This is a genomic window from Enterobacter cloacae complex sp. IR5428, assembly GCF_049238585.1.
In the GTDB taxonomy this organism is placed as follows: Bacteria; Pseudomonadota; Gammaproteobacteria; order Enterobacterales; family Enterobacteriaceae; genus Enterobacter; species Enterobacter intestinihominis.
The window spans coordinates 1-57,671 of record NZ_JBMKHV010000015.1; the positions used below are offsets into that span (position 1 = coordinate 1).

The following is a 57,671-nucleotide window of genomic DNA, read 5'->3' on the forward strand; positions in this document are numbered from 1 at the left end:
AATGGCGAAGAAACGGTCTAAATAGGCTGATTCAAGGCATTTACGGGAGAAAAAATCGGCTCAAACATGAAGAAATGAAATGACTGAGTCAGCCGAGAAGAATTTCCCCGCTTATTCGCACCTTCCCTAGCATGTTGTTAGAAAACGGATGGCTGGTGGACGCGCGACATGTACCGTCGCCGCACCACGATTGCCGCCCGGAGGATGAAAAGCCCACACTGCTGGTGGTTCACAACATAAGTCTCCCGCCAGGTGAGTTTGGCGGTCCGTGGATCGACGCGTTATTCACGGGAACGATAGATCCCGATGCTCATCCTTACTTTGCTGAGATTGCGCATTTGCGCGTATCGGCGCACTGCCTGATCCGCCGTGATGGCGAAGTGGTTCAGTATGTTCCTTTTGATAAGCGAGCCTGGCATGCCGGCGTGTCGATGTATCAGGGGCGCGAGCGGTGCAATGATTTCTCCATTGGAATTGAACTGGAAGGAACGGACACCACGCCTTACACCGATGCGCAATATCAGAAACTGGTTGCTGTGACGCAAACTTTAGTGGGGCTTTATCCCGCCATTGCAGACAATATTACGGGGCACAGCGACATCGCCCCCGAAAGAAAAACCGACCCCGGCCCGGCGTTTGACTGGTCCCGGTTTCACGCCATGCTTACCACGTCGTCAGATAAGGAGATAACATGACGTTGTTTACCATGCTGCTGGTTATGATCGCCGAACGCCTGTTTAAGCTCGGCGAGCACTGGCATCTGGATCATCGGCTGGAAGTGTTATTCCGCCGGATCAGGCATTTTTCCATGCTACGCACGCTGCTTATGACGGCAGGTGTGATGGTGATTACGTTCCTGTTGCTACGCTCACTTTACGGCCTCTTTTTCAACGTGCCGCTGCTGGTGGTATGGATACTGCTGGGCGTGTTGTGTATTGGCGCGGGCAAGGTGCGTTTGCACTATCACGCGTATCTGAAAGCTGCTTCCCGGGATGATGTCCACGCGCGCGGCGCGATGGCGAGCGAGCTGACGATGATCCACGGCGTACCGCCGGACTGCGATGAACGCGAATTTCTGCGCGAGCTACAAAACGCGCTGCTGTGGATTAACTTCCGTTACTACCTGGCGCCGCTGTTCTGGTTTGTGGTGGGCGGTCCATGGGGACCAGTACTGCTGATGGGCTATGCTTTTCTGCGCGCCTGGCAGACCTGGCTTGCCCGCTACCTTACGCCGCATGAACGTCTCCAGTCCGGCATTGATGCCATTCTGCACGTGCTCGACTGGCTTCCGGTGCGACTGGTCGGCGTGGTCTATGCCCTCATCGGTCACGGTGAAAAGGCGTTGCCAGCGTGGTTTGCCTCCCTTGCAGACCGCCATACCGCGCAGTATCAGGTCTTAACCCGACTGGCTCAATTCTCGCTGGCTCGCGAGCCGCACACGAACAAAGTCGAAACGCCTAAAGCTGCCGTCTCGATGGCGAAAAAAACGTCGTTTGTGGTGGTGGTGATTGTGGCGTTGCTGACGATTTACGGCACGCTGGTCTGACCCAGCGCGCCGAAGCCGTTACAGCGTATCCGCAGGCGGGATGCCGAAATCAGGCATCCCGTTGTCGTCCCAGCGGACGAGCTTCAGGCGAGTGTGGCGATTCGGATCGTAAAGCGGATCGCCTTCAATTTCAGTGTAGTTTCGCGCGTGGTAGACCAGCACATCGTCGCCTTCCGGCGTCTGCGTAAAGCTGTTATGGCCTGGTCCATACTGACGGTTTTCGTAGCTGGTGACGAACACCGGGCGCGGGGATTTATGCCAGTTAGTCGGGTTTTGCGGATCGGCATCTACGTCTATCCACAGTAATCCCATGCAGTAATTCTCGTCGGTGGCGCTGGCGGAATAGCTGATAAATAGCTTATCGCCATGGAACAGCACCGCCGGGCCTTCGTTGACCCAGAATCCGCGGCACTCCCAGTCATATTCCGGTTTACTGAGCATCACCGGCTCGCCTTTCAGCGTCCACGGATTTTCCATTTCACACAGGTAAAGATTGGAGTTACCGGAAATGTCCGGGGCTTTTTGCGCCCACAGATACCAGCGTTTGCCCTGATGCACAAAGGTAGTGGCATCCAGCGCGAAGGTGTCAAACGGGGTTTTGATTTGCCCTTTTTCCACCCATGTACCGGTGAGCGGATCGCGATCTGCGCATTCAATGGCGAACATGCGATGCTGGAACATCCCGAGTTCGTCGAGCGCCTGGGTATGTGTGGCGGCAAAGTAGATGTACCACTTGCCGTCGATATGATGCAGTTCCGGTGCCCAGATCAGCTGGCTCATCGGGCCGGTGTCGGGCTTGCGCCAGACAACTACCTCTTCGGCATTGCCTAAATCTTCCAGCGAGTCCGCGCGGCGGATCGCCAGCCGGTCATACTCCGGCACGGAGGCGATAAAGTAATATTGTCCTTCGTGGCGCAGGATATACGGGTCGGCGCGTTGTTCAATAAACGGGTTTGGCCAGGTTTGCATTCGGCTTTCCTTATTTAGTCTCAGCGGCTTTAAATTCCTGATAGTCGCTCAGTTCACGATAGTTGGTGCGACGCTTCTCCAGATCGGACTGGATTTGCTTCATGGTCTCACGGTCCACTTTCAGCAGACGTACAACGCCCGCGGTAATTAAATATCCAATGCCAGGAATGACGGTAAAGAGCAGCACAATGCCGTTGATGGCATCCGCGCTCTGCGCTTTTGCGCCCGCGTCATAACCGTACCAGGAGAGCAGGAAGCCAACCATCGCCCCGGCAATCGCCAGACCCAGCTTCAGGAAGAAGATGTTGCCGGAGAAGCTTATCCCGGTGATACGTTTCCCGGTTTTCCATTCACCGTAGTCGTCCACGTCGGCCATCAGTGACCAGTGCAGAGGGGATGGGATCTGGTGCAGGATATTCAGCAGGACGTAAAGCACAACAATGGTTGTCGTCGCTTTCGGGTCGAAGAAGTAGAAGGCGCAGGAGAAAATCGCCAGCGCGATGTTGGTCCAGAAGAAGACCTTCAGCTTGCACCAGCGGTCGGTCAGCACTTTCGCCAGCATACTGCCGAACATCATGCCGACAACGCCCAGGCTGATAAACAGCGTGGCGAAATGGGTGCTTTGCCCCATTACCCAGGTGACGTAATACATGGTGGCCGCCATGCGGATAAAGCCCGGGCAGACGTTGCAGAGCGTCAGAAGCAGAATGCGCACCCACTGGTCATTCTTCCACACATCCTTCAGGTCGTTTTTCAGTTCGTCGTGGGTTTGTACAGCCGGGCGAACGCGCTCGCGCACCGTGGCGAAGCAGAACAGGAACATGCAGGTACCAATCAGCGCCAGCACGGTCATCGCCATCTGGTAGCCTTTGGCTTTGTTATCCCCACCGAACCAGTCGGCCATTGGCAGGAGCGTAAGCGACAGCAGCAGCGTGGCGATACCGACCATAACAAAACGATAGGACTGGCAGGCAACGCGCTCTTTCGGGTCGTTGGTGATTACGCCGCCGAGCGAGCAGTACGGAATGTTGATGGCGGTATAGGTCAGCGACAGCAGGAAGTAGGTGACAAATGCATAGATAACTTTGCTGTTATAGCTCCACTCTGGGGTGGTGAACATCAGGATGCTGAACAGCGCATAGGGGAAGGCAATCCACAGTAGCCATGGACGAAATCGGCCATATTTGCTGCGGGTACGGTCGGCAATCGCGCCCATGATTGGGTCCGTTACGGCGTCAATCACGCGAACGGACAGCAGCAGTACCCCAACCAGCGCAGGCGCCAGACCAAAAATATCCGTATAAAAATAGTTAACAAATAACATGATGGCGCCAAAGATAATGTTGCATCCGGCGTCACCCATGCCATAGCCGATCTTTTCTTTTACTGACAGTTTGTTGTTATCCATCGACAGATCTCCGGGTTTCGGTATGGAGAGAATTATTCGCTGGCAAACGGATATATGCGTTGCAATATAAGGGCGGTGATATGGAGGATTTTGCTGTTGGCGTGAATTTGTGAGGAAGGTAACAAGACGCTGTACCCGCAACCGCGGGTACAGCGAGAAAACACTTAGTGCGCTTTCACCGTTTTGGCGTTTTTCTGTTTCACCATATAGCCCACGCCGAGGATCGCAATCCACACCGGAATGAGGTAGACGGAAATCGCCATGCCTGGCGTGATGAGCATGATGACCAGCACGGCCGCCATGAACAGCAGGCAAACCCAGTTCCCCAGCGGATAGAGCAGGGCAGGGAAGCGCGTGGTTACGCCCTGCTGCTGCTTGGCGCGGCGGAACTTGATGTGCGCGAGGCTAATCATCGCCCAGTTGATCACCAGCGCGGAAACCACCAACGCCATCAGCAGGCCGAAGGCCGATTCCGGTGCCAGGTAGTTAATCAGAACGCAAAGCGCCGTCACGACCGCCGACACGATAATGGTGTTAACCGGTACGCCACGTTTATCAACGGTAAGCAGCGCTTTCGGTGCGTTGCCCTGTTGCGCCAGGCCGAACAGCATACGGCTGTTGCAGTAAACGCAGCTGTTATAAACAGAGAGCGCGGCGGTCAGCACTACGACGTTGAGCGCGTTCGCCACGAAGGTGTCGCCCAGCTCGTGGAAGATCAGCACAAACGGGCTGGTATCCGCCGTGACGCGTGTCCATGGCAGCAGGGAGAGCAGGACCGCCAGGGAGCCCACGTAGAAAATCAGAATACGGTAGATAACCTGATTTGTGGCTTTCGGGATGCTCTGCTCCGGGTTGTCGGCTTCCGCGGCGGTGATGCCCACCAGCTCCAGACCGCCGAAGGAGAACATAATGATCGCCATCATCATTACCAGGCCGGTCATGCCGTGCGGCAGGAACCCGCCCTGTTCCCAGAGGTTGCGCACGGTTGCCTGCGGGCCACCGTTGCCGCTGAAGAGCAGCCAGCCGCCAAAAATGATCATCGCTACAACGGCAATTACTTTGATAATGGCGAACCAGAACTCCATTTCCCCAAACACTTTCACGTTGGTCAGGTTGATGGCGTTGATCAGCACGAAGAAGACTGCCGCAGACGCCCAGGTGGGGATCTCCGGGTACCAGAATTGAATGTATTTACCGACGGCGGTGAGTTCCGCCATAGCAACCAGCACGTAAAGAACCCAGTAGTTCCATCCAGAGGCGAAGCCCGCAAAGCTGCCCCAGTATTTATAGGCAAAGTGGCTAAAAGAGCCTGCAACCGGCTCCTCAACGACCATTTCCCCTAACTGGCGCATAATCAAAAACGCAATGAAACCTGCAATCGCGTAACCCAGAATGATGCCCGGACCGGCCGACTGGATAACGGACGCACTGCCCAGAAACAGGCCAGTACCAATAGCACCGCCCAGGGCGATGAGCTGAATATGGCGGTTTTTAAGGCCGCGCTTTAGCTGATCGCCATGCTGTTGAGCTTCCATTTGAAACCTCGTGTGTGGTTGTTATGTTCACGCTGTGCGTGTGTAATTATGAAAGTCCATATTCTGTATTTATTTCTTTACGGTTAACGATACCGAAAAAAGCGGAGATGGCTTCCGTTAGCGCCAGAATAGTGGTAAGTGCCAGCGAATGCACCTGCTTTATGAAGGGATGATGACGACTTGAATAAAAAGAAACCAATTGTAAATCGGTACGTTAACCCCTCATACCCCAACCTATAGAATAGAAATGCGTCATAAGTGGACGAATTTTCATATTTTGCCTTGTTGAATCGCTTCAGATTGCAAAATCCCTCGTTTAAATATGGTTAAAACTGCCCCTTTGGGAGTAACCATTTCATTTGTGCAAAGTTACATTCCTGAAACGTTAGTTCTGTAAGGTTGTTAAAATGTGCCGGGTTTCCTGATTTCAATCAAAACCAATATGGACAGAAGGTGAATACTTTGTTACTTTAGCGATACGAACATGAAATTGGTAAGACCAATTGACTCCGGGCAAAAAGGCGTAAGACAGGGAATATGGCCTACAGCAAAATTCGCCAACCAAAACTTTCCGATGTGATTGAGCAGCAGCTGGAGTTTTTGATTCTCGAAGGGACACTGCGCCCGGGCGAGAAACTCCCGCCAGAACGCGAGCTGGCAAAACAGTTCGACGTTTCACGCCCCTCTCTGCGTGAGGCGATTCAACGTCTCGAAGCAAAGGGCCTGTTGCTCCGTCGTCAGGGTGGCGGAACCTTTGTGCAAAACAGCCTGTGGCAGAGCTTCAGCGACCCGCTGGTAGAACTTCTCTCTGACCACCCAGAATCCCAGTTTGATCTGCTTGAGACCCGTCACGCGCTGGAAGGTATCGCGGCCTATTACGCCGCCCTTCGCAGCACTGATGAAGACCGCGTACGTATTCGCGAGCTGCATCAGGCCATTGAACGGGCACAGCAGTCCGGCGACTTAGACGCCGAATCCAGCGCCGTTGTCCAGTATCAAATTGCCGTCACCGAAGCAGCGCACAACGTGGTGCTCCTCCATCTGCTACGCTGCATGGAGCCCATGCTGGCCCAGAACGTTCGTCAGAATTTTGAATTGTTGTATGCCCGTCGGGAGATGCTCCCGCTGGTAAGCAACCATCGCACCCGAGTATTCGAGGCGATAATGGCCGGGGAACCGGAGCAGGCGCGTGAAGCGTCGCACCGCCATCTGGCTTTCATTGAGGAAATCTTGCTGGACCGCAGCCGTGAACAATCGCGTCGCGAGCGTTCATTGCGCCGCATACAGCAACGAAAGGATTAAGCGCCAGGTACTTTTAGAGCGCGGCAACTAAACGCAGAACCTGTCTTATTGTGTTCTTAACCGAGAGCACAATGGGACAGGTTCCAGACAAATCAACGTATTAGATAGATAAGGAATACCCCCATGTCAGAACGTCTCCAAAATGACGTGGATCCGATCGAAACTCGCGACTGGCTACAGGCGATCGAATCGGTCATCCGTGAAGAAGGTGTTGAGCGTGCTCAGTATCTGATTGATCAGCTGCTTTCAGAAGCGCGCAAAGGCGGCGTGAAAGTGGCTTCAGGTGCAGGGGCTAGCAACTACGTAAACACGATTGCCGTCGAAGACGAACCGGAATACCCGGGCAATCTGGATCTGGAACGCCGTATCCGTTCTGCTATCCGCTGGAACGCTATCATGACCGTTCTGCGCGCATCCAAGAAAGATCTGGAACTGGGTGGCCACATGGCGTCCTTCCAGTCCTCTGCGACCGTTTACGAAGTGTGCTTCAACCACTTCTTCCGTGCAGCCAACGAGAAAGACGGCGGCGATCTGGTGTACTTCCAGGGCCACATCTCTCCGGGCATCTATGCACGTGCCTTCCTGGAAGGTCGTCTGACTGAAGAGCAGATGAACAACTTCCGTCAGGAAGTTCACGGTAAGGGTCTGTCTTCTTATCCGCACCCTAAACTGATGCCTGAGTTCTGGCAGTTCCCGACCGTATCTATGGGTCTGGGCCCAATTGGTGCAATCTATCAGGCTAAATTCCTGAAGTACCTGGAACACCGTGGTCTGAAAGACACCTCTGAGCAGACCGTTTACGCCTTCCTGGGCGACGGTGAAATGGATGAGCCAGAATCTAAAGGCGCGATCACCATCGCGACCCGTGAGAAGCTGGACAACCTGTGCTTCATCATCAACTGTAACCTGCAACGTCTGGATGGTCCGGTAACCGGTAACGGCAAGATCATTAACGAACTGGAAGGCATCTTCGCGGGTGCAGGCTGGAACGTGATCAAAGTCATGTGGGGCGGTCGTTGGGATGAGCTGCTGCGTAAAGACACCAGCGGTAAACTGATCCAGCTGATGAACGAAACCGTTGACGGCGACTACCAGACCTTCAAATCCAAAGACGGTGCCTACGTTCGTGAGCACTTCTTCGGCAAATATCCTGAAACCGCAGCCCTGGTTGCAGACTGGACTGACGAGCAGATCTGGGCGCTGAACCGCGGTGGTCACGATCCGAAGAAAGTTTACGCTGCACTGAAAAAAGCGCAGGAAACCAAAGGTAAAGCGACTGTGATCCTGGCCCACACCATCAAAGGTTACGGCATGGGTGATACCGCAGAAGGTAAAAACATCGCTCACCAGGTTAAGAAAATGAACATGGACGGCGTGCGTTATATCCGCGACCGTTTCAACGTTCCAGTGACCGATGAGCAGGTAGAAAACCTGTCTTACATCACCTTCCCGGAAGGGTCTGAAGAGCACAAATACCTGCACGAACGTCGTCAGGCACTGAAAGGCTACCTGCCTGCTCGTCAGCCTAACTTCACCGAGAAGCTGGAACTGCCAGCCCTGGAAGACTTCTCTCAACTGCTGGAAGAGCAGAACAAAGAGATCTCTACCACTATCGCTTTCGTTCGTGCTCTGAACGTGATGCTGAAGAACAAGTCAATCAAAGATCGTCTGGTTCCAATCATCGCCGACGAAGCGCGTACTTTCGGTATGGAAGGTCTGTTCCGTCAGATCGGTATCTACAGCCCGAACGGCCAGCAGTACACCCCGCAGGACCGTGAGCAGGTTGCATACTACAAAGAAGACGAGAAAGGTCAGATCCTGCAGGAAGGTATCAACGAGCTGGGCGCAGGCGCATCCTGGCTGGCTGCTGCGACCTCTTACAGCACCAACAACCTGCCGATGATCCCGTTCTACATCTACTACTCCATGTTCGGGTTCCAGCGTATCGGTGATCTGTGCTGGCAGGCAGGCGACCAGCAGGCTCGCGGCTTCCTGATCGGTGGTACTTCTGGTCGTACGACCCTGAACGGTGAAGGTCTGCAGCACGAAGATGGCCACAGCCACATTCAGTCTCTGACTATCCCTAACTGTATCTCTTACGACCCGTCTTACGCGTACGAAGTGGCAGTCATCATGCATGACGGTCTGCAGCGCATGTACGGTGAAGCGCAAGAGAACGTTTACTACTACATCACCACCCTGAACGAAAACTACCACATGCCGGCAATGCCAGCAGGTGCCGAGGAAGGTATCCGTAAAGGTATCTACAAACTCGAAACCATCGAAGGTAGCAAAGGTAAAGTTCAGCTGCTGGGCTCCGGTTCTATCCTGCGTCACGTTCGTGAAGCAGCGCAGATCCTGGCGAAAGACTACGGTGTGGGTTCCGATGTGTACTCTGTGACCTCCTTCACTGAACTGGCGCGTGATGGCCAGGATTGTGAGCGCTGGAACATGCTGCACCCAATGGAAACCCCACGCGTTCCGTACATCGCTCAGGTGATGAACGACGCGCCAGCGGTGGCGTCTACTGACTATATGAAACTGTTCGCTGAGCAGGTTCGTACTTACGTTCCAGCTGATGATTATCGCGTACTGGGTACTGACGGCTTCGGTCGTTCTGACAGCCGCGAAAACCTGCGTCACCACTTCGAAGTTGATGCTTCCTACGTGGTAGTAGCAGCACTGGGCGAACTGGCTAAACGTGGCGAAATCGATAAGAAAGTGGTTGCAGACGCAATCACCAAATTCAACATCGATGCAGATAAAGTTAACCCGCGTCTGGCGTAAGAGGTAAAAGAAGAATGGCTATCGAAATCAATGTACCGGACATCGGGGCTGATGAAGTTGAAATCACCGAGATCCTGGTCAAAGTAGGCGACAAAGTTGAAGCTGAACAGTCGCTGATCACCGTAGAAGGCGACAAAGCCTCTATGGAAGTCCCGTCTCCTCAGGCTGGCATCGTTAAAGAGATCAAAGTCTCTGTTGGCGATAAAACCGAGACTGGCAAACTGATCATGATTTTCGATTCCGCCGACGGTGCAGCAGCTGCTGCACCTGCGCAGGAAGAGAAGAAAGAAGCCGCTCCTGCTGCTGCTCCAGCAGCGGCCGCGGCAGCGAAAGAAGTAAATGTGCCTGACATCGGCGGTGACGAAGTTGAAGTTACCGAAATCCTGGTGAAAGTGGGCGACACCGTTGCGGCTGAGCAGTCACTGATCACCGTAGAAGGCGACAAAGCCTCTATGGAAGTGCCAGCACCGTTCGCCGGTACCGTTAAAGAGATCAAGATCAACACCGGCGACAAAGTGTCTACCGGCTCGCTGATCATGGTCTTCGAAGTGGCGGGTGCAGCACCTGCCGCTGCGCCTGCTCAGGCTGCTGCTCCGGCTCCGGCCGCTGCACCAGCGGCTGCTGGCGGCGCGAAAGACGTTAACGTACCGGATATCGGCGGTGACGAAGTTGAAGTGACCGAAGTGATGGTGAAAGTGGGCGACAAAGTTGCCGCTGAACAGTCACTGATCACCGTTGAAGGCGACAAAGCTTCCATGGAAGTGCCTGCGCCGTTCGCCGGTACCGTTAAAGAGATCAAAATCAGCACCGGCGACAAAGTGTCTACCGGCTCTCTGATCATGGTCTTCGAAGTGGAAGGCGCAGCGCCTGCCGCCGCTCCGGCTGCCGCGGCTGCTCCGGCACCTGCTGCTGCACCGGCTCAGGCTGCTAAACCTGCTGCTGCCCCTGCTGCTAAAGCAGAAAAATCTGAGTTCGCTGAAAACGACGCTTACGTCCACGCGACTCCGCTGATTCGTCGCCTGGCGCGCGAATTCGGTGTGAACCTGGCGAAAGTGAAGGGCACCGGCCGTAAAGGTCGTATCCTGCGCGAAGACGTTCAGGCTTACGTGAAAGACGCGGTGAAACGCGCCGAAGCTGCACCTGCGGCAGCCGCTGGCGGCGGTATCCCGGGCATGCTGCCATGGCCGAAAGTGGACTTCAGTAAGTTCGGTGAAATCGAAGAAGTGGAGCTGGGCCGTATCCAGAAAATCTCTGGTGCTAACCTGAGCCGTAACTGGGTGATGATCCCGCACGTTACGCACTTCGATAAGACCGATATCACCGATCTGGAAGCGTTCCGTAAACAGCAGAACGCCGAAGCTGAGAAGCGTAAGCTGGACGTGAAGTTCACCCCAGTGGTCTTTATCATGAAGGCCGTTGCCGCTGCCCTTGAGCAGATGCCACGCTTCAATAGCTCCCTGTCTGAAGACGGCCAGAAGCTGACGCTGAAGAAATACATCAACATCGGTGTTGCGGTTGATACGCCAAATGGTCTGGTGGTTCCGGTCTTCAAAGACGTGAACAAGAAGAGCATTACTGAGCTGTCCCGTGAACTGACCACCATCTCCAAAAAAGCGCGTGATGGTAAGCTGACTGCCGGCGAAATGCAGGGCGGCTGCTTCACTATCTCCAGCATCGGCGGCCTGGGTACCACCCACTTCGCGCCGATTGTAAACGCGCCGGAAGTGGCTATCCTCGGTGTGTCCAAGTCCGCGATGGAGCCGGTGTGGAATGGCAAAGAGTTCGTGCCGCGTCTGATGATGCCAATCTCTCTGTCCTTCGACCACCGCGTAATCGACGGGGCTGATGGTGCGCGTTTCATCACCATCATTAACAACACCCTGAGCGACATTCGCCGCCTGGTGATGTAATCGAAAAGCCGGCCAGTCGGCCGGCTTTTTTCTGATAATCTCATGGGGTTTTTGAGGTTATTGGTGAAAGCGATAATTCGTGAGCCGTTTGTTGTTTCAAAATTGTTAACAATTTTGTAAAATACGGGCGGATAGAACGACCCGGTGGACGACGGGTATACATTAAGAGGTCATGATGAGCACAGAAATCAAAACTCAGGTCGTAGTACTTGGGGCAGGCCCGGCAGGTTACTCCGCAGCATTTCGCGCCGCGGATTTAGGTCTGGAAACCGTCATCGTAGAACGTTACAGCACCCTCGGCGGTGTTTGTCTGAACGTCGGCTGTATCCCTTCTAAAGCGCTGCTGCACGTAGCGAAAGTTATCGAAGAAGCCAAAGCGCTGGCTGAACACGGTATCGTCTTCGGCGAGCCGAAAACCGATATCGACAAAATTCGTACCTGGAAAGAGAAAGTTATCACTCAGCTGACCGGCGGTCTGGCGGGTATGGCCAAAGGCCGTAAAGTGAAAGTAGTAAACGGTCTGGGTAAATTCACCGGTGCGAACACCCTGGAAGTGGAAGGCGAAAACGGCAAAACCGTGATCAACTTCGACAACGCGATCATCGCGGCAGGCTCTCGCCCAATCGAACTGCCATTCATTCCACATGAAGATCCACGCGTGTGGGATTCCACCGATGCGCTGGAGCTGAAAACCGTTCCTAAGCGTCTGCTGGTTATGGGCGGCGGTATCATCGGTCTGGAAATGGGTACTGTGTACCATGCGCTGGGTTCAGAGATCGACGTGGTTGAAATGTTCGACCAGGTAATCCCGGCAGCCGACAAAGATATCGTTAAAGTCTTCACCAAACGCATCAGCAAGAAATTCAACCTGATGCTGGAAACCAAAGTGACTGCCGTTGAAGCGAAAGAAGACGGTATTTACGTTTCCATGGAAGGCAAAAAAGCCCCATCCGAACCACAGCGTTACGACGCCGTGCTGGTGGCTATCGGCCGTGTGCCGAACGGTAAAAATCTCGACGCGGGCAAAGCTGGCGTGGAAGTGGACGACCGTGGCTTCATCCGCGTTGACAAACAGCTGCGTACCAACGTGCCGCACATCTTTGCTATCGGCGATATCGTCGGTCAGCCAATGCTGGCGCACAAAGGTGTTCACGAAGGTCATGTTGCCGCTGAAGTTATCGCCGGCATGAAGCATTACTTCGATCCGAAAGTGATCCCATCTATCGCGTATACCGAGCCAGAAGTTGCATGGGTTGGTCTGACTGAGAAAGAAGCGAAAGAGAAAGGCATCAGCTATGAAACTGCCACCTTCCCGTGGGCTGCTTCTGGCCGTGCTATCGCGTCCGACTGCGCAGACGGTATGACCAAACTGATCTTCGACAAAGAGACTCACCGCGTCATCGGTGGTGCGATTGTCGGTACCAACGGCGGCGAGCTGCTGGGTGAAATCGGTCTGGCTATCGAAATGGGCTGCGACGCAGAAGACATCGCGCTGACCATCCACGCACACCCGACTCTGCATGAGTCCGTGGGCCTGGCGGCAGAAGTGTTTGAAGGTAGCATTACTGACCTGCCAAACGCGAAAGCGAAGAAGAAATAAGTTTCTTCTTGATTGCGAAACGCCTCCGAAGGAGGCGTTTTTTTTGGCAGTAATTCCAAATTGCTAACTATTAATGTTAATAAGACAATCAATCAATTATTTATATGCCATTCAGCAAGTGTATTTATAGTTTAAATTATTCCAATTCTTTTTTAAAAGCGATTATATATTTCCAGTATTTTTATTTTTTTCTGATGGTGGTTTAGTTAATTTGACTTAAATTATAAAGAGTGTATTACTGTTCGGGTAAATACTTTACTCCAGAAAGGGTATTATTATGAATAGTAATGAATTAACATCTGATATTCGTGATTTAAAAGTAATGGGGGCCAGAACGCAATCAGGAAGTAGCTGGGCAAGTGCGACGCATAAACTCGTTGCCCTGGATAAAGAAACGCTGCAACCGGTGAGCGTTGACTGGTGGTATGAAGATGAGACCTCATCTCGCTTTACCGGCCCCGTTTTTACTGACACTCGTCCGGATATACGCTTGCTGGCAAATTCCGATGTTTATCGACTGGGGGACGTCATTAATATCAGTAATTTTGGTGGTTCTGGGTCCGCATTAGCGGCCATTAAAAATGACGGTACTGTTGAAGCGTGGGGAATGCCCAAAAATGGTGGTACATCACCAACAAGCGATCGAAATCATAACGTCAGAGCCGTTTTCGGTGGCTGGGATACGTCTGCAGCGGTTAATGCCAATGGTCAGGTATTTACCTGGTCCGTCGATGATGATAACCCTTTACCGGGAAACGTGGCGGCGTTGAATGATATTGTAGATATTAAAGTGGCCCAATATTTTACCGATCAGGGTAATTATACCTATCTGGCATTGCGGGCTAATAACCAAGTGGTGCAGTGGACAGATGGTACTTCACATAATGATTTTCCAGCAGACATTGCCGAGCGTAAAGACTTCATTGCCATCCAGACTACAGAATATGCCTTTGCGGGAATTACCCAAAATGGCCATGTTATTACTTGGGGGGATGCAGCCTATGGTGGTGAGCTGCCGGTTCATCTGAAAGAAGTGAATGATGTGATCACCCTTTATAGCAACTTTGGTGCATTTGTCGCACTCAGAGCTTCAGGCAGTATTTTTTCATGGGGAAGTACCCAGTATGGTGCTGTCATTCCGGATAACATCGCCAGTCTGACGGATATTGTTTCCGTACATTGTACCAGTTCGACTTTTATTGCCTTGAGACAGAACGGCAGCGTCGTGTTTTGGGGACAGGATTATTCTCTGGTCGAGCTTCCGGAGGAGATTGCCAGTCTGACGAATATTATAGATGCCCAGGGGGCAGCTAATGGCAGTTATGCTTTTTTAACTTCTGAAGGCAAAGTGTACTGCTGGGGATCTGCTGCAGATTTTGCAAAAAAGATGCCTGAGGATTTGTCCGATGTGGTTTCTCTGTCCGCTGGGTGGGGGGCTTTTGCCGCGCTTCGCCGTGATGGTTCCGTAGTGGCTTGGGGACATCCTGGGGAGGGTGGTGACACCACGCCCGTTGCAAACGAGCTTTATGATATTCGTGCTATCTATGCCTGCGGCTATCGTTTTTGCGCCCTGCGCAACGATGATCGTCTCTTTGAATGGGGCGAAGAGGCCAGAACAGATATCACAAAGATGCCAGCAGATTTGCAGGGGAATGTTACCTATAGCTTTGTTAAATAATTCACCTGCACTTGCCTGAAAGCATAGACGAAATAAGCCTCTTCAGCTCTGTAAACGCCTCTTTGGAGGTGTTTTCCTCACTTTTTCGCCACTGCAGGCGAAGTGCAATCATGCTATCAAGGCGCAACGGGTTGCCAGGATATATCGGGTCTGTACATGGTCAATGCCTGGGCTTTCCTGGCTGACTCACCGCCGAGATTGCTCTGGTACACCTTGTCATCCTGATTGATCATAAAACTCATCACTCCTGACTGGCCGTAACTGACCGGCCAGGCGATCATTGCAAATCCTTTCTCATCCGGCAGGACGCGGAATCGGTAACCATGGTAACCCGCCCCCGACTGTGGAGGACTGAACGCCGGACCCAGTGGGCTGGGCGTTTCACCGGGAGCGACGGGCCAGTACAGTCCATCCTTTTTACCTTCAGAACTGACTATCTTCTGCGCGTACTTTTGGTTCATCGCAAAATAGCTCTGCTGGGCATCAACATAGGCGTGAAGCGCTTCGATGGCTGCGAGTTCGTTGCGCCCGATTTCGCGGGTCAGGATCTCTTCTGCGGCTTCCTGCATATCAAACTGCCAGCCAGATGCCGTTTTGACCACCGGGATCGGTAGCTGCCAGCCGTTATCGCCCACCACCAGGTGCGCCACGTTGCCACTGATGACGGTTTTATGATGAACGTTCCAGTCGCGCAGGAAGCGATCGACCGCATCAGGATCAACGCCTTCGGGCGGCAGGAAATCGCGCCAGTTTTCACCGAGCAAATTGTTCATCGCACTTTCGTTTTGCTCACTGATGGCGCTTGCCAGCGCACAGGTCGCCTGTTCTGGCGAACTGAACGATTGCTGTGCCATGACGGCCGCCGAGACCATGAACAACACCATTCCACTGAGTAATTGACGTTTCATGTCGGCTCCCTTAACGATGACGGAATTCATGGCGTTCAGCGCGTTCGCCAGTGAGCTGGCGCGGCTGATGTTGACGAGTAGCGAGCTGCCGGCTTTGCGCCCCGCGCTGCTGCTGGGCTTGCCAGTTCGCGGAGCGGCTGTCGTTGCCGCTCAGGGCATTGGCCCGATGCAGCCTGGCTGGCTGCTGTACCGTCTGTGAAACCCGCTTCTCCTGTCTGTGCATGTCAGTCTGATGATGTTCACGCTGCGGCGTGCTCGTCCGTTTTACGGCCTGTGGCCTGGTGTCATATCCACGATAGTTATTTCGCTGCGAGATCTGCTTCAACTGTTGCGTTGAGGCCAGACGTTGTGCGTCCCGCGTGGCTGTATGTACTGAGTGTGGGAGGATTTTACCCTTGATTTTTCCATCTGGCTGAGAGCGGCCTGGCGCTGGCTGTCGCGATTGACTGGATTTTGCTGCGTCGCGCTTAGCCCGGTGGCTGTATGTGTAGAGTGGAAGCGGTTAGCCAGCTGGTTATTCGGGTAAGGCACGCCTTCACGATAGGCAGGATTGTGCTGCCAGGTGTGGTTATTACCGTTCAGGTGCTGCCCGCTGATTCTGTTGAAATTATCCACGTTGATATTGATGTTGTTATCACCGTTGCGGTTATAACCGCCGTGATTGTCCCAGTCATCATCGTGATGATGGTGATCCCAGTCGTCGTCATCCCAGTCAATATTGCTGAAAATGGCGTAGGTTGTAGCGACCCCGAGGCTAAAACCTAATCCTTTAACCAGACTGTCCGTGAATTGCTCGCCGGGTGAGGGCGGAAGATAGACCGGCGGGTAAGCGGTGTTAGGCCAGCTACCATAAACCGTATTCGGATTATACGTGGGAACATACACCACCTGCGGATCGGCGGATTCAATCTTGATCACCGTTGGGCTGGTAGGCGTTGCGGTTGTCGTGGTTTTTGTCGATGCAGGTTTCGTGACGGTGGTGACCGTCTGCTGCGGTGTGGATTGCAGCGCACCCGTTTGTTGGGCCAGCAGGCGCAGCCGCTGTACGGAATCCATCACATCTTTCGGCTGTGCAAGGAAAGCGTCTCCCAGATTTTGTACCCATGGCGGATTTTCGCCCATCAACGACATCAGCTGAGGAAACGCAACCAGGGATTTTACGCTGGGATCCCACGGCTGGGTGGCTACCGCCTGAAGGGCGGCATCACCCTGCATTTTAGGATTGTCTTTCGACCACTGCGCGGCCTGAATAACATTTGACGGGTAAGTCGACGCCATCAAGATTTGCGACAGCAAGGCATCCGGGTAAAGCGCGACAGGGGCAACCCATTGGTCGATTTGCGCCGCAGTGTAGACCGGGGCAGCGACGGGCGCAGGCTGGGTTATCGGTGCGCCAGGTTGTTGTGTAACCGGAGCAGGCGTAGCAGGTTCCGTTGCGCGGCTTTTAACGTACATGACACCCGAGGCGGCAAACAGTCCCGCACTGCAAAGCAGAACAAGAAGATGTGGCTTAAAAGGCAACTTCATAGATTGACTCCAACGAGACGAGTGCAGTGCCGTGAGGCGTTGCTGTTGCCGCGAGTATCATTCACTCGTGTTTTACAGTTTTGACTATTGTTGGGAAACCAACCGGAGCGTCCGGATAAAGAGTGTGAGTATTTATTACACAATTATATCGGATAGCTGAAAAGGCGACGGGAAAGAGGACAAGATTCGCCTCGTCTCCCCGCTACACCATGCTTAACGATTCAGCAAATAATTTAATGTTGCTTTTTTGTAAACAGATTAACACTGTGCAGAAATCCTGCTATGCTGCCCGACGCGGTATCGGGCATTTACCCTACAAACTGCTGTCTCACAGGAGCGTGAAGAGAACGCCCGCCGCATATGACAATGAGAGCGAGGAGAACCGTCGTGCTAGAAGAATACCGTAAGCACGTAGCAGAACGTGCCGCCGAGGGAATTGTACCCAAACCTTTAGATGCAACCCAAATGGCCGCGCTCGTCGAGCTGCTGAAGAACCCGCCTGAGGGCGAAGAAGAATTCCTGTTAGATCTGCTGATCAACCGCGTACCGCCTGGCGTAGATGAAGCTGCCTACGTAAAAGCCGGATTCCTTGCTGCTATCGCCAAAGGCGAAGCCACCTCCCCACTGGTTACTCCTGAAAAAGCCATTGAACTGCTCGGCACCATGCAGGGCGGCTATAACATTCATCCGCTGATTGACGCGCTGGACAACGAAAAGCTGGCACCGATTGCTGCCAAAGCGCTCTCTTCAACGCTGCTGATGTTCGATAACTTCTACGATGTAGAAGAAAAAGCCAAAGCAGGCAACGTTTACGCGAAGCAGGTGATGCAGTCCTGGGCCGATGCCGAATGGTTCCTGAACCGCCCTGCGCTTGCTGAAAAAATTACCGTGACCGTCTTTAAGGTTACCGGTGAAACCAACACCGATGACCTCTCTCCGGCTCCGGACGCGTGGTCTCGTCCTGATATCCCTCTGCACGCCCTGGCGATGCTGAAAAACGCCCGCGAAGGCATCGAGCCGGATCAGCCGGGTAGCGTTGGCCCGATTAAACAGATCGAGGCGCTTCAGGAGAAAGGTTTCCCGCTGGCCTACGTCGGTGATGTGGTTGGTACCGGTTCTTCCCGTAAATCCGCCACCAACTCCGTGCTGTGGTTCATGGGCGACGACATTCCGCACGTGCCGAACAAGCGCGGCGGCGGCCTGTGCCTCGGCGGCAAAATTGCGCCAATCTTCTTCAACACCATGGAAGATGCGGGCGCTCTGCCAATTGAAGTGGACGTGAGCAACCTGAACATGGGCGACGTGATTGACGTTTACCCGTATAAAGGCGAAGTGCGCAACCACGAAACCAACGAACTGTTGGCAAGCTTCGAGCTGAAAACCGACGTGCTGATCGACGAAGTGCGTGCCGGTGGCCGTATTCCGCTGATTATTGGCCGTGGCCTGACCACCAAAGCGCGTGAAGCGCTGGGTCTGCCGCACAGTGACGTGTTCCGTCAGGCGAAAGACGTGGCGGAAAGCAATCGCGGCTTCTCGCTGGCACAGAAAATGGTCGGTCGCGCCTGCGGCGTCGCTGGTATCCGTCCTGGCGCGTACTGCGAGCCGAAAATGACCTCCGTGGGCTCTCAGGACACCACCGGTCCAATGACCCGTGATGAACTGAAAGACCTTGCGTGCCTGGGCTTCTCGTCTGACCTGGTGATGCAGTCCTTCTGCCACACTGCGGCATATCCGAAGCCGGTTGACGTCACTACGCACCACACGCTGCCTGACTTCATTATGAACCGTGGCGGTGTCTCCCTGCGTCCGGGCGACGGCGTTATCCACTCCTGGCTGAACCGCATGCTGCTGCCGGATACCGTGGGTACCGGCGGTGACTCCCATACCCGTTTCCCGATTGGTATCTCCTTCCCTGCGGGCTCCGGTCTGGTGGCGTTTGCCGCAGCGACCGGCGTGATGCCGCTGGACATGCCTGAATCCGTGCTGGTGCGTTTCAAAGGCAAAATGCAGCCGGGCATCACTCTGCGCGACCTCGTTCACGCAATCCCGCTGTATGCCATCAAACAGGGTCTGCTGACCGTTGAGAAGAAGGGCAAGAAAAACATCTTCTCTGGCCGCATTCTGGAAATTGAAGGTCTGCCGGATCTGAAAGTTGAGCAGGCGTTCGAGCTGACCGATGCCTCTGCCGAGCGTTCTGCGGCGGGCTGTACCATCAAGCTGAACAAAGAGCCGATTATTGAGTATCTGACCTCCAACATCGTGCTGCTCAAGTGGATGATTGCGGAAGGCTACGGCGACCGCCGTACGCTGGAGCGTCGTATTCAGGGCATGGAAAAATGGCTGGCGGATCCGCAGCTGCTGGAAGCTGACGCTGACGCAGAGTACGCGGCGGTGATCGACATCGATCTGGCGGATATCAAAGAGCCAATCCTGTGTGCGCCAAACGATCCGGACGATGCGCGTCTGCTCTCTGACGTACAGGGCGATAAGATCGACGAAGTGTTCATCGGCTCCTGTATGACCAACATCGGCCACTTCCGTGCTGCCGGTAAGCTGCTGGATACTCACAAAGGCCAGCTGCCGACCCGTCTGTGGGTGGCGCCGCCAACCCGTATGGATGCGGCGCAGCTGACCGAAGAGGGCTACTACAGCGTGTTCGGTAAGAGCGGGGCGCGTATTGAAATTCCGGGCTGCTCCCTGTGCATGGGCAACCAGGCGCGCGTGGCCGACGGTGCGACAGTGGTTTCCACCTCCACCCGTAACTTCCCGAACCGTTTGGGTACCGGGGCGAACGTCTACCTGGCTTCTGCGGAGCTGGCAGCGGTTGCGGCGCTGATTGGCAAACTGCCAACGCCGGAAGAGTACCAGACCTTTGTGGCTCAGGTAGATAAGACGGCGGTGGATACCTATCGCTATCTCAACTTCGACCAGCTCTCTCAGTACACCGAGAAGGCTGACGGGGTGATCTTCCAGACGGCAGTATAAACACCAACCCCTCACCCCTAACCCCTCTCCCCAAAGGGGCGAGGGGGATTTTATTCCCTCTCCCTTTGGGAGAGGGCCAGGGTGAGGGGTATTTTTTTTATTTTCATTCCTCCCACCTCTCCCGCTTTTTTTCTTCCTCTCTGCTGCGATAATTACCCTAATGGCTTTGCAGAGGAAAACGCTATGGATTACGAATTTTTGCGCGACATCACCGGCGTGGTGAAAGTGCGAATGTCGATGGGGCACGAAGCCGTTGGACACTGGTTTAACGAAGAGGTGAAAGAGAACCTCGCGCTGCTGGATGAAGTCGAACAGGCAGCGGAAACGGTGAAAGGCAGTGAACGCTCCTGGCAACGCGCCGGACACGAATACACCCTGTGGATGGATGGCGAAGAGGTGATGGTGCGTGCCAACCAGCTTGAGTTCTCGGGTGATGAGATGGAAGAGGGGATGAGCTACTACGACGAAGAGAGCCTGTCGCTGTGCGGTGTGGAAGATTTCCTGAAAGTGGTGAACGCCTACCGCGACTTTATGAAACAGAAGTAACTCCCCGAAGCGTCCCTGCTTCGGGCCACGATTACACGGTCGGAATGTTACGGCCGTAGTAAATTTCGCGCATCTCTTTCCAGAGCAGGTCGGTAATGACCTTACGCTCTTCTTCGCTTAAATCTTCCGGCTTCGTGTGGAACATGTAGTGCTTAAGGTCGAATTCCTTAAGTAACATTTTGGTGTGGAAGATATTCTCCTGATAGACGTTCACATCCATCATGTCGTATAGCGACTTCATGTCGTCGGACATGAAGTTCTGAATGGAGTTGATCTCATGATCGATGAAGTGCTTCATGCCGTTGATATCACGGGTAAAACCGCGTACGCGATAATCAATAGTGACGATATCGGATTCCAGCTGGTGGATTAAATAATTCAACGCATTCAGCGGTGAAATCACGCCGCAGGTCGACACCTCGATATCCGCGCGGAAGGTACACAGTCCGCCTTCCGGGTGGCTTTCCGGGTAGGTGTGCACGCAGATATGGCTTTTATCCAGGTGGGCGACAACCACTTCTGGCAGCGGGCCGGGGTGCTCGGTTTTGTCGATAAGCTGCGGGTCAACCGGCTCTTCACTGACCAGAATGGTGACGCTTGCTCCCTGCGGCTCGTAATCCTGGCGCGCGATATTCAGGATGTTGGCGCCGATAATCGAGCAGGTCTCTGTCAGGATCTCGGTCAGACGGTTGGCGTTGTAGAGTTCATCGATATAGGCGATATAACCATCGCGCTCTTCTGCTGTTTTGGCGTAGCAGATATCGTAAATACAAAAACTCAGGCTTTTGGTCAGATTGTTAAAGCCATGCAGTTTAAGCTTTTTCAATTAGTTCACCTCCTTTGAGGACAGCGCGTCTTGCAGATATTGAGGCAACGCAAAGGCTGCGGTGTGGATCGCCGGGTTGTAGTATCGGCATTTGAGTCCGGCCTGGTGGAAGCGGGCCTGGATAATTTCGGTGGAGAGATGGCGCAGGACGTCGTTATCCGTCGCCCAGGCAAAGGTCATGATCCCGCCGTAGTAAGTGGGGATCGCCGCCTGGTAGAAGCTGACGTCAGCAAAATAGGTGCTCAGCTTACGGTGGCTATCAAGCGCTTCATCCTGTTGCAGGAAGCAAACGCCGTTTTGCGCCACAAAAATCCCGCCAGGCTTCAGGCAGCGCTTGCAGCCTTCGTAAAACGACGAGGTAAACAGCGACGCGCCGGGGCCGATAGGGTCGGTACAGTCAGAGATAATGACATCAAACGTTTGCGTGGTCTGGTTAACAAAATTGACGCCATCGTCGATAACCAGATTAAACCGCGGATCGTCATAGCTGCCAGCATTGTGGTTGGGCAGATACTGGCGGCAGAACGACACCACACCGGCGTCGATTTCCACCATGGTGATGGTTTCGACATTCTGATGGCGAGAGACTTCACGCAGCATCGCGCCGTCGCCGCCGCCGATAATCAGCACGTCCTTCGCGTGGCCGTGGGCCAGCAGCGGGACGTGGGTCATCATTTCGTGATAGATAAACTCGTCGCGCTCGGTGGTTTGCACCACGCCGTCCAGCGCCATCACGCGGCCAAAGGCGGCGTTTTCGAAGATTATCAGATCCTGATGATCGGTTTTCTCATGATAGAGCACGTTATCCACGGCAAAATACTGACCAAACTGGTCATGCAGCGTTTCTTGCCATACCGTTTTTTCGGTCATGGGGAGCACCTCCTTCGTTAGCATCCATTACATCCGGCAGATGGGCGCAACACAACACCGCCGTGAAGCGGTTAGCGGGTCAACAAGGGGCGTCGGGAAGGTTACTTCACGTAGGCGAGCAGGCTGAGTGAATCGCGAGCCAGCGCTTTGCATTTTTTAGCAGTGGGAATGCCAATACCGCTTAAATCACGGTAGCTGTCTTCACCGAGCGCCTTCATGTCGAAGCTGTCGTAGTTGCTGAGGTCCCATTGGTTCTGCTGGGCAAAAAAGACCAGTGCGCGACGAATTTGCCCATTGGGTAAATTCTGGTAACCACAATCGTTTTTCAGAAAAACAAAAACTGCCGTCAGATCGGCCATATCTTCCGCTTCGTTTTCACTTAGCGCGTAACTGTTCGCACACATCGCCATCAGGCTGGCGAACAAAATTGTTCTGAAAAACGTCTTCATTGCCTTTACCACTGCATCACGGAAAATTAACGTTAGCATACTTGATGCCAGGCCGACGATCTTTATTATTGCCGCCGTGCTTGACCTTCCGGTAAGGGGAGGGTTTATGCTCAAAAGATCGCCTGCTGGAAATAAGGAAATGCACATGCAACGTCGTGATTTTTTAAAATTTTCTGCCGCGCTGGGGGTTGCCAGCGCGTTACCGCTCTGGAGCCGCGCCGTTTTTGCCGCCGACAGACCTGCTTTACCCATACCTGAATTACTCGCCGCAGATGCCCGCAGCCGCATTCAGCTTGTGGTGCAGGCCGGTAAAACCACGTTCGGTCAGCACGCCGCCACGACGTGGGGTTATAACGGCAATTTGCTCGGCCCTGCGTTGCAGTTACGCAAAGGGAAGGCGGTGACGGTAGACATTCATAACACGCTTACGCAAGAGACCACGCTGCACTGGCATGGGCTGGAAGTCCCGGGCGAAGTGGATGGGGGGCCTCAGGGCGTCATCAGGCCTGGTGGTAAACGCAGCGTCACCTTTACTCCTGACCAGCGTGCGGCGACCTGCTGGTTCCACCCGCATCAGCATGGCAAAACGGGCCATCAGGTGGCGATGGGGCTGGCCGGTCTGGTGCTGATTGAAGACGATGAAAGCCGCCTGCTGCGCCTGCCAAAACAGTGGGGGATCGACGATGTCCCGGTGATTGTGCAGGACAAAAAATTCAGCGCTGACGGGCAAATTGACTATCAGCTGGACGTAATGAGCGCGGCGGTAGGCTGGTTTGGCGATACGCTGCTGACCAACGGCGCAATCTACCCGCAGCATGCCGCGCCAAAAGGCTGGCTGCGTTTACGCCTGCTAAATGGCTGTAACGCCCGCTCGCTGAACTTCGCCACCAGCGATAAACGCCCGCTGTATGTGGTGGCAAGCGACGGCGGCCTGCTGCCGGAACCGGTGAAGGTGAGCGAGCTGCCGATGCTGATGGGCGAGCGCTTCGAGGTGCTGGTGGATATCAGCGATGGCAAAGCGTTTGACCTGGTGACTCTGCCGGTCAGCCAGATGGGGATGGCCGTTGCGCCGTTTGATAAACCCCATCCGGTCCTGCGCATTCAGCCGCTACAGATCGCCGCTTCCGGTACGCTGCCGGACGCCCTCACCACGCTACCCACACTCCCGTCGCTGGACGGGCTTACGCAGCGTAAACTTCAGCTCTCCATGGACCCGATGCTCGACATGATGGGCATGCAGGCGCTGATGAAGAAGTACGGCAATCAGGCCATGGCGGGAATGCACCACGGCCAGATGATGGGCCATATGAATATGGACCACGGTAAAATGGGCGGCATGGATCACGGCGGCCATGGTTTCGATTTCCACAACGCCAACCGCATCAACGGCAAAGCGTTCGATATGAACACGCCCATGTTCGCCGCCACGAAAGGGCAGTTTGAACGCTGGGTAATTTCAGGCGAAGGCGACATGATGCTGCACCCGTTCCATATCCACGGCACGCAGTTCCGTATTCTCTCTGAGAACGGTAAAGCGCCGGACGCGCATCGCCGGGGCTGGAAAGATACGGTGAGGGTGGAAGGCGGTGTCAGCGAGGTGCTGGTGAAGTTCGATCACGAAGCGCCGAAAGAGTTTGCCTATATGGCCCACTGCCATCTGCTGGAGCATGAAGATACGGGGATGATGCTGGGCTTTACCGTATAAAAAAAGCCGGGTGGCGGCTTCGCCTTACCCGGCCTACATAGGACACCCGAAAGCCCGGTATGCGTTAGCGCCACCGGGCTTTTTCATTACTTAGCGTCGTCAGGCAGTGCATACGCGACAATATAGTCGCCCATCTTCGTGCCAAACGAACCGTGACCACCTGCGGAGATGACAACGTACTGCTTGCCATTCACTTCATAGGTCATCGGCGTAGCCTGTCCACCGGCTGGCAGACGGCCTTGCCACAGTTTTTCACCGTTGGTCATGTTGTACGCGCGCAGGTAGTTATCTGCGGTTGCCGCGATGAACAGCACGTTACCGGCGGTGGAGATTGGGCCACCCAGCATTGGCATACCCATATTGAACGGCACTGGAACAGGCATCGGGAACGGCATGCTGTCCTGTGGCGTACCAATACGTTTCTTCCAGACGATCTTGTTGGTCTTCAGATCCAGACCGGAGATGTAACCCCAGGCAGGCTGTTTACACGGCAGACCGAACGGAGAAAGGAACGGATTCAGGGTCACACCATAAGGAACGCCATACTGCGGCTGGATACCGGCTTCGGTACCGCTGCCTTTCGCATCTTTAGGCTGCTCCATTGGGTTACCCGGACCGCGTGGGATCAGACGGGAAACGAACGGCAGCGCCATTGGGTTAGCGATGGCGACCTGACGGTTAGGGTCAACGGAGATCCCACCCCACTCGAACATCCCCAGGTTACCCGGGAAGACCAGCGTGCCCTGCTCTGACGGCGGCGTGAAGATGCCTTCATAGCGCAGCTGGTGGAACATCACGCGGCATACCAGCTGGTCAAACATCGTGGCACCCCACATGTCTGCACCGCTGAGGTCTTTCTCCGGACGGAAACTCAGATCAGAGAACGGCTGCGTTTTGGTAACGTAGTCGCCTTTAGCCGCGCCCTGCGGAACCGGTTTTTCCGGCGCAGGAACAACCAGCTTACCGTTGCTGCGATCCAGCACGAAGATGTTGCCGGTTTTGGCCGGGGCGTAAATCACCGGAACGGTTTTACCGTTAACGGTAATGTCCGCCAGCGTCGGCTGGGACGGCATATCCATATCCCACAGATCGTGGTGAACGGTCTGGTAGCTCCATGCCAGTTTACCGGTCGTTGCGTTCAGCGCCACGATGGAGCTGGCGTAACGTTCCTGCTCCGGCGTACGGTTACCGCCCCAGATATCCGGCGTGGTCACGCCCATCGGCAGGTAAACCAGGTCCAGCTTCGCGTCATACGCTGCCGGTGCCCAGGAGTTCGGTGAGTTAAAGGTAAAGGTGTGTTCATCCGATGGGATCGCGTTGGGATCTTTCGCGCCCGGGTCGAAGGCCCACAGCAGTTTACCGGTGTTCACGTCGAAACCACGGATAACGCCGGAGGTTTCGCGGGTAGAGAAGTTATCCGTTACCGAACCGGCAATCACGATGGTTTTATCGGTAATGATTGGCGGGGAGGTCGGCTCATACAGACCCGGCGTAGTGTCCGGCATGTTGGTCTGAAGATTCAGAATGCCTTTGTTAGCGAAGGTTTCGCACAGCTTACCGGTCTCAGCGTTGATGGCAAACAGGCGGCCATCGTTCACCGGCAGCATAATGCGGCGAGGACAGTCGGCAATGACTTCCGGGCTGGCATTATCAGCGCGCGCTTCGTGGTAAGAGACGCCGCGGCAGGTGATGTGCTGGAACGACGGGTTGGAGTTCAGCTGTGGATCAAAGTGCCATTTCTCTTTACCGGTGGCCGCGTCGAGCGCGAACAGACGCTGGTGCGCCGTACACAGGTAGAGCATGTTGCCCACTTTAATCGGGGTCACTTCGTTGGTCAGCTCACCCGGATCGTTTGGCATCTTCAGGTCGCCGGTACGGAATACCCAGGCTTCCTTCAGGTTTTTCACGTTGTCAGCGTTGATCTGCTTCAGCGGGGAGTAACGTTGACCTTCCTGATTACGACCATAGGCTGGCCAGTCGCCGTCAGCCACCTGCGAGATAGCCGCAGCCGGCGTGGATTCAGTGTTCAGCGTACCGTGGATCTCCTGCGGGTCGTTGAATCCGGCCCAGGTCAGGATGCCGCCACTAATCAGCAGGGCAACGATCAGACCGGCTACAGCACCACTGGAAGGGACGATCAGACGACGCCAGACAAACGGCAGGATCAGCCAGATACCGAAGAAGACCAGAATGTCGCTGCGCGGCGTCAACGCCCAGAAGTCGAACCCGACTTCCCAGACGCCCCAGATCATGGTTGCGAGCAGTAACGCTGCGTACAGCCACAGAGCAGATTGTTTTCTGCGTAAAAGCAGGACGGTTACGCCAACCATAACCAGACCCGCAATCGGGTAGTACCAGGAGCCGCCAATCGCGACCAGCCATACGCCACCGATTAACAAATACAGCGCGCAGAATGCGGCAAACGCGGCTGTTAATGTCACCAGTAGACGCGGCTGTTTAGTTTTTGTTTCAGCCATAGAAAAGTACTCGTCAGTTTTGTTAATTATTTGCTAGCAATTAATTATAGGTATTAACAACTGTGATCGGAATCACAAATATTGCTTTTTATAACTCATACGCCAGGCTTATCCATTTACTGGTATAATGGCTGGCTTGCGTATCGATGCCGGAACGAGAGTCATCCGCATTGAGAGATTTTCACTAAAATCATTTGGTTAGTAATATGAAACATACTGTTGAAGTGATGATCCCGGAAGCCGAGATCAAAGCGCGTATCGCCGAACTGGGTCGTCAAATCACCGAACATTACAAGGACAGCGGCAGCGAAATGGTGCTGGTCGGTCTGTTGCGTGGTTCTTTCATGTTCATGGCAGACCTGTGCCGTGAAGTGCAGGTGCCGCACGAGGTCGATTTTATGACCGCCTCCAGTTACGGCAGCGGCATGTCCACAACCCGTGATGTGAAAATCCTGAAAGATCTGGATGAAGATATTCGTGGCAAAGATGTGTTGATTGTTGAGGACATCATCGACTCCGGCAACACGCTCTCTAAAGTGCGTGAGATCCTGAGCCTGCGTGAACCAAAATCACTGGCGATTTGTACCCTGCTGGATAAGCCTGAACGCCGTGAAGTGCACGTGCCGGTGGAGTTCGTTGGTTTCTCCATCCCGGACGAATTCGTGGTGGGTTACGGCATTGATTACGCGCAGCGTTATCGCCATCTGCCGTATGTTGGGAAAGTAGTGATTCTGGACGAATAATTGCGGGCTGATGCCCTCACCCCAGCCCTCTCCCACAGGGAGAGGGTGAAAACCCCCGGCTTTGTTATTTATGGTTCACATGCTTAAGCTTGAGGTTGGCAATTCCCGAGCGGTAACGCTGTTCCAGCGTTTCGCGGTTGGTGGCGGTCACTTCCAGATTGCGCAGCAGACCGTCGTGAATACCGTACGCCCAGCCGTGGATGGAGACCTTCTGCCCGCGTTTCCAGGCAGACTGCATAATCGTCGAGTGGCCCAGGTTATAGACCTGCTCCATTACGTTCAGCTCACACAGGGTGTCGAGACGGCGCTCCTGCGGCATTTCGCCCAGCAGTGAGCTATGTTTGAACCAGATATCACGAATGTGCAGCAGCCAGTTATCGATTAACCCCAGCTCTGTGTTTTCGACCGCCGCCTGCACGCCGCCGCAGCCGTAGTGGCCACAAATAATGATGTGCTCAACCTCAAGAACGTCAACGGCGTACTGCACAACCGAAAGGCAGTTGAGATCGGTATGAATAACCAGGTTAGCCACATTGCGGTGAACAAACAGTTCGCCAGGTTCAAGACCCGTCAGACGTTCGGCGGGGACACGGCTGTCAGAACATCCAATCCAGAGAAAGCGCGGGTTCTGCGCTTGCGCGAGTTTTCCAAAAAATCCGGGGTCTTCCTCCACCAGCATTTTTGACCATAGTGCATTGTTGCTGATGAGTGTATCTATGTCGTTCATGGAGGTTAGCGACCTGTAACCAAGTGATTGCGTTGCGCTACTATAGGGTAACCCGACTTTTAATGAAACCACACAACGTGTGTCAGAACTTAAGGTAAGTTGAATTCATGGCGATTGCACTGGAGCTTGAACAGCTCAAAAAAACCTACCCGGGGGGCGTTCAGGCGCTGCGCGGGATAGATCTTAAAGTCGAAGCGGGAGATTTCTACGCGCTTCTGGGGCCGAACGGGGCGGGGAAATCCACCACCATCGGGATCATCAGCTCGCTGGTCAATAAAACCTCCGGCCGCGTCAGCGTGTTTGGCTACGATCTGCAAAAAGATGTGGTCAACGCCAAGCGTCAGCTGGGGCTGGTGCCGCAGGAGTTCAACTTCAACCCGTTTGAGACGGTACAGCAGATTGTTGTTAACCAGGCGGGTTACTATGGCGTTGAGCGCAAAGAGGCGCTTGAGCGCAGCGAAAAGTATCTGAAACAGCTCGACCTGTGGGAGAAGCGTAACGAACGCGCGCGGATGTTGTCCGGGGGGATGAAGCGCCGCCTGATGATTGCCCGCGCGCTGATGCACGAGCCAAAGCTGCTTATCCTTGATGAGCCGACTGCTGGCGTGGATATTGAACTGCGTCGTTCCATGTGGGGCTTCCTGAAAGATCTGAACGATAAAGGCACCACCATCATTCTGACCACGCACTACCTGGAAGAGGCGGAAATGCTGTGCCGCAATATCGGCATCATTCAGCACGGTGAGCTGGTGGAAAACACCTCGATGAAGAATCTGCTCTCCAAGCTCAAATCAGAGACCTTTATCCTCGATCTGGCGGCGAAAAGCGCGCTGCCGAAACTGGAAGGCTACAACTATCGCCTGGTCGATACCTCGACGCTGGAGGTAGAAGTGCTGCGCGAGCAGGGTATCAACAGCGTGTTCTCACAGTTGAGTGCGCAGGGCATTCAGGTATTAAGCATGCGTAACAAAGCAAACCGACTGGAAGAGCTGTTTGTCTCTCTGGTGCACGACAAACAAGGAGACAAGGCATGACGCATCTTTACTGGGTCGCGCTGAAAAGCATCTGGGCAAAAGAGATTAACCGCTTTATGCGTATCTGGGTGCAAACCCTGGTGCCGCCGGTGATCACCATGACGCTCTACTTCATCATTTTCGGTAACCTGATTGGCTCCCGCATTGGTGAGATGCACGGTTTTACCTATATGCAGTTTATCGTGCCGGGCCTGATCATGATGGCGGTGATCACCAACGCTTACGCGAACGTAGCGTCGTCGTTCTTTAGCGCCAAGTTCCAGCGCAACATTGAAGAGCTGCTGGTGGCCCCGGTGCCAACGCATGTGATCATCGCCGGTTACGTGGGCGGCGGCGTAGCGCGCGGGCTGTGCGTGGGGATTCTGGTGACGGCGATTTCGTTGTTCTTCGTCCCGTTCCAGGTGCATTCGTGGCTGTTCGTGGCGCTCACATTATTGCTGACGGCGATCCTGTTCTCCCTCGCCGGGCTGCTGAACGCGGTGTTTGCTAAAACGTTTGATGACATCAGCCTGATCCCGACCTTCGTGCTGACGCCGCTGACCTATCTGGGCGGGGTGTTTTACTCCCTGACGCTGCTGCCGCCGTTCTGGCAGGCGCTGTCGCACCTGAACCCGATTGTCTACATGATCAGCGGCTTCCGCTTTGGCTTCCTCGGCATTGCCGATGTCCCGCTGTTCACCACCGTTGTGGTGCTGGTGGTGTTTATCGTGGCATTCTATCTGCTGTGCTGGTATCTGATCCAGCGCGGACGCGGGCTGCGTAGCTAACCTTCTGCCCGGCGACGTTCTGTTTGCCGGGCACTTTCTTTGACAGTTATCACCGTAAACTAACCTTCACCTGGATAAACTACTCGCCTGCTAAGGAGAGACGTTATGCTGGGATGGGTGATCACCTGCCACGATGAAGAGGCACAGGAAATGCTGCTTAAGCTGGAGGCCCGATTTGGCCCCCTGGCGCAATGTCGTGCGGTAAATTACTGGCGAGGGCTGAGCACCAATATGCTCAGCCGAATGATGTGTGACGCGCTGCATGAAACCGACACCGGCGATGGCGTGATTTTTCTCACTGACAGATCCGGCGCGGCGCCATACCGTGCGGCTGCCCTAATGAGCCATAAGCACGATAACTGTGAAGTAATCTCCGGTATCAGCCTGCCTTTACTCGAAGCGATGTATCCGCTGCGCGCAACGTTGAGCAGCGCTGAGTTTCGTCACGCCATTGTGGCGCAGGGCTCGCCGGGCGTGAGCAGCTTGTGGCACCAGCAGCAGAAGAACCCGCCTTTTGTTCTGCTTCACGATCTGTATAAGCATTAAACATTGGTATTGATGCCGCTTTTGTTACAATGGCGGCTGATTTTCTGTGTCGATTTATATTCCATGCTCAAGCGCGTTATCTTTATCCTTCTGCTCGTGGTTTCCGGTGGTGCGTCTGCCAGCCTGACCAGCCAGCAAGGCCTTCCTGCTCAGTATATGCAAACCACCGAAGATGCGGCCATCTGGGCGCAGGTGGGAAATGCCGTTGTGAATGTGGGGAATGTCCGCGCCGGGCAGATCCTCGCTGTCTTTCCGGCCGCGGCGGATTACTATGAATTTCGTTTCGGATTCGGTACGGGGTTTATTGATAAAGACCACCTTGAAAAAGTTCAGGGCAAACAACGCGTTGAGGATAGCCTGGGTGACTTGAACAAGCCGCTCAGTAATCAAAACCTCATTACCTGGAAAGACACGCCGGTTTATAACGCCCCCAGCAGCGGAAGCGCGCCCTTTGGCACCTTAAGCGCTAATCTTCGCTATCCGATTCTGAATAAGCTGAAAGACCGCCTGAACCAGACCTGGTTCCAGATCCGTATCGGTAATCGTCTGGCATGGGTAAGCAGCCTGGATGCGCAGGAAGATAACGGGCTACCGGTTCTGACCTACCATCATATTTTGCGTGATGAAGAGAACACCCGTTTTCGACATACCTCCACGACGACCAGCGTACGTGCGTTTAATAATCAGATGGCCTGGTTACGCGATCAGGGCTACACCACGCTGACGATGTACCAGCTTGAAGGGTACGTGCGTAACAAGATGAACCTGCCCGCGAAAGCGGTGGTGATCACCTTTGATGATGGCCTCAAATCGGTGAGCCGCTATGCGTATCCGGTGCTGAAAGAATATGGCTTCAACGCGACGGCGTTTATAATTTCATCCCGAATCAAAGGCCATCCGCAGAAGTGGGATCCAAAATCGCTACAGTTTATGAGCGTTCAGGAAATCAAGGGCATCCAGGATGTGTTCGACATTCAGTCTCACACTCATTTCCTGCATCGCGTGGATGGCTATAAACACCCCATCCTGTTGAGCCGTAGCTATCACGTGATCCTGTTTGATTTTGAACGCTCACGTCGTGCACTGGCTCAGTTCAACCCGCGCGTATTGTATGTGTCGTATCCATTTGGCGGCTATGACAATAAAGCGATAAAGGCAGCGAATGACGCTGGTTTTCATCTGGCAGTGACGACGATGAAAGGGAAGGTGAAGCCGGGGGATAATCCGTTCCTGTTGAAGCGTTTGTATATCTTAAGAACGGATTCACTGGAGACGATGTCGCGGCTGATCAGTAATCAGCCGCAGGGATAGCGGTTAGTCGTATGAAAGGGTGAATACGCCGGTGGCTTTAAACGACCCCGGTTTCACTGTGTTTCCGTTTGCTACCAGTTGAGCAACATAATTAATTTGCTTGGATTCAGGGGTTTGGTAATCCGTTATGACATAGGATGAGTCAGGATTGTTCGGCAGAAGTTGAGAGGTTCCGTTATACATGATTTTCACGCCTGCGCCCTCAGCTCCGGACGTAAGCGTATTACCAAGAAGATCATTGTTTTTTCCGGTTAGCTTTGAGGTGGTGAGTTTGGTTGTGATATTTGCCACACCGGTACAATTGCTTAAGCTAATGGAAAAAGGGATATCCTTAACCCGATTGTTTTTAATGTCTGAAACATAATATTCCCCCAGGTTAACATTATTAGTCCCATCCGATAGCATGGCCATATCGCAGGTTGGAAGAACGATCGGGATCTGGAATGAGTCCTCGTTGACCACAAATGTCCATGGTCGGTTGTTAGTATCATCTGGATTACCAATAGCCATTTTACCCAGAGTGCCGGGTTTGGGTCTGATTGCGGTTTCTTTGTTCGGGTTGCCTCTGTAACCTTCATCAATATAAATTTGAACTGAGGTGTTTATCCATTTTCTATCCCAGGGGTCAGACTTACCTGAGGATGCAACGGTAGTCCAGCCAGTAGTATTCATAGCGAAGTAACCACCCATACCTCCAGTGCTTTCTGCGGTGTGCACCCTTACGGAATAATAAATACCCGGAATATTTGTTTCAAACATAGCCCTGCCATAACTGCTCCCCATCAGCAAGGTCGGGTTTGTTTGTGACACGAGGTTAAAACCATCGTCCCCCATACCACATTCGGCCTGAATGCCTGGTGTCAGGTTAACGTTAAAAAGAGTACTGGCATAATTACCCGGAGGGGGAAGACGTACGGTGCCACCTGAGTAGTCAGAATTGATCAGCGTGGTTGTGCCGCCTTTTCCATTATTCATGCGGCACTCATCTGCCCAGCAGGAGTGGCTGAGGGTTAATAACGCGCTCGCCATGGCAAACGCCATTGTGCCTTTCACGTTGAAACCCTGTCTTATAAAGTTGAACATTCTCATCCTTTTTCCTGTTCTGATTATTATTCGTAAGTGACGTCAACCAATACTTTACTGGTAACGACACCACCAGCCACTACGCCAATATTTTGATATCGGGCATAGAACTGATAATCCGTTAAAAATGCAGTATCCTGACCGCTTACGTCATAAGTGATTTTTGACGTGCCGTCGTTGTTTAAAACATTCTTTTTATATTTTTCAGAGAAAACGACGACGCCGACATTTTTTGCCGCGCCTGCGGCGGTATCATCACTTTTGAAAACCTGATTTTGTCCTGGCCAGAAACCCGACTGCGGCGAAAAGCTAAAACTCAGCTTTTTAGCCGTACCGCTGTCTCCATAGCAATCATCTACATGGATCTTAAAAGGCGTACCGCCTGCATCATCGGTTGCAGTAAAACGATCGCTACCATCCGGGTTATAAAACCAACTGCGCATCGCATTGGGGAGATAAATTTCGCCGTCATTTTCCACGGTCATCTTACAGGTGCTATTAACAATGTTAGCGGTAATATTTACGTCTAATCCTGAGCTTGCCTGGCTTACGCCAGGCAAGATGCCACCAGCCAAGCCCATAAGCAACACAAGACCGGGCTGGTATAAAATAAACGGTGATTGTTGCATACTGGTTCCTGGTATTATGGATAAGCGATAGTGAACGTGACTGGCGCAGTAACCGCCCCCGCGCCTACATCAGCAATGGTTTGGCCTTGCCCGATAACGATACGGGAATTCATCGGGAATTCACCGGTACCATCAGTAATGGTGACATCCTTAGCAGCCGGAGGCGTGTTACAGCTCATAAGCTCGCCAGTATCGACAACACCCGACCAGATCTCAAAGCCCGTTGCTAAGCCGCCAGAGTAAGAATCACCCGTCTTGTTGACGCCACTGCATTCACCACCAGCGCCTTTCGCAGCGGACACCGTTGCCTTGGTTACTCCAGAACAGTTGGTGAAACTAATCTTGAGCGGCTCGACACGGGTTTTGTTCACCAGATCGGATTTGTATACGTCGCCGAACGCAATTTCAGTGGAGGCTGTGCCTGCATCGTTAAGTACTTTTGCGGTACATGTGCCTGATACAATTTTTGATTTAATCGTTAATTCGACACTAGGGGTGCCTGTAATTGCTGCGCTTGCCATTCCCGAGAACAGAAGAGCAGAAACGGACAGGGCGATAAAAGTAGAATTGAATTTCATAATGTTGCTCCGTTTTCCTGCACTAATCACTCGTAGCTAAATTCAAAGGTCGCCACGGCCTGAAAATCACCAATGGTCATCCTGTTTTCCTGTGTTTCACGTAAGGTGGCCACCAGAGCAACTTCCTTATTCTGGATTTCTGTCGGACTCCAGACCAGGCGCTCTGAATCCAGGGTTGAGTTAATGATAAAAGGAGTATTTGGTGCATCGGCTCTGGCGATTTCAGCCGCAGAGTAATCAGCGCCACCGTTAGTTTTTGCAATCTGGTTAACAAGGCCGCTAGCTAAATAACCTGATTTGGTTCCTTTTACGGTTGTTTTTAACGAGGTTAGCGACGCCGGGCATTCAACGAGCACAATTTTGAAATTGGCATTTGCCGTTCCGGCTTTGACATCATCTAAACGTACCTGACCGTTATTACCGATAGTCAGCGTTTGCTGCGTATCTGAACCCGTACCGCCGACCAGTTTCATATCGCAAGTGGTTTCGCGGATATTGGCAGTGAAGTTAACATTGAGATCGGCTGCCGCAGCAGAACCTGACATCGCTAACATTGCTAATGCGATTAATGAATAACCGCAATGATTTTTCTTCATATTATTTCCCATGGGTGTGATTCCCTGTTTTAACATCATTACATTTGGCACTGTTGATTACTCAGAATCGTGGTTAAGCCTGCTTTCTTCGCATTTTCAGGAATCTGATAATGCACCGTGCAAGAGCTGGATCCATCGCTTCCCCATACCACCCGGAGAGCGCCTTTGTCTTCCACACCGCGTACATAAGCTTGTCCTGCCTGGCCTACCGTTCCGATAGATTCGTTTTTCTCATTCAGAACGTCTGCACCTAACGGAATAAAGCCGTTATCAGAACGTTGTAATTCCAGAACAAGCGAACGACCTTCATCCGTTTCAAAATTCACTAATACAACGGAGCCATTGCGAGGTACGGCAACAGCGCTGGTATTTTTGATTTCAACGTCTGCTTCGAGAGTGCTGATATCGAGCGATACTCGGTTTTCTCTGTAGGCTGACATATACGGCATAATCCCGTACCCGGAGCTGTTAATGCGGCTTTGGCCGTAACCCAGCCGAGCACCCGTTGCGCCACTTGCTTTTACCAGCGCAAGTGAATCCGTTTCGCCGATACTGCCGGATGTAAATACAACGCCACCCGAGTGAACAACCATTCCGCCGTTATAACTCGCGGAATACTGTTTACTATTGTCATCGCCAAAGGACGCTGAGACACCGAGCGGCCCGTAAGGACTGTTCCATGAGCTATAGCCACTGACCTGGTTCAGGTTGCCGTAGTTGCCCCCGCTTGATGAGGCGCTAACGGAATAGCTCACTTCACTGTTTTTGGAGTTGCCGCTTGCCGTAGAGTTAAAACTGGTACCGCCTTTTAAATCAGTGCGCAGGCTCATGTTGACGTTATTAAATCCGCCTGACTGCGCGCTATCTTTATTGAATATGCTGAATGGAATACTGACGTTTAAATAAACGCTGTCATCCTTTTCCCCTGTTTCGTTGTACGTGCGTTGCACAGAAACGCTATAGCTACCGTAAGCAAAACTATTGTTGTAACCCACGCTGTAGTCGGAGGTGGAGCTAGAGTCATTCCAGTAATCCTGCCAGGTGCCGCTAATATAGAGTGAGCCGTATTCATCACCGTTAACATTCAATGGCTGGTTCAGGCTGACCTGTATCTGGTTTTTGGTACGCTGATAATCAGCATAAAGCTCGGCATTGCTGTCATAAGATCGATTGCCATATTCCTCGTGATGAATACTGTCCTGCAATGAGGCGGCATCGTTAAGGCTGAGATAATCTTCTGTAGAGAAGCGATAAGCTGCCACGTTAAGAGATGTGTTAGTAGCTTCAAGCATTTTGCTGTAGGTCAGCCGATAACTTTGCCCTTTAAGCGTGTCCAGCCCGTCGATATCGGCATAGGACCCGGTAACATCTAATGCGAATGCACCAATACGGGTATTCATAGCCAGACCAAGCAGGCCGGCGTAGAAATCCATATCCGTATATTGCGCACCCACGTAACCGGTAAAGGTATTATTCAGACCATACGCGTAAGTTGCGTAGCCAACGTTTGGCTTATCGTGCAATGAATCATCATTCAGCTCACCTAAACCCACATCCCAGCGGCTGGAGCCTGGGCGGAGCATTTGTGTAACTGAGGAGAACGGAACGGTAAACGTCCGTTTACTTCCATCGGCTTCCTCTACAGTGACAATCAAATCATTGCCATAGCCTGTTGTACTGAGGTCATTGATCTCGAAAGCACCGGGTGGAACGGTGGTTTCATAAATTTTATTGCCGCTTTGCGTTACGCTAACTTTGGCGTTACTGTTTGCCACACCACGAATTACTGGCGCGTAGCCAGAGGTGCCTTCCGGGAGCATGCGGTCATCGTTATACATACGCGCACCACGCAGGCTCACCGAGTCAAAGACATCACCGCGTGTGTAGGAATCACCCATTACCATCTGTGCGTTAAGTGGTGTGATGTCTCGCTGGAGGTAGATATCCTGGCTGGAATAATGTGTGCCATTATCGCTGTCCCAGTTCAGACTGCCGCGAGAACGTAAACGCCACGGCCCCACGTTCAGGCCATAATGCAAGCCCGCATAAGCGGTATCTGAATTGGTGCCGTTTGACTCGCTGTGCCAGGTATTAAGATCGTATGAGAGTAATCCGGCCGGAACACCATTATCCCATAATGAAGGGTCGACATACCCTGCTGGAAGTTTAAGCACGTAGATTTGCGGGAAATTAAGATCCATTTCCTGCTTGCTACTATCAAAATTTGCAGAAGCACCGGGATAATATTTTTTGATATCTACGCAAGACGTTTCGTCGTCTTTGACATCATCGCCTAATATGCTGGTATCAACGCCTGCCTGTGTCAGCGTGAGTTTAGTCAGACATGCTGAGGCACGTGGCGTTTTGTTATCAATAAATGTCATCTCGACCGTGGATTTTGAATTGCCATTCAAATTCACTTTTACACGGTAAGTACCTGGCAGAACTGGGTTGCCATAAGCATAACGATCGACATTGATACCTCCACCATTATCGATAAGGAACTGGTCATTAAATTCAATGGCCGATTCTGTTTCGGATGAGGTGTCTACAGCTTTTTTTTCAGTCTCGCTGGCATGCAGAGGAAATGCTGCACAGATTGCGAGACATAAAATTGATCGTTGAAATAGCATGCTTCATCCAGACAAGTCGTCGTATGAATGCTATGAATCATTCATACGTGTTATATTTATAATGTGGCGGTGGTGCGGTTATTAATTTACTTTGCTTTCAAAAGTATCAGAGCCGCCATTGTCATTAATGGTTTCGTAAGCAACAGTGCCGGTGGCAGTACTACCTAAACCTTTTACCTGCATAATTTGAGTACTAAACGGTAAAATAGATTTATGCTCAACCTGGTACTCTTTATTTGCTGATTTCAGCTTTACATTTGAAATAGAAACGTTGTAAGGGGAATCATTGTGTGCGATCAGGTTTAGCGTATTACCTTGTTTTTGTTGTGACCACGTTACTTTGGCTGCTGCATCTCCTGGCGTACCTTTCAGGCCGTCAGGTCGGAAAAAGAGTTTAATACGTGTGCGGAATGCCAGCTGGAGCTGGTTAGGATTTTCACCGTCTTTCACTTTTGACTTCGGTGGAATCTCGAGCACATTGAACCAGAATAGGGATTCGCGATCTTGCGGCAATGAACCACCCAGGTACGAGATCCGAACGGATTGACCTTTTTGCGGATCAATTCGGGATACTGGTGGAGTAATAATAAACGGTAGTTTTAATTCCTGTGGATTGGTGTCATCGCGACCGTCATCGAGCCATGATTGAACTAATAGTGGTTTTTTGCCACGGTTGTCTAAAGAAACGATGACATCTTTTTGCGACTGCTGATAAACAATACGTGTTCCCGAAATAACGATATCTGCGCTTGCCTGGAATGACGCGACAGCAGCAGCTGTAAAGCAGGCAGCTTTAAATCCTTTATAAAATGATGTGCTTAACATTTTTCCACTTCCTGTTGGAATGATATCAATAGTCCCCTGACGTACGTCAGGGGATAATATGAGCATTTTATTTATGCGCTTAAAATTACTCGTAGATCATGGTGAATGCAGCTTGTGCCTGAACCACACCAGCTGACACTGGGTTGTTGGCCGCATCCCAGTTCTGACCCTGGGTATACGCTACACGGTAGTAAAGTGCGCCTGCGCCTGTGGTATCAATCGTTGCTTTCTGGGTATTGTTGGTCTGATCCAGTTTGATCTGATCGGTAGCGGAGTTGCCATCGTTTGACAGTACCAGATTGACGTTTTTAGCGGCGCCTTGAGTATTTGATGGTGGAACCAGCAGACCGCCGGAAGTTGAAGAAGAACCCGCCCAGGAATCAAACTGAGCAGATGCCTGGTTGACGGTAGCAGAATCACAACCTGTCAGGGTGAGGGAGAATTTCTTTTCTCCCAGGGTGCTGGTGGTACCCAGCGCATTAGCGAAGTCTTTTACAAACACGGTATCCAGGTTAACGTCAAAATCATTACCATCCTGGTCAATCTTCTGATCCAGGGATACTTTACAGGTGTTATTAGAAACCATACCGTGGAAAGTAATAGTGCCTGTATCTGAAGGAATATCAGCTGCCATTGCAGAACCCGCACTCAGAACCATTGCTACTACAGTTGCCAGACCTAATTTATTAAAAGACATTTTTTATATCCATATTTAAATGCTAGAAAAGTGAACATAAGCAAGGCTTATGTTCGTTCCGAACAGATGCTTCGGGAAAAGGATTCTAAGTGATGAGTAATGGTTGTGAGAAGCCGTTAGGCGTTAGAAATACTTAAACGATCTTTAAGTCAATATGATTATTTAATAGTGAATGATAATAATTGTTCATCATTTTGATGAGCAGGTGTTCGGCAGGGTGACTTGAATATATTAATAAAAATATATAAAAAGAATGCTATTCATTTTAATTATGTATAAATTACCCAACCTATTTGTCGGGTAATTTATAACAGTACTATTGGCTTAGGCAACCTGAACCGGAATTGCCTTCGCAATACGTTTCATTTCATTATCGCCTTCAAAGTATGCCACTTTTGGCTGCCAGCGACGTGCCTCTTCGTCAGACATCATCACAAAGCTGGCAATAATGACGATATCACCCAAGTCCGCGCAGTGCGCCGCTGCCCCATTAACGGAGATGATTTTAGACCCGCGTTCAGCGGCAATCGCGTACGTTGAAAAGCGTTTGCCGTTATTAACGTTCCAGATATCAATAGCTTCGTTTTCGAGAATACCCGCCGCGTCGAGAAAATCCTGGTCGATCGCGCAGGAGCCTTCATAGTGCAGGTCGGCCTGGGTGACTTTCACACGGTGAAGCTTACCTTGTAGCATTTTGCGAATCATTACGTTTACCTTTCACTTCCGGGTAGTAAAACTACGCCAGTTCAACCACTTTGTTGTCGATAAGGCGGGCCTGGCCGAGCCAAGCCGCCACCAGAATTACCGCACGTTTGCTGGTATCTGAGAGTTCCAGAAGCGTATCGGCATCCCGAATTTGAACGTCGTCAGCACGAAGACCTTTCTCGTTCAGCGCCTGTTCAGCCAGAGCGATGATTTCTTCTGCGGTTAATTCTTTTGCCAGCAGTTGCTCTGCCATGGTATTCATGACTTTGCTTAAGCCTGGCGCAATTTTACGCTGTTCCGCAGTCAGATAGCCGTTACGGGAGCTAAGCGCCAGGCCATCTTTCGCACGTACAATCGGCACGCCGACAATCTCTATGTCGTAGCCCATATCGGCAACCATTTTGCGGATCAGCGCCAGCTGCTGGAAATCTTTCTCGCCAAAGCAGGCGATGTCCGGCTGCACCAGGTTAAACAGCTTGCTGACGATGGTGGAAACGCCGCGGAAATGGCCCGGACGGCTGGCACCCTCCAGCATGGTCGAAATACCCGGTACGTCGACGTAGGTCGCTTCAGTGGTACCCTGAGGATAAACATCTGCGGGGGCCGGTGCGAAGACGATATCCGCATGACGTTTTTTGAGCTTCTCGCAATCTTCCTGCAAGGTACGTGGATAGCGCGCCAGATCGTCTTCGCGATCGAACTGCATCGGGTTAACGAAGATACTGACTACCACGATATCTGCACGGGCTCTCGCTTCATCGACCAGCTTCATATGGCCGTCGTGCAGATTGCCCATGGTCGGGACGAGGGCGATACGTTTACCTTCCTGACGTGCACGGCGGATATGCTGGCGCAGCAGCGGCAGAGTTTCTATGATTAGCACACCTGGACTCCTTAATGGAAACTGTGTTCTTCGCCCGGATAAACGCCGGACTCAACCTCGGCAATATACTGCCGCACAGCAGCACGCATGTCGCCTGCTTCTGTCAGGAAATTTTTAGCAAATTTTGGAATGTGACCGCCGGTGATCCCGAAGGCGTCGTGCATGACCAGAATCTGGCCATCGGTGACGTTGCCCGCGCCGATGCCGATCACCGGAATCGACAGCGCCTCAGTGATACGCTTAGCCAGCTCAACCGGCACACACTCCAGCACCAGCAGCTGTGCACCAGCGGCTTCCAGCGCCAGGGCATCATCAAACAGCGTCTGCGCCGCATCGCCACGCCCCTGAACTTTATAACCGCCAAAGATATTAACGGACTGCGGCGTCAGCCCTAAGTGCCCGCAAACTGGCACGGCCCGTTCGGTGAGCATTTTCACCGTATCGACCAGCCAGTCGCCGCCTTCGATTTTGACCATATTGGCGCCGGCGCGCATCACAGTTGCCGCATTTTCAAAGGCCTGTTCCGGGGTGGCATACGCCATAAACGGCAGATCGGAAAGTAGCAGGCAGGCGGGCGCACCCCGGCGCACGGCGCGGGTATGGTAAGCAATATCCTCGACCGTGACCGGCAGAGTAGAATCATGTCCTTGTACCGTCATCCCTAACGAGTCTCCGACCAGCATGACGTTGATCCCTTCTTCGGCAAACAGTTTTGCGAAGCTGTAGTCATACGCGGTGATAGTGGCGAAGCGTTTCTTTTCCTGCTTGCATTTCTGCAATAAGGAGATGGTAGTTGGTTTCATACTGTTTCCTGATGGCCCAAAAGCGGATCTTTGCGCATTCTAACAGTAACATTCGAGGGAACAATGATTTTAGGCAATCGATTAACCATATTTAACACATGGCTAATCGGGGGTGACACGGGATTACCAGCGGACCGGTTTTTCCGCGTTGAGGCTTTGCAGAACGGCGTTCAGCGAGGTGCCGTCAGGGAAGGTGAGATCGGGGGCGACTTCAAACAGTGGCCAGAGCATAAACGCACGGTTTTTCATGTCATAGTGCGGAACGGTGAGGCGCTCGGTGTTAATCACCTTGTGGCCGAAAAGCATAATATCGAGGTCGAGCGTGCGCGGTCCCCAGCGTTCGGCTTTACGTACGCGACCCTGCTGTAGCTCAATACGCTGGGTATTATCCAGCAGCGTTTCTGCGTCAAGGGCTGTTTCCAGCACCACGGCGGCGTTCAGATAATCAGGCTGATCCTGCGGGCCGAGCGGGGGCGTACGGTAAAAGGAGGAGACCGCCACGATATGGCTTTGCGGGATCTCCCCCAGCGCCTGAACGGCAGCGTTAACCTGCTCAAGCGGAGAGGCCAGATTGCTGCCGATGGCAATATACGCAAGGGTCATGCTGTGCCTTCACGACGCGGCGCGCGCTTGCGCGGGCGACGGTGACGACGGCGCGGTGCCGGCTCGTCATCGAGATCCGTGAGCATATCTTTTTGCTCCGGTGGTGCAGAGACCTGAAATTCTCCCCACCACTGCGCCAGACGCTGTAGCTCCTGGTTTCTTTCGACTTCAGCACGCAGAGAGAGCAAATCGAACGCGGCGCGGAACTTAGGATGCTCCATCAGTTTCCAGGCACGTTTACCCTGACGGCGGGACATACGCAGCTGAAGCTGCCAGATATCACGCACCAGCGTGGTAATACGTTTCGGGATCGCCAGCGTGCGACAGCCTTCGTCCAGCACGTCGTTTGCCGCCAGCGCGAACGCATCATAATAGGCGAGGCCGCTCTCCTGGGTAATGCGCTGCGCCGTTTCCAGCAGCGGATACCAGAACATGGCCGCGAACAGGAACGCCGGATTCACGCGCATATCGTTATGAATACGGGTATCCGTGTTCTTCAGAACCTGTGCAATCATCCGCTCCATTGCGCTGTCACCGTTTTCGGTGAAGTAGCGGGTAATGGTCGGGAACAGCGGCTGGAACAGGTTGTATTCACGCAGCAAATTGTAGGTTTCAAACCCGTAGCCTGCCTGGAGCAGCTTTAACGACTCCTCAAACAGACGGGCAGGGGGGACGTCGTTAATCAGCGTCGCCAGGCGCGGGATCGGCTCTGCGGTTTCCGGGCTGATACGCATGTTTAGCTTGGCGGCGAAACGCACGGCGCGCAGCATTCGGACCGGATCTTCGCGATAGCGCGTTTCCGGCGTGCCGATCAGGCGAATCAGGCCGTCTTTCAGATCCTGCATACCGCCGACGTAATCGCGCACGGTAAAATCCGCCACGCTGTAGTAAAGGCTGTTGATGGTGAAATCGCGACGCTGAGCATCTTCTTCAATAGAGCCGAAGATGTTGTCGCGCAGCAGCATGCCGTTTTGGCCGCGCTGGGAAGTTGTGCGATCGTTGACGCCCGCTTCGTGGTGACCGCGGAAGGTCGCCACTTCAATAATTTCCGGTCCAAACATCACGTGCGCCAGACGGAAACGGCGACCAACCAGACGGCAGTTGCGGAATAATTTACGCACCTGTTCAGGCGTGGCGCTGGTCGTCACGTCGAAATCTTTTGGTTTTTTGCCCAGCAGTAAATCGCGCACCCCGCCGCCGACGAGATAGGCCTCGTAGCCTGCTTTATTCAGACGATAGAGCACCTTGAGGGCATTTTCACTGATATCTTTGCGGGAAATATTGTGCTGCTCACGCGGAATGACCGACATGTGTGGCTGTGCAATAGCATCATTCGCCATGCTCTCTTCGCGGCTCAGCACTTTACGGCAAAAATTAGCGACTCGGGTAAAAATAGTACACCTCGTAGTGTGTTTTGTTATCAAAAAAGCGGCTAATCATAGCTCAGCGCAACGCATTTGAGAATGCTGGATTTTTGGCACGGCCATAAGCGTCCAGTCAGCAATGGCCGTTTTCAACAATTCATCCAGACTCAGATCCTGCCATTCCTGCGTTACATTCTGGTTGAGAAATCGCAGCGCGTCGATCAATACCGGGCGCGGATCGCCGTCAGGCAGCGCCGGGGCATGATTCTGTTTTGACAGCTTACTCCCCTGTTCATTGACCGCCAGCGGCAGATGGATGTAATCCGGCACCGTCCAGCCAAACTGCTGGTAAAGCGATATTTGCCGCACGGTAGGCTCAACCAAATCCGCCCCACGCACGATTTCCGTGACGCCCTGGAAATGGTCATCGACAACCACCGCCAGGTTATAGGCAAACAAGCCATCGCGACGGTGAATAATAAAATCTTCACGCGCCAGACGATCATCCGCCTGAATGGTTCCTGAGAGGACATCGGTAAACTGCGTCACCGGAGCGCGCTGTATCAGCCGTACGGCGGCATTCTCAGGGCCGTTGTGCCGCGTACGGCAGTGGCCGTCGTAAACGCCACCCACGCTCTGAATTCGCGCACGCGTGCAGGTGCAGTTATAGGAAAGGCCCTGTTCAGCAAGCCACGCCAGACGTTCACGGTAGGCATCATGGCGTTGAGACTGCCAGAGTACGTCGCCGTCCCAGTGAAGACCGTAATGTTCCAGCTGACGCAGAATAGTTTCTGCCGCACCGGGAACTTCACGCGGAGGATCGATATCTTCAATGCGAACCAGCCATTTACCCTGACGGGCGCGAGCCTGTAGGTAGCTGCCGAGCGCGGCAATTAATGAGCCGAAGTGTAATTCACCGGAGGGAGATGGCGCAAAGCGCCCGATATAGTGAGATTCAGACATATCAACGGTAACAAGGCGGGAGAAACTCCCGCCTTAGCAGAGTAGTGAGAGGGAAGGCGTTAGCCAGCCATCTGTTTTTCGCGGATTTCTGCCAGCGTTTTACAGTCGATGCACAGATCGGCTGTTGGACGCGCTTCCAGACGACGAATACCGATTTCAACACCGCAGGATTCGCAGTAGCCAAAATCTTCGTCCTCGACCTTTTTCAGCGTTTTCTCGATCTTTTTGATCAGTTTGCGCTCGCGGTCACGGTTACGCAGTTCGAGGCTGAACTCTTCTTCCTGAGCGGCACGGTCGACCGGATCCGGGAAGTTAGCAGCTTCATCCTGCATATGTGTAACGGTGCGATCGACTTCATCCCTGAGTTGATTACGCCATGCTTCAAGAATACGCTTGAAGTGCGACAGCTGGGCTTCGTTCATATACTCTTCGCCCGGCTTCTCTTGATACGGCTCCACCCCAGCGATGGCGAGAATACTCAGGGACGATGTTTTACGGTTTTGCCCTTCTTGCATGTTGCTTCTCCTTAACACGCACTATCGATCCCCGTGTTGGGGGAAAAATCAGGTCGCTATAAATAGCAGATGCTTTTCCGTATGGCAATTATCTAAACGTAACACTTGACAACCCTGTGAGGAAAAGCGTATTTGCGCACGCGGCCAGAACACTTATTAGTCAATCGTCTAATCCCTTATAGGACAATGGGAAGAGAGGATCTCAGAGTCATATTATCGGCAGAAAGTTCCGCTTTATAAGCGAAAATCTCTACCCCCTGCTTTTGTGCCTCATTCAACAATTGCGCGTATTTAGGATCAATATGACGGGCCGGGGAAAACCGTTCAATGGCTGAATGCAGAACCGCAAACAGCAACACGGCGCGCTTGCCCGCCGCCGCTACACTCATTAGCTCCCGCAGATGCTTCTGGCCACGTAGCGTTACCGCATCCGGAAAGAAGCCGTTTTCCTCTTCCGCTAACGTCACTGATTTCACTTCAATATAGCACTCAGGGCGGTCTTCCGCCTGTAACATAAAATCAATTCTGCTGCCTTCATCGCCATATTTCACTTCGCTTTTTTGCGTGCCGTAACCCACCAGTTCAGGAAGGATTCCATTTGTCAGGGCTTCCTTAACCAGCTGATTTGCGCGCAGGGTATTAACGCAAATAAATGCCCCGCTTTGCGTCTCGGTCATTTCCCAGGTATGAGGATATTTGCGTTTAGTATTTTCTGATGTGGAATACCAGACCGTGTCACCCGGCGTGGCGCAACCGGTCATGGCGCCGGTGTTAGGACAATGCAGCGTGAGCGTTTCGCCCTCAGGCGTGATCACGTCAGCGAGAAAGCGTTTGTAACGCTGGATCAGCGTGGCGGGCTGGAGTGCAGGGCTAAACTTCATCAGGATTCCTTAACGTGTCGCCCAGCGTCCAGCGCTGGAGCGGAGTGTAGCGGGTGCGTCCTTGTACAAAGGCAGATTCGTACAGCGCAAATTCATTCACCTGAAAGGACCAGTGGAAGCCCGGTGGCGGGATGGCAACAGCCTGACCCGCATCGCGCAGCAGGGTAATGTGGGGATGAAACGGCTGCGGGCTCTGATAACAGCCGCTGCGCGCGGCCTGTGCCCGCAGCATATTTGCGAGCTGGAGCAGTCCGCGAGGGGGCTGCCGCGTCCCCAGCCAGACCACCCGAGAGCGCAGCCATTGCCCGGCATCGTCAAGATGCAGCGTAAAACCCGGCTGAGAAATGCGTCCGGCCATTGCGCTTAACGCGCGCTGCTTTTCTGCGCTCACCTCGCCAAGAAAAGCTAACGTCAGGTGCATATTGGCGGCGACGACAGGGCGGCCCGCTTCCGCGGGGAAGTGGCTGGCGCGCCAGCGAACAATTTGCCGTTGAAGCGTGGTGGGTAATTCAATGGCGAAGAATAGCCGTTTTGACTCAGACATGCGCAAGACTCGGTAATGATATGCGCCGATGCTACAATGTACGCCGATTAATGTTAACCCTCTGGAGCCGTAAGTGTCCTCTTTGCCCGTCGCCGTCGTCCTTCCTGAGCTTCTCGCAGCCTTAGAACATGCGCCACAGGTTTTGCTCAGCGCGCCCACCGGAGCGGGTAAATCCACCTGGCTGCCCCTGCAAATTCTGCGCGAGGGGAGCATCAGCGGGAAAATTATCCTGCTGGAACCGCGCAGGCTGGCGGCGCGCAATGTGGCGCAGCGCCTGGCGGAACTGCTGAATGAAAAACCGGGCGAGACGGTAGGGTACCGGATGCGCGCCGAAACCTGCATTGGCCCGTCTACGCGGCTGGAGGTGGTCACTGAAGGCATTCTTACCCGTATGCTGCAAAACGATCCGGAGCTGAGCGGCGTCGGGCTGGTGATCCTTGATGAATTTCACGAGCGCAGCCTCCAGGCCGATCTGGCCCTTGCGCTGCTGCTCGACGTTCAGCAGGGGCTGCGCGACGACCTTCGGCTGCTGATTATGTCGGCGACGCTGGATAACGAGCGGCTCCGGCAGACGCTCCCTGACGCGCCGATGATCTCCTCTGAAGGGCGTGCGTTCCCGGTCGAGCGCCGCTATCAGCCGCTGCCTGCCCATCAGCGTTTTGACGAAGCCGTTGCCATCGCCACCGCCGAATTGCTCCGTCAGGAACCCGGCTCGCTGCTGCTTTTTTTACCCGGCCTAGGCGAAATCCAGCGCGTACAGGAGCAGCTGGCATCCCGGGTGAGCAGTGACGTTATGCTGTGTCCGCTCTACGGCGCGCTGCATTTGGCTGACCAGCGCAAGGCGATCCTTCCCGCACCGGCGGGGCAGCGCAAAGTGGTACTGGCGACCAATATCGCCGAAACCAGTTTGACCATCGAAGGCATTCGCCTGGTGGTGGACAGTACGCAGGAGAGGGTGGCCAGTTTTGATCCGCGTACCGGGCTGACCAGGCTACTGACGCAGCGCATCAGCCAGGCCTCAATGGTGCAGCGCGCAGGCCGAGCAGGGCGTCTTGAGCCGGGTATTTGCCTGCATTTAACCAGCGCCGAGCAGGCGGAGCGTGCGGCATTGCAGAGTACGCCTGAGATTTTACAAAGCGATCTCTCCGGGCTGGTAATGGATCTGATGCAGTGGGGCTGCCCGGACCCTGACCAGCTCACCTGGCTTAATCCTCCGCCTGTTGTGAACCTTTCCGCCGCGCGCAGCCTGCTGACCCAGCTTGGCGCGCTGGAAGGCGAGCGACTGACGGCGCGCGGCCAGAAAATGGCGGTGCTGGGCAACGATCCGCGTCTGGCTACGATGCTGGTGGCAGCACAAGGCGACGATGAAATTGCCACGGCGGCAAAACTGGCGGCTATTCTTGAGGAGCCGCCGCGCGGTGGCAGCAGCGATCTGGGACAGGCCTTTTCACGCCAGCAGGGAAACTGGCAACAGCGCGCGCAGCAGTTGTGTCACCGCCTGAAGAGCCGGGGAGGATCGCCTGACAGCGATAAAGTTATCCCTCTTCTGGCCCAGGCCTTCCCGGACAGGATCGCGCGCCGTCGCGGGCTGGATGGTCGTTATCAACTGGCAAATGGGATGGGCGCGATGCTGGACAGCGATGATGCTCTGACGCGTCATGAATGGCTGATCGCGCCGCTCTTACTCCAGGGTAGTCACTCCCCGGATGCGCGCATCTTGCAGGCGGTTGCCGTAGATATTGACGCCCTGACGCGTGCCTGCCCGCAGCTGCTTCAGCAATCTGACATCGTCGAATGGGATGATGCCCAGGGCACGCTGAAGGCGTTCCGTCGTAGCCAGATTGGCAAACTGACGCTCGGGACAAAACCGCTGGCTAAGCCGTCGGAGGAAGAGTTACACCAGGCGATGCTGAACGGCATTCGGGAAAAAGGGCTGAGCGTGTTGAACTGGACGCCTGAGGCTGAACAATATCGTATACGTCTGCACTGCGCCGCGAAGTGGCTGCCGGAACAGGGGTGGCCAGCGGTGGATGATGAGACGCTGCTCGCGACGCTCGAACAGTGGTTGTTGCCGCAGATGAGCGGCGTACACTCCCTGCGCGCCCTGAAGGCGCTTGATGTTAAGGCAGCGTTACAGAATTTACTGGACTGGTCGTTACGTCAACGTCTGGATAGTGAACTGCCTGGGCATTACACTGTGCCAACCGGGAGTCGGATTGCCATTCGTTATCATGAGGATAATCCGCCAGCGCTGGCGGTTCGGATGCAGGAGATGTTTGGTGAGGCCACCACGCCGTCCATCGCTGAAGGGCGCGTGCCGTTAGTGCTTGAGCTGCTTTCGCCTGCGCATCGTCCCTTGCAGATCACCCGCGATCTGGGTGCGTTCTGGGCGGGGAGCTATCGTGAAGTGCAGAAAGAGATGAAGGGGCGATATCCCAAACACGTCTGGCCGGACGATCCGGCGAATACCGCGCCGACACGGCGCACGAAGAAATATTCGTAATGGGGGAGTGCGGCCTGAAAGGGAAAGTGCGGCCTGATGCCCTCACCCCGGCCCTCTCCCACAGGGAGAGGGAGAAAACACTAAAGACTTTCCTGTCAGGAAAGTCTTGCTGTTTATTTTGAGAGATTTCTTCTTTCACTGACCTGTGCAAGATAAGAAAATCTGGCCTTTGCGCCTGAATGTTGCGGAGAAAAAGCATGGCGGGGAATGACCGCGAGCCAATAGGACGTAAGGGAAAGCCGACGCGTCCGGCGAAAGAAAAGGTAAGCCGTCGTCGCCTCAGAGATGAGGAGTATGACGATGACTATGAAGACGATTATGAGGATGAAGAACCGATGCCGCGTAAAGGGAAAGGCAAAGGGCGTAAGCCTCGTGGTAAGCGCGGCTGGTTCTGGCTGCTGCTGAAGCTGTTTATTGTTTTTGTTGTTCTGATCGCGATTTACGGCGTTTATCTGGATCAGAAGATCCGCAGCCGTATTGACGGGAAAGTCTGGCAATTGCCTGCGGCAGTGTACGGCCGCATGGTGAACCTTGAGCCGGACATGTCCATCAGCAAGAACGAGATGGTGAAGCTGCTGCAAGCCACGCAGTATCGTCAGGTCACGAAAATGACCCGTCCGGGTGAATTTACCGTCCAGGCGAAAAGCATTGAGATGATCCGCCGTCCGTTCGACTTCCCGGACAGTAAAGAGGGGCAGGTGCGCGCGCGTCTGACCTTTGACGGCGATCGCCTGGAAACCATTGAGAACATGGATAACGATCGCCAGTTCGGTTTCTTCCGTCTCGATCCGCGTCTCATCACCATGCTGTCGTCCGCAAACGGCGAACAGCGCCTGTTCGTGGCGCGTAACGGCTTCCCGGATCTGCTGGTGGATACCCTGCTGGCAACCGAAGACCGCCACTTCTACGAGCACGACGGTATTAGCCTTTACTCCATTGGTCGTGCGGTACTGGCGAACCTGACCGCGGGGCGTACGGTGCAGGGGGCGAGTACCCTGACCCAGCAGCTGGTGAAAAACCTGTTCCTCTCCAGCGAGCGCTCTTACTGGCGTAAAGCCAACGAAGCGTACATGGCCGTGCTGATGGATGCGCGCTACAGCAAGGATCGTATTCTTGAGCTGTACATGAACGAGGTGTACCTCGGTCAGAGCGGCGATAACGAGATCCGCGGCTTCCCGCTGGCGAGCCTGTACTACTTTGGCCGTCCGGTAGAAGAGCTTAGCCTTGACCAGCAGGCGCTGCTGGTGGGCATGGTAAAAGGCGCGTCGATCTACAACCCGTGGCGTAACCCGAAACTGGCGCTGGAGCGTCGTAACCTGGTGCTGCGTCTGCTGCAACAACAGCAGGTGATTGACCAGGAGCTGTACGACATGCTGAGCGCGCGTCCGCTGGGCGTTCAGCCGCGCGGTGGGGTGATCTCTCCGCAGCCTGCCTTTATGCAGATGGTACGTCAGGAGTTGCAGTCTAAGCTCGGAGATAAAGTGAAAGATCTCTCCGGGGTGAAGATCTTCACCACCTTTGACTCCGTGGCGCAGGATGCGGCAGAAAAAGCGGCGGTTGAAGGTATTCCGGTTCTGAAGAAGCAGCGTAAGCTGAGCGATCTGGAAACCGCGATGGTGGTAGTTGATCGCAACACCGGCGAAGTTCGCGCCATGGTGGGCGGCGCCGAGCCGCAGTATGCGGGCTATAACCGCGCGATGCAGGCGCGTCGTTCGATTGGTTCACTGGCAAAACCGGCGACCTATCTGACCGCGCTGAGCCAGCCGAATCTCTATCGACTGAACACCTGGATTGCCGATGCGCCAATCTCCCTGCGCCAGCCTAACGGCCAGGTGTGGTCTCCGCAGAACGATGATAAGCAGTTCAGCGGCCAGGTGATGCTGGTGGATGCGTTAACCCGCTCGATGAACGTGCCGACTGTTAACCTCGGCATGGCGCTGGGCCTCCCCGCCATCACCGACACCTGGCAGAAGCTGGGCGTACCGAAAGATCAGCTGCACCCTGTGCCAGCGATGATCCTGGGGGCGCTTAACCTGACGCCAATCGAAGTGGCCCAGGCGTTCCAGACCATCGCCAGCGGCGGTAACCGTGCTCCGCTCTCCGCCCTGCGTTCGGTGATTGCCGAAGATGGCTCCGTGCTGTATCAGAGCTTCCCGCAGGCTGAGCGCGCTGTTCCGGCGCAGGCGGCCTATATGACGCTGTGGACCATGCAGCAGGTGGTCCAGCGCGGTACCGGGCGTCAGCTGGGGGCGAAGTATCCTGGTCTGCATCTGGCAGGTAAAACCGGGACTACCAACAACAACGTCGATACCTGGTTCGCCGGTATTGATGGCCGTGAAGTAGTGATCACCTGGGTGGGCCGCGATAACAACCAGCCGACCAAACTGTATGGTGCGAGCGGCGCGATGTCGATTTACCAGCGTTATCTGGCAAATCAGTCTCCGGTGCCGCTGAACCTCGTTGCCCCGGAAGATATCGTCGATATGGGCGTGGACAGCTCGGGTAACTTCATCTGCGGCGGCGGCGTGCGTTCGCTGCCGGTCTGGACGACCAACCCGGATGCGCTGTGCCAGCAAAGCCAGCCAGAAGAACCGACAGGTAACCCGTTCGATCAGTCTTCTCAACCTCAGCAGCCGCAGCAGCAGCCGCAGCAGCAGAACGAGAAGAAAGACAGCGACGGCGTCGCCGGCTGGATCAAGGATATGTTCGGCGGCAACTAGCCCTTATGACACCCCCTTCCCTGGAAGGGGGTATTTTTTCACCTCAGCAACTCATTTCCTTAACCCTGTTTTCAATCCTTATTAACGACCCGTTTTCCGTTGATTATTTCTTAAACCCTCAATTCTTGTAGGGCCGCATATCGCTTGCTATGCCGTCAGCGTTTCGCATATTATTCTGCGGTCATAATAATAATTCTCGTTTACGTTATCATTCACCTTTTTCATCAGAGATCCATCATGGCGCTTTCCAATACTGCTCAGCCAATTAACACGTCGCTGCGTAAAATCGCAGCCGTCGTAGCCACAGCGGTTGCCGGCATGTCTGCTTATGCACAGGCCGCTGAAACCCCCAAGAAAGAAGAAACCATCACCGTGACTGCCGCACCGGCTGCACAGGAAAGTGCCTGGGGTCCTGCTGCGACTATCGCCGCTCGCCATTCTGCGACTGGAACCAAAACAGACACGCCAATTCAAAAGGTTCCACAGTCTATTTCTGTGGTAACTTCCGAAGAGATGGCGTTGCATCAGCCACGTTCCGTTAAAGAAGCTCTGAGCTATACCCCGGGCGTTGCGGTAGGCACCCGTGGTGCTTCTAATACTTACGACTACCTGGTTATTCGCGGTTTCGCGGCCGATGGTCAGAGCCAGAACAACTACCTCGATGGTATGAAGATGCAGGGCAACTTCTATAACGACGCGGTGATTGATCCTTATATGCTGGAGCGCGCTGAAATCATGCGCGGTCCGGTTTCCGTTCTGTACGGAAAAAGCAGCCCTGGTGGCCTGCTGAACATGGTGAGTAAGCGTCCAACAACAGAGCCGCTGAAAGAGATCCAGTTTAAAGCTGGTACTGACAGCCTGTTCCAGACCGGCTTTGACTTCAGCGATGCCATCGACGATGACGGCGTTTACTCCTACCGCCTGACGGGGGTTGCGCGTTCTAACAACGCACAGCAGGAAAATAAAGGCGAGCAGCGTTATGCCATCGCGCCATCTTTCTCCTGGCGTCCGGATGATAAAACGACTTTCACTTTCCTTTCCTACTTCCAGAACGAGCCTGAAACAGGCTATTACGGCTGGCTGCCAAAAGAGGGAACGGTCGATCCGCTGCCAAACGGTGATCGTCTGTCGACGGACTTCAACGAAGGTGCGAAGAACAATACCTATTCCCGTAACCAGAAAATGGTTGGGTATAGCTTCGACCACGAATTTAACGACACCTTTACCGTGCGTCAGAACCTGCGTTTTGCCGAGAATAAAACCTCGCAAAACAGCGTTTACGGCTACGGTGTATGTACCGATCCGGCAAATAGCGGCAGCAAACAGTGTGCTGCGTTAGCTCCTGCCGATAAAGGTCATTATCTGGCACGTAAATATGTTGTTGATAATGAAAAACTGCAAAACTTCACCGTTGATACTCAGTTGCAGAGCAAATTTGCGACCGGGCAGGTAGACCATATCCTGCTGACTGGTGTTGACTTTATGCGTATGCGCAATGATATCAACTCCTGGTTTGGCTATGACGACTCGGTACCGTTGCTGGATCTCTACAATCCGGTAAGCAGCGATTTCGATTTTGGCTCAAAAGATCCTGCAACCTCCGGTGCATATCAGATCCTCAACCGTCAGAAACAGACCGGTTTGTATGTTCAGGATCAGGCGCAGTGGGATAAAGTACTGGTTACTCTAGGCGGCCGTTACGACTGGGCCGATCAGGAGTCCTACAACCGTGTATTGAATACCACCTCCAAACGTGATGATACCCAGTTTACCTGGCGTGGCGGCGTTAACTATCTGTTCGATAACGGCGTAACCCCTTACTTCAGCTACAGCGAATCCTTTGAACCGGCTTCACAGACCGATGCTCAGGGTAAACTGTTCTCACCGTCTAAAGGCAAGCAGTACGAAGCGGGCGTGAAATACGTGCCGAACGATCGTCCGATCGTGATCACCGGTGCAGTGTATCAGCTGACCAAAACCAACAACCTGATGGCTGACCCGGCGGGCTCATTCTTCTCCGTTGAAGGCGGTGAGATCCGCGCCCGTGGCGTAGAGCTGGAAGCGAAAGCGGCGCTCTCTGCAAGCGTTAACGTTGTAGGTTCTTATACCTATACCGATGCTGAATACACCACCGACACTAACTACAAAGGCAACACACCGGCGCAGGTGCCAAAACATATGGCATCCGTGTGGGGTGATTACACGATGTTTGATGGCCCGCTGTCTGGCCTGACGCTGGGTACTGGTGTGCGTTACACCAGCTCCAGCAAAGGTGACCCGGCGAATAGCTTCACTGTTGGAAGCTATACGCTGGTTGATGCACTGGTCAGATACGATCTGGCGCGTGTAGGCATGGCCGGCTCAAACGTCGCGCTTCACGTGAACAACCTGTTCGATCGTGAGTACGTTGCAAGCTGCTTCAACACCTACGGTTGCTTCTGGGGTGCTGAACGCCAGGTTGTTGCCACGGCGACCTTCCGCTTCTAACCTCTTTATGGGCACGGTTCGCCGTGCCCTTTTTATTTAAGTTGGCTGACATGCAGGATACTAAAACGCAATCCGACTCCACCTTCACGCTCAACAATCTCTCCTTTCGCGTACCCGGGCGCACCTTGCTGCATCCGCTCTCTTTGACGTTTCCCGCAGGTAAAGTGACCGGTTTAATCGGGCACAATGGTTCCGGTAAATCGACGCTGCTGAAGATGCTGGGCCGTCATCAGCCGCCGTCCGAGGGCGACATTCTGCTGGATGACCAGCCGCTGGCGAGCTGGAGCAGTAAGGCCTTTGCCCGCAAGGTGGCCTATCTGCCGCAGCAGTTGCCGCAGGCGGAGGGGATGACGGTGCGCGAGCTGGTGGCGATTGGACGTTATCCGTGGCACGGTGCGCTCGGGCGTTTTGGCGTTGCTGACAGAGAGAAAGTGGAAGAGGCTATCGCGCTGGTTGGGTTAAAACCGCTGGCGCACCGTCTGGTGGATAGCCTGTCCGGTGGCGAGCGTCAGCGCGCATGGATCGCGATGCTGGTAGCGCAGGACAGCCGCTGCCTGCTGCTCGACGAACCCACTTCAGCGCTGGATATTGCTCATCAGGTTGACGTCCTGGCGCTGGTGCATCGCTTAAGCCAGCAGCGCGGCCTGACTGTGATTGCCGTTCTGCATGATATCAACATGGCGGCACGCTACTGCGACTATCTGGTAGCGCTGCGCGGCGGTGAAATGATCGCTCAGGGTACGCCTGCCGAACTGATGCGCAGCGAAACGCTGGAACATATCTACGGTATTCCTATGGGCATTCTGCCTCACCCGGCCGGGGCTGCACCCGTGAGCTTTGTCTACTGATGCTGGATCCAACATTAATTAGCCGCCGTCGCCTGCTAACGGCCATGGCACTCTCACCTCTGCTGTTAAAGATGGGCCCGGCCCGCGCTGCCGCAGTCGATCCGCACCGCATCGTGGCGCTGGAGTGGTTGCCCGTCGAACTGATGATGGCGCTGGGCGTGACGCCTTACGGCGTGGCCGATATTCCTAACTACACCCTGTGGGTGAATGAGCCAAAACTGCCGGACTCCGTCATCGACATCGGTCTGCGTACGGAGCCGAACCTTGAGCTTCTCACCCAGATGAAACCGTCTTATTTATTCTGGTCTGCGGGGTATGGCCCGTCGGAAGAGACCATGGCGAAGATTGCGCCCGGACGGGGCTTTTCCTTTAGCGACGGTAAAAAGCCGCTGACCATGGCAAAAAATTCCATCCACGAGATGGCGCAGTTCCTCAACCGTGAGGCTGAGGCGAAAAAACATCTCGATGAATTTGATGCGCTGATTGATTCCCTCAAGCCGCGCTTTGCCCACCGTGGCGATCGGCCTTTGCTGATGGTGACCCTGCTGGATGCCCGCCATATGCTGGTCTTTGGAAATAACTGTCTGTTCCAGGAAGTACTCGACAGTTTTGGCATTCGCAATGCCTGGGAAGGCGAGATGACGTTCTGGGGCAGTACCGCCGTGGGGATTGACCGTCTGGCGGCGTTTCGTGATGTGGACGTGCTGTGCTTTGACCACGGCAATGAGCGCGAAATGCAAACCCTGATGGCGGCTCCGCTCTGGCAGGCAATGCCGTTCGTCCGCGAGCAGCGCTTCCTGCGCGCGCCAGCGGTATGGTTCTACGGCGCGACGCTGTCGGCCATGCATTTTGCCCGCGTGCTGGACAATGCACTGGGAGGCAAGGCATGAGCACGCGTATGGCCCGTTTCCCGATGTTACTGCTAGCGCTCATTTTTCTGGCTGCCCTGGCATTAACCGGCTTTAACCTGACCACGGCGTTACCGCGCGATCAGTGGGCAGCCGCGTTTGCCGCACCGGATATCGACAATATTCAGCAAATGCTGTTCCACTACAGCCTGCTGCCGCGTCTGGCTATCTCCCTGCTGGTCGGGGCGGGACTGGGACTGGTGGGCGTACTGTTTCAGCAGGTGCTACGTAACCCGCTGGCGGAGCCAACCACGCTGGGCGTGGCGACGGGGGCTCAGCTGGGGATCACCATCACCACGCTCTGGACCCTGCCGGGAGCGTTAACCTCGCAGTTTGCCGCGCTGGCAGGCGCATGCGTGGTCGGTGCGCTGGTCTTTGGCGTAGCCTGGGGAAAACGTCTCTCACCGGTCACGCTGATCCTCGCGGGGCTGGTCGTCAGCCTCTACTGTGGGGCGATCAACCAGCTGCTGGTGCTGTTTCACCACGACCAGCTGCAAAGCATGTTTATGTGGAGTACCGGCACGCTCACCCAGACCGACTGGAGTATCGTCCAGCGTCTGTGGCCGCAGCTGTTTGGCGGCGTGGTGCTGACGCTGCTGCTGCTGCGTCCGCTCACGCTGATGGGCCTCGATGACGGCGTGGCGCGCAATCTCGGGCTGGCGCTGTCGCTGGCCCGTCTGGCGGCCCTGACCCTGGCGATTGTGCTGAGCGCGTTACTGGTTAACGCCGTCGGCATCATCGGGTTTATCGGCCTGTTTGCGCCATTGCTGGCAAAAATGCTCGGCGCGCGCCGTCTGCTGGCGCGTCTGATGCTGGCGCCGCTGATTGGTGCGCTGATACTCTGGCTTTCCGATCAGCTCATTCTCTGGCTGGCGCGCGTCTGGATGGAAGTTTCCACGGGCTCGGTGACGGCCCTGATCGGCGCGCCGCTGCTGCTGTGGCTGCTGCCGCGCCTGCGCAGCATTAGCGCTCCGGCAATGGATGCCGGCGATAAAGTGCATGCCGAGCGTCAGTCGGTGGTGTGGTTCAGCCTTGCCGGGCTGGCAGTGCTGGTTATCGCCTCGTTTGCCGCACTCTCGCTGGGACGCGACGCCACGGGCTGGCACTGGGCAACGGGGGATTTGCTGCATGAACTCATGCAGTGGCGCTGGCCGCGGATTTTCTCCGCGCTGATTGCGGGCGTCATGCTGGCGGTGGCGGGCTGTATTATCCAGCGTCTCACCGGCAACCCGATGGCAAGCCCGGAAGTATTAGGGATCAGCTCCGGGGCCGCGTTTGGCGTAGTGTTGATGTTGTTCCTCGTACCGGGAAATGCGTTCGGCTGGCTGATGCCTGCCGGGAGTATCGGTGCGGCAGTCACGCTGATGATTATCCTGATCGCCTCCGGGCGAGGTGGTTTCTCACCTCACCGCATGCTGCTGGCCGGGATGGCGCTCAGCACCGCGTTTACTATGCTGCTGATGATGTTGCAGGCGAGCGGCGATCCGCGCATGGCGCAGATCCTGACATGGATTTCCGGTTCAACATACAACGCCACCGGCAGTCAGGTGGTGCATACCGGGATTGTGATGATCGTGCTGCTGGCGATTGTGCCGCTGTGCCGCCGCTGGATGACCATTCTGCCGCTGGGTGGGGATACCGCCCGCGCGGTCGGGGTGGCGCTGACGCCGACGCGCATTGCGCTGTTGCTGCTGGCCGCGTGCCTGACGGCGACGGCCACCATGACTATCGGCCCGCTCAGTTTTGT

46 protein-coding genes and 1 pseudogene (1 of these 47 running past the window's edge) are annotated in these 57,671 nt (G+C 54.1%); 21 read left to right on the forward strand and 26 right to left on the reverse strand.

Going from position 1 to position 57,671, the window contains the following annotated elements:
- Positions 1 to 131 precede the first annotated feature (131 nt).
- Complete coding sequence (gene ampD / locus ACOTXC_RS18750; RefSeq protein WP_022647059.1) at positions 132 to 695, forward strand: 1,6-anhydro-N-acetylmuramyl-L-alanine amidase AmpD; 564 nt, start codon at positions 132 to 134, stop codon at positions 693 to 695.
- The gene (gene ampE, locus ACOTXC_RS18755) at positions 692 to 1,546 is read left to right on the forward strand and encodes a beta-lactamase regulator AmpE (protein WP_023299333.1); all 855 of its coding nucleotides are present in this window, start codon (positions 692 to 694) and stop codon (positions 1,544 to 1,546) included. The genes ampD and ampE overlap by 4 nt, the downstream gene beginning before the upstream one ends.
- A gap of 18 nt (positions 1,547 to 1,564) precedes the next feature.
- Here the strand turns inward: ampE and ACOTXC_RS18760 are convergent, their stop codons facing one another.
- The 3 genes from ACOTXC_RS18760 to aroP form a co-directional block, all read right to left on the reverse strand.
- The gene (locus tag ACOTXC_RS18760; RefSeq protein WP_058677779.1) at positions 1,565 to 2,515 is read right to left on the reverse strand and encodes a family 43 glycosylhydrolase; all 951 of its coding nucleotides are present in this window, start codon (positions 2,513 to 2,515) and stop codon (positions 1,565 to 1,567) included.
- 10 nt (positions 2,516 to 2,525) lie between these two features.
- Positions 2,526 to 3,923 carry a glycoside-pentoside-hexuronide (GPH):cation symporter gene (locus tag ACOTXC_RS18765; RefSeq protein WP_022647062.1) on the reverse strand — a complete coding sequence of 466 codons (1,398 nt, stop codon included), beginning with the start codon at positions 3,921 to 3,923 and terminating at the stop codon, positions 2,526 to 2,528.
- Positions 3,924 to 4,087: 164 nt separating this feature from the next.
- Positions 4,088 to 5,458: an aromatic amino acid transporter AroP gene (gene aroP, locus ACOTXC_RS18770; protein WP_023299335.1), complete on the reverse strand. Its 1,371-nt coding sequence runs from the start codon at positions 5,456 to 5,458 to the stop codon at positions 4,088 to 4,090.
- A 537-nt stretch (positions 5,459 to 5,995) separates the two neighbouring features.
- On the opposite strand from aroP, the gene pdhR reads away from it, so the two are divergent.
- The 5 genes from pdhR (at position 5,996) to ACOTXC_RS18795 (ending at position 14,735) form a co-directional block, all read left to right on the forward strand.
- Complete coding sequence (pdhR, locus tag ACOTXC_RS18775; protein WP_006173806.1) at positions 5,996 to 6,760, forward strand: pyruvate dehydrogenase complex transcriptional repressor PdhR; 765 nt, start codon at positions 5,996 to 5,998, stop codon at positions 6,758 to 6,760.
- A gap of 123 nt (positions 6,761 to 6,883) precedes the next feature.
- Positions 6,884 to 9,547, forward strand: a complete 2,664-nt coding sequence (gene aceE / locus ACOTXC_RS18780; RefSeq protein WP_022647064.1) for a pyruvate dehydrogenase (acetyl-transferring), homodimeric type — start codon at positions 6,884 to 6,886, stop codon at positions 9,545 to 9,547.
- A gap of 14 nt (positions 9,548 to 9,561) precedes the next feature.
- On the forward strand, positions 9,562 to 11,457 hold the full coding sequence (gene aceF / locus ACOTXC_RS18785; protein ID WP_022647065.1) for a pyruvate dehydrogenase complex dihydrolipoyllysine-residue acetyltransferase: 1,896 nt from the start codon (positions 9,562 to 9,564) through the stop codon (positions 11,455 to 11,457).
- A 175-nt stretch (positions 11,458 to 11,632) separates the two neighbouring features.
- The gene (lpdA, locus tag ACOTXC_RS18790; RefSeq protein ID WP_003856313.1) at positions 11,633 to 13,057 is read left to right on the forward strand and encodes a dihydrolipoyl dehydrogenase; all 1,425 of its coding nucleotides are present in this window, start codon (positions 11,633 to 11,635) and stop codon (positions 13,055 to 13,057) included.
- Between the two features lie 277 nt (positions 13,058 to 13,334).
- On the forward strand, positions 13,335 to 14,735 hold the full coding sequence (locus ACOTXC_RS18795) for a hypothetical protein (RefSeq protein ID WP_227414848.1): 1,401 nt from the start codon (positions 13,335 to 13,337) through the stop codon (positions 14,733 to 14,735).
- Between the two features lie 116 nt (positions 14,736 to 14,851).
- Here the strand turns inward: ACOTXC_RS18795 and ACOTXC_RS18800 are convergent, their stop codons facing one another.
- Positions 14,852 to 15,643, reverse strand: coding sequence for a DUF2950 family protein (locus tag ACOTXC_RS18800; RefSeq protein ID WP_421767899.1), 792 nt, complete (start codon positions 15,641 to 15,643; stop codon positions 14,852 to 14,854).
- A 10-nt stretch (positions 15,644 to 15,653) separates the two neighbouring features.
- Positions 15,654 to 17,170 (reverse strand): annotated as a pseudogene (locus tag ACOTXC_RS18805) (DUF3300 domain-containing protein).
- Between the two features lie 387 nt (positions 17,171 to 17,557).
- Between ACOTXC_RS18805 and acnB the strand changes: the two are divergent.
- Both acnB and yacL read left to right on the forward strand, forming a co-directional pair.
- Positions 17,558 to 20,155, forward strand: a complete 2,598-nt coding sequence (gene acnB, locus ACOTXC_RS18810) for a bifunctional aconitate hydratase 2/2-methylisocitrate dehydratase (protein ID WP_022647068.1) — start codon at positions 17,558 to 17,560, stop codon at positions 20,153 to 20,155.
- Positions 20,156 to 20,338: 183 nt separating this feature from the next.
- Positions 20,339 to 20,701: a protein YacL gene (yacL, locus tag ACOTXC_RS18815; RefSeq protein ID WP_022647069.1), complete on the forward strand. Its 363-nt coding sequence runs from the start codon at positions 20,339 to 20,341 to the stop codon at positions 20,699 to 20,701.
- A 31-nt stretch (positions 20,702 to 20,732) separates the two neighbouring features.
- Here yacL and speD read toward each other — a convergent pair whose 3' ends face one another.
- From speD to ACOTXC_RS18830, 3 genes are all read right to left on the reverse strand, one after another.
- The gene (gene speD / locus ACOTXC_RS18820) at positions 20,733 to 21,527 is read right to left on the reverse strand and encodes an adenosylmethionine decarboxylase (RefSeq protein WP_022647070.1); all 795 of its coding nucleotides are present in this window, start codon (positions 21,525 to 21,527) and stop codon (positions 20,733 to 20,735) included.
- On the reverse strand, positions 21,528 to 22,397 hold the full coding sequence (gene speE / locus ACOTXC_RS18825; RefSeq protein WP_022647071.1) for a polyamine aminopropyltransferase: 870 nt from the start codon (positions 22,395 to 22,397) through the stop codon (positions 21,528 to 21,530).
- A 101-nt stretch (positions 22,398 to 22,498) separates the two neighbouring features.
- Positions 22,499 to 22,846, reverse strand: a complete 348-nt coding sequence (locus ACOTXC_RS18830; RefSeq protein ID WP_003856306.1) for a YacC family pilotin-like protein — start codon at positions 22,844 to 22,846, stop codon at positions 22,499 to 22,501.
- 145 nt (positions 22,847 to 22,991) lie between these two features.
- Here ACOTXC_RS18830 and cueO point away from each other — a divergent pair, with 145 nt between their 5' ends.
- A complete protein-coding gene (gene cueO / locus ACOTXC_RS18835; protein WP_421767900.1) occupies positions 22,992 to 24,551 on the forward strand; it encodes a multicopper oxidase CueO in 1,560 nt (519 codons plus the stop codon).
- 86 nt (positions 24,552 to 24,637) lie between these two features.
- Here the strand turns inward: cueO and ACOTXC_RS18840 are convergent, their stop codons facing one another.
- Entirely contained in the window at positions 24,638 to 27,028 is a 2,391-nt protein-coding gene (locus tag ACOTXC_RS18840) for a glucose/quinate/shikimate family membrane-bound PQQ-dependent dehydrogenase (protein ID WP_063146435.1), read from the reverse strand.
- A 206-nt stretch (positions 27,029 to 27,234) separates the two neighbouring features.
- Here ACOTXC_RS18840 and hpt point away from each other — a divergent pair, with 206 nt between their 5' ends.
- Positions 27,235 to 27,771 (forward strand): hypoxanthine phosphoribosyltransferase, encoded by a 537-nt coding sequence (hpt, locus tag ACOTXC_RS18845; RefSeq protein ID WP_193547995.1) that lies wholly within the window; start codon positions 27,235 to 27,237, stop codon positions 27,769 to 27,771.
- Between the two features lie 64 nt (positions 27,772 to 27,835).
- On the opposite strand, the gene can is transcribed toward hpt, so the two are convergent.
- On the reverse strand, positions 27,836 to 28,498 hold the full coding sequence (gene can, locus ACOTXC_RS18850) for a carbonate dehydratase (RefSeq protein WP_003856301.1): 663 nt from the start codon (positions 28,496 to 28,498) through the stop codon (positions 27,836 to 27,838).
- Positions 28,499 to 28,605: 107 nt separating this feature from the next.
- Between can and ACOTXC_RS18855 the strand changes: the two genes are divergently transcribed.
- The 4 genes from ACOTXC_RS18855 (at position 28,606) to ACOTXC_RS18870 (ending at position 32,156) form a co-directional block, all read left to right on the forward strand.
- The gene (locus ACOTXC_RS18855) at positions 28,606 to 29,532 is read left to right on the forward strand and encodes an ABC transporter ATP-binding protein (RefSeq protein ID WP_003856300.1); all 927 of its coding nucleotides are present in this window, start codon (positions 28,606 to 28,608) and stop codon (positions 29,530 to 29,532) included.
- Positions 29,529 to 30,299, forward strand: coding sequence for an ABC transporter permease (locus tag ACOTXC_RS18860; RefSeq protein ID WP_022647074.1), 771 nt, complete (start codon positions 29,529 to 29,531; stop codon positions 30,297 to 30,299). The genes ACOTXC_RS18855 and ACOTXC_RS18860 overlap by 4 nt, the downstream gene beginning before the upstream one ends.
- 105 nt (positions 30,300 to 30,404) lie before the next feature.
- The gene (locus tag ACOTXC_RS18865) at positions 30,405 to 30,845 is read left to right on the forward strand and encodes a PTS sugar transporter subunit IIA (RefSeq protein WP_022647075.1); all 441 of its coding nucleotides are present in this window, start codon (positions 30,405 to 30,407) and stop codon (positions 30,843 to 30,845) included.
- A gap of 63 nt (positions 30,846 to 30,908) precedes the next feature.
- A complete protein-coding gene (locus tag ACOTXC_RS18870) occupies positions 30,909 to 32,156 on the forward strand; it encodes a polysaccharide deacetylase family protein (RefSeq protein ID WP_032670914.1) in 1,248 nt (415 codons plus the stop codon).
- 3 nt (positions 32,157 to 32,159) lie between these two features.
- On the opposite strand, the gene ACOTXC_RS18875 is transcribed toward ACOTXC_RS18870, so the two are convergent.
- The 16 genes from ACOTXC_RS18875 to thpR form a co-directional block, all read right to left on the reverse strand.
- Complete coding sequence (locus ACOTXC_RS18875; RefSeq protein ID WP_421767901.1) at positions 32,160 to 33,245, reverse strand: fimbrial protein; 1,086 nt, start codon at positions 33,243 to 33,245, stop codon at positions 32,160 to 32,162.
- Between the two features lie 20 nt (positions 33,246 to 33,265).
- Positions 33,266 to 33,868, reverse strand: a complete 603-nt coding sequence (locus ACOTXC_RS18880) for a fimbrial-like protein (protein ID WP_022647078.1) — start codon at positions 33,866 to 33,868, stop codon at positions 33,266 to 33,268.
- A 14-nt stretch (positions 33,869 to 33,882) separates the two neighbouring features.
- The gene (locus ACOTXC_RS18885; RefSeq protein ID WP_023299346.1) at positions 33,883 to 34,446 is read right to left on the reverse strand and encodes a hypothetical protein; all 564 of its coding nucleotides are present in this window, start codon (positions 34,444 to 34,446) and stop codon (positions 33,883 to 33,885) included.
- A gap of 26 nt (positions 34,447 to 34,472) precedes the next feature.
- Positions 34,473 to 35,042, reverse strand: coding sequence for a fimbrial protein (locus tag ACOTXC_RS18890; protein ID WP_126291421.1), 570 nt, complete (start codon positions 35,040 to 35,042; stop codon positions 34,473 to 34,475).
- Between the two features lie 38 nt (positions 35,043 to 35,080).
- Positions 35,081 to 37,675 (reverse strand): outer membrane usher protein, encoded by a 2,595-nt coding sequence (locus tag ACOTXC_RS18895; protein WP_421767902.1) that lies wholly within the window; start codon positions 37,673 to 37,675, stop codon positions 35,081 to 35,083.
- 81 nt (positions 37,676 to 37,756) lie between these two features.
- On the reverse strand, positions 37,757 to 38,500 hold the full coding sequence (locus ACOTXC_RS18900; protein WP_022647082.1) for a fimbrial chaperone: 744 nt from the start codon (positions 38,498 to 38,500) through the stop codon (positions 37,757 to 37,759).
- A gap of 85 nt (positions 38,501 to 38,585) precedes the next feature.
- Positions 38,586 to 39,197, reverse strand: a complete 612-nt coding sequence (locus ACOTXC_RS18905) for a fimbrial protein (RefSeq protein WP_023299349.1) — start codon at positions 39,195 to 39,197, stop codon at positions 38,586 to 38,588.
- A gap of 324 nt (positions 39,198 to 39,521) precedes the next feature.
- On the reverse strand, positions 39,522 to 39,902 hold the full coding sequence (gene panD, locus ACOTXC_RS18910; RefSeq protein WP_421767903.1) for an aspartate 1-decarboxylase: 381 nt from the start codon (positions 39,900 to 39,902) through the stop codon (positions 39,522 to 39,524).
- Between the two features lie 31 nt (positions 39,903 to 39,933).
- The gene (gene panC / locus ACOTXC_RS18915; RefSeq protein ID WP_022647085.1) at positions 39,934 to 40,785 is read right to left on the reverse strand and encodes a pantoate--beta-alanine ligase; all 852 of its coding nucleotides are present in this window, start codon (positions 40,783 to 40,785) and stop codon (positions 39,934 to 39,936) included.
- 11 nt (positions 40,786 to 40,796) lie between these two features.
- Positions 40,797 to 41,588, reverse strand: a complete 792-nt coding sequence (panB, locus tag ACOTXC_RS18920; RefSeq protein WP_022647086.1) for a 3-methyl-2-oxobutanoate hydroxymethyltransferase — start codon at positions 41,586 to 41,588, stop codon at positions 40,797 to 40,799.
- A gap of 123 nt (positions 41,589 to 41,711) precedes the next feature.
- Positions 41,712 to 42,191: a 2-amino-4-hydroxy-6-hydroxymethyldihydropteridine diphosphokinase gene (gene folK / locus ACOTXC_RS18925; protein ID WP_023305457.1), complete on the reverse strand. Its 480-nt coding sequence runs from the start codon at positions 42,189 to 42,191 to the stop codon at positions 41,712 to 41,714.
- Positions 42,188 to 43,585, reverse strand: a complete 1,398-nt coding sequence (gene pcnB / locus ACOTXC_RS18930; protein WP_071785222.1) for a polynucleotide adenylyltransferase PcnB — start codon at positions 43,583 to 43,585, stop codon at positions 42,188 to 42,190. The genes folK and pcnB overlap by 4 nt, the downstream gene beginning before the upstream one ends.
- Positions 43,586 to 43,627: 42 nt before the next feature.
- The gene (gluQRS, locus tag ACOTXC_RS18935) at positions 43,628 to 44,518 is read right to left on the reverse strand and encodes a tRNA glutamyl-Q(34) synthetase GluQRS (RefSeq protein WP_022647088.1); all 891 of its coding nucleotides are present in this window, start codon (positions 44,516 to 44,518) and stop codon (positions 43,628 to 43,630) included.
- 59 nt (positions 44,519 to 44,577) lie between these two features.
- A complete protein-coding gene (dksA, locus tag ACOTXC_RS18940) occupies positions 44,578 to 45,033 on the reverse strand; it encodes an RNA polymerase-binding protein DksA (RefSeq protein WP_001155232.1) in 456 nt (151 codons plus the stop codon).
- Between the two features lie 176 nt (positions 45,034 to 45,209).
- Positions 45,210 to 45,914: a DNA/RNA nuclease SfsA gene (gene sfsA, locus ACOTXC_RS18945; protein WP_032625548.1), complete on the reverse strand. Its 705-nt coding sequence runs from the start codon at positions 45,912 to 45,914 to the stop codon at positions 45,210 to 45,212.
- Positions 45,904 to 46,458 carry an RNA 2',3'-cyclic phosphodiesterase gene (gene thpR, locus ACOTXC_RS18950; protein WP_003856249.1) on the reverse strand — a complete coding sequence of 185 codons (555 nt, stop codon included), beginning with the start codon at positions 46,456 to 46,458 and terminating at the stop codon, positions 45,904 to 45,906. The genes sfsA and thpR overlap by 11 nt, the downstream gene beginning before the upstream one ends.
- Before the next feature lie 73 nt (positions 46,459 to 46,531).
- On the opposite strand from thpR, the gene hrpB reads away from it, so the two are divergent.
- The 6 genes from hrpB to fhuB form a co-directional block, all read left to right on the forward strand.
- Complete coding sequence (gene hrpB / locus ACOTXC_RS18955) at positions 46,532 to 48,961, forward strand: ATP-dependent helicase HrpB (RefSeq protein WP_063150269.1); 2,430 nt, start codon at positions 46,532 to 46,534, stop codon at positions 48,959 to 48,961.
- A gap of 197 nt (positions 48,962 to 49,158) precedes the next feature.
- On the forward strand, positions 49,159 to 51,681 hold the full coding sequence (mrcB, locus tag ACOTXC_RS18960; RefSeq protein WP_063146440.1) for a bifunctional glycosyl transferase/transpeptidase: 2,523 nt from the start codon (positions 49,159 to 49,161) through the stop codon (positions 51,679 to 51,681).
- Positions 51,682 to 51,918: 237 nt separating this feature from the next.
- Complete coding sequence (fhuA, locus tag ACOTXC_RS18965) at positions 51,919 to 54,168, forward strand: ferrichrome porin FhuA (protein WP_045308079.1); 2,250 nt, start codon at positions 51,919 to 51,921, stop codon at positions 54,166 to 54,168.
- A 50-nt stretch (positions 54,169 to 54,218) separates the two neighbouring features.
- Complete coding sequence (gene fhuC, locus ACOTXC_RS18970) at positions 54,219 to 55,016, forward strand: Fe3+-hydroxamate ABC transporter ATP-binding protein FhuC (RefSeq protein ID WP_022647093.1); 798 nt, start codon at positions 54,219 to 54,221, stop codon at positions 55,014 to 55,016.
- Positions 55,016 to 55,906, forward strand: coding sequence for a Fe(3+)-hydroxamate ABC transporter substrate-binding protein FhuD (gene fhuD / locus ACOTXC_RS18975; protein WP_421767904.1), 891 nt, complete (start codon positions 55,016 to 55,018; stop codon positions 55,904 to 55,906). Before fhuC ends, fhuD begins: the two co-directional genes overlap by 1 nt.
- Positions 55,903 to 57,671: the 5' portion of a Fe(3+)-hydroxamate ABC transporter permease FhuB gene (gene fhuB, locus ACOTXC_RS18980; RefSeq protein WP_032625558.1), read on the forward strand. Its footprint extends 214 nt past the window's final position; 1,769 of the gene's 1,983 nt are visible here — the first part of the coding sequence; the start codon lies at positions 55,903 to 55,905; the stop codon falls past the right edge of the window. Before fhuD ends, fhuB begins: the two co-directional genes overlap by 4 nt.

Bases quoted from the DNA above. Each gene is read 5' to 3' on its own strand.
- ampD (WP_022647059.1), top strand. From the start codon at position 132: ATGTTGTTAGAAAACGGATGGCTGGTGGACGCGCGACATGTACCGTCG.
- ampE (WP_023299333.1), top strand. From the start codon at position 692: ATGACGTTGTTTACCATGCTGCTGGTTATGATCGCCGAACGCCTGTTT.
- ACOTXC_RS18760 (WP_058677779.1), bottom strand. From the start codon at position 2,515: ATGCAAACCTGGCCAAACCCGTTTATTGAACAACGCGCCGACCCGTAT.
- ACOTXC_RS18765 (WP_022647062.1), bottom strand. From the start codon at position 3,923: ATGGATAACAACAAACTGTCAGTAAAAGAAAAGATCGGCTATGGCATG.
- aroP (WP_023299335.1), bottom strand. From the start codon at position 5,458: ATGGAAGCTCAACAGCATGGCGATCAGCTAAAGCGCGGCCTTAAAAAC.
- pdhR (WP_006173806.1), top strand. From the start codon at position 5,996: ATGGCCTACAGCAAAATTCGCCAACCAAAACTTTCCGATGTGATTGAG.
- aceE (WP_022647064.1), top strand. From the start codon at position 6,884: ATGTCAGAACGTCTCCAAAATGACGTGGATCCGATCGAAACTCGCGAC.
- aceF (WP_022647065.1), top strand. From the start codon at position 9,562: ATGGCTATCGAAATCAATGTACCGGACATCGGGGCTGATGAAGTTGAA.
- lpdA (WP_003856313.1), top strand. From the start codon at position 11,633: ATGAGCACAGAAATCAAAACTCAGGTCGTAGTACTTGGGGCAGGCCCG.
- ACOTXC_RS18795 (WP_227414848.1), top strand. From the start codon at position 13,335: ATGAATAGTAATGAATTAACATCTGATATTCGTGATTTAAAAGTAATG.
- ACOTXC_RS18800 (WP_421767899.1), bottom strand. From the start codon at position 15,643: ATGAAACGTCAATTACTCAGTGGAATGGTGTTGTTCATGGTCTCGGCG.
- yacL (WP_022647069.1), top strand. From the start codon at position 20,339: ATGGATTACGAATTTTTGCGCGACATCACCGGCGTGGTGAAAGTGCGA.
- speE (WP_022647071.1), bottom strand. From the start codon at position 22,397: ATGACCGAAAAAACGGTATGGCAAGAAACGCTGCATGACCAGTTTGGT.
- ACOTXC_RS18830 (WP_003856306.1), bottom strand. From the start codon at position 22,846: ATGAAGACGTTTTTCAGAACAATTTTGTTCGCCAGCCTGATGGCGATG.
- cueO (WP_421767900.1), top strand. From the start codon at position 22,992: ATGCAACGTCGTGATTTTTTAAAATTTTCTGCCGCGCTGGGGGTTGCC.
- ACOTXC_RS18840 (WP_063146435.1), bottom strand. From the start codon at position 27,028: ATGGCTGAAACAAAAACTAAACAGCCGCGTCTACTGGTGACATTAACA.
- hpt (WP_193547995.1), top strand. From the start codon at position 27,235: ATGAAACATACTGTTGAAGTGATGATCCCGGAAGCCGAGATCAAAGCG.
- can (WP_003856301.1), bottom strand. From the start codon at position 28,498: ATGAACGACATAGATACACTCATCAGCAACAATGCACTATGGTCAAAA.
- ACOTXC_RS18855 (WP_003856300.1), top strand. From the start codon at position 28,606: ATGGCGATTGCACTGGAGCTTGAACAGCTCAAAAAAACCTACCCGGGG.
- ACOTXC_RS18860 (WP_022647074.1), top strand. From the start codon at position 29,529: ATGACGCATCTTTACTGGGTCGCGCTGAAAAGCATCTGGGCAAAAGAG.
- ACOTXC_RS18865 (WP_022647075.1), top strand. From the start codon at position 30,405: ATGCTGGGATGGGTGATCACCTGCCACGATGAAGAGGCACAGGAAATG.
- ACOTXC_RS18870 (WP_032670914.1), top strand. From the start codon at position 30,909: ATGCTCAAGCGCGTTATCTTTATCCTTCTGCTCGTGGTTTCCGGTGGT.
- ACOTXC_RS18875 (WP_421767901.1), bottom strand. From the start codon at position 33,245: ATGAGAATGTTCAACTTTATAAGACAGGGTTTCAACGTGAAAGGCACA.
- ACOTXC_RS18880 (WP_022647078.1), bottom strand. From the start codon at position 33,868: ATGCAACAATCACCGTTTATTTTATACCAGCCCGGTCTTGTGTTGCTT.
- ACOTXC_RS18885 (WP_023299346.1), bottom strand. From the start codon at position 34,446: ATGAAATTCAATTCTACTTTTATCGCCCTGTCCGTTTCTGCTCTTCTG.
- ACOTXC_RS18890 (WP_126291421.1), bottom strand. From the start codon at position 35,042: ATGAAGAAAAATCATTGCGGTTATTCATTAATCGCATTAGCAATGTTA.
- ACOTXC_RS18895 (WP_421767902.1), bottom strand. From the start codon at position 37,675: ATGCTATTTCAACGATCAATTTTATGTCTCGCAATCTGTGCAGCATTT.
- ACOTXC_RS18900 (WP_022647082.1), bottom strand. From the start codon at position 38,500: ATGTTAAGCACATCATTTTATAAAGGATTTAAAGCTGCCTGCTTTACA.
- ACOTXC_RS18905 (WP_023299349.1), bottom strand. From the start codon at position 39,197: ATGTCTTTTAATAAATTAGGTCTGGCAACTGTAGTAGCAATGGTTCTG.
- panD (WP_421767903.1), bottom strand. From the start codon at position 39,902: ATGATTCGCAAAATGCTACAAGGTAAGCTTCACCGTGTGAAAGTCACC.
- panB (WP_022647086.1), bottom strand. From the start codon at position 41,588: ATGAAACCAACTACCATCTCCTTATTGCAGAAATGCAAGCAGGAAAAG.
- folK (WP_023305457.1), bottom strand. From the start codon at position 42,191: ATGACCCTTGCGTATATTGCCATCGGCAGCAATCTGGCCTCTCCGCTT.
- gluQRS (WP_022647088.1), bottom strand. From the start codon at position 44,518: ATGTCTGAATCTCACTATATCGGGCGCTTTGCGCCATCTCCCTCCGGT.
- dksA (WP_001155232.1), bottom strand. From the start codon at position 45,033: ATGCAAGAAGGGCAAAACCGTAAAACATCGTCCCTGAGTATTCTCGCC.
- sfsA (WP_032625548.1), bottom strand. From the start codon at position 45,914: ATGAAGTTTAGCCCTGCACTCCAGCCCGCCACGCTGATCCAGCGTTAC.
- thpR (WP_003856249.1), bottom strand. From the start codon at position 46,458: ATGTCTGAGTCAAAACGGCTATTCTTCGCCATTGAATTACCCACCACG.
- mrcB (WP_063146440.1), top strand. From the start codon at position 49,159: ATGGCGGGGAATGACCGCGAGCCAATAGGACGTAAGGGAAAGCCGACG.
- fhuA (WP_045308079.1), top strand. From the start codon at position 51,919: ATGGCGCTTTCCAATACTGCTCAGCCAATTAACACGTCGCTGCGTAAA.
- fhuC (WP_022647093.1), top strand. From the start codon at position 54,219: ATGCAGGATACTAAAACGCAATCCGACTCCACCTTCACGCTCAACAAT.
- fhuD (WP_421767904.1), top strand. From the start codon at position 55,016: ATGCTGGATCCAACATTAATTAGCCGCCGTCGCCTGCTAACGGCCATG.